We start from the raw sequence: 54801 nt of genomic DNA, 5'->3' as shown, positions 1-54801 counted from the left end.
CTTGCGGAAATTTTCTATGAGGGGCAGGTTCTGGACCCTGCGCAGCATCCCCAATTTGACCACCCCTTCCTCTTTGATACCACAAAATAAAACACCACGGCGTATGCGACACGCCATTCTGCCCAGCCGCGATACACCGTGGTGTACTATTTAATTTCTACTTCAGCAACCGGATCTTAGTAGTCCAGTCTTCTGTAGTATCTGCGGATCGCCAGAGGATGTTTGCCGTACTCCTCGAGGTACTTGGAGATTCTCTCGGTCACGTTGGCCATCACGATCGGGCTCATCATGCCTCTGAACTCCTTGCTGATGCCCTTGAGCTCGTAGTCGGCGGTGTCGAACACGGTGACGTTCGCGCAGATGGTGTTGACGAAGTTCTCAACACGGTCCATCAGCTTGCGGGCAGCATCCTCGCCCTTGAAGAGGATGACACTGTCGTCTCTGCCGATGACTTCGAGGGTGCCGTGGAAGAAGTCAGCGCCGGAAATGGACTTGGTTCTCATCCACTGCATCTCTTCCATGATGCACATGGCGTAGCAGTAAGCCTCGCCCCAGAGGTTACCGGAACCGACGAGGTACTGGATCGCGTCGTCACGATGCTTCTTGGCATAAGCGTCGGCCGGAGCGTCAGCCTTCTTCTTGACATCAACCAGCAGCTCAGGCATGGTCTTGAGCTCGGCCATGAACTTGTCATAGTCAGCGAAGTCGCCATGGTTCTTCATGAAACGGCCGGCCAGGGTGTACCAGAAGTACCAGGTGCCGCCCGCCTCTTCGAGGATCAGGTAATCAACGCTCTTCGCAAGCGGAGAACCCTCTTTCTCAACAAAGCCGATGACCTTGGCGCCGACTTCGTGAGCGTAATCAACAGCCTGCACAACCTCTTTGGTGTCGCCGGAAGCGGACTGGATCACAACGATGGAATCCTTGGTGAACTTCTTGTTGCCGACGGTCAGGAACTCAGCCGCATTCTCAACGTACAGGTCCAGGGTGGACATGGACTTGATGATGGACTCAACCTGCCACTCATATGTAATGGTGCCGCCGATGCCGACAAAGAAGATGTTGGAGTAACCCTTCTCGCAGACCTCGTCTACGATCTTCTCGACCTTCGGAATGAACTCAATGGCTTTCTTCTCGTTCGCAAGAAACTTCGCTTCGTCGAATTTGAACATACCTTTTCCTCCTAGTCATTTGTTGCTTATTTCTCGGCCCTCGGGCCGAACTGCCAAACTCAGGCGGGCAAAATCCTTTGCCCGGGGAACAACTGGTATAGTGCTATACCAGTTCTGTCATTATCATACCACACCCCTCCGGGTTATGCAAGGGGTTGCGGTTAAAAATTTTGCACATTCGCCTCTCCCCTACCTGCAAGCGGGCGGCGTGCCCGAAGGCACACCGCGGCTGCAGGAAAACAGAGATTAACCCTTGACGCTTCCGGCGGTCATACCGCGTACCAGCTGCTTCTGGAAGATCAGGTAAACGATGATCATCGGCAGCGAGGCGACCGTCAGACCGGAGATCAACACGCCCCAGTTGGTGGTCAGCGCGGCGCGCAGGTTCATCAGTCCGACCGGGATGGTCTTGAGCGCGGAGCTCTCGATGAAAACGAGACCGAACATGAACTCGTTCCAGTCGCCCATCGCGGTGAGCAGGGCGCCGGTCGCAATGATCGGCTTGCTCATCGGCAGGATCATCTTATAGAAGATCTGGAAGGAGTTGCACCCGTCGATGTAGGCCGATTCCTCCACCTCGAGCGGCAGGCTCTGGAAATAGGACCAAAGCAGGAAGGTGGTAAACGGAATGTGGAAGGCCGCATAGGGAATGATCAGCGCCCAGCGGGTGTTGTAGAGGCCCAGGATCTGGAGCAGCTTATACAGCGAGATGATGCTGACCTCAGGGGAGAGCATCATGCCGCCCAGCACGCAGGTGAAGAGCAGGGTGTGCAGCTTGAACTTGTACCGGGCCAGCACGAACGCGAGCAGCGCCGAGCACAGCACGGTCAGGAAGGTGGCGACCACCGTGACGATGACACTGTTCATAAAGTAGGTGCCGACGCCCACTTCCCACGCCTTGTAGTAGTTATCCCAGCTGGGGTTCTGAGGCATCTTGAAAGGACTGAGCATGAGCTGCTGGTTGTCCTTGAAGCCGCTGAGAATCATCCAGATCAGAGGATATAAAACCGTGAGGCCATAAAGAGTGATCGGGATCAGGATCAGAAAGCGAATAACTTTTCCCTTGACGTCCTTCATGTTATGCCGCCTCCTTTACTTTTTTTACCTTGGGTGCCTTCGGTTCCTTGGGCCCCTGGTTGATCTTCATCTGAACCAAGGTGAGAACCAGCAGAATCAGGAAGGTTAGCGTTGCAATGGCAGCCGCATAGCCCATTTCATCGTTACGGAAGCCCGCCTTGTACAGGTAGGCCGCCAGAACCTCGGTCGCATGGCCAGGGCCGCCGCCGGTCATAACATAGACCTCGCCGAAGACCTTGAACGCGCCGATGATGGTGGTGACCACCGTCACCAGCACGGTGTCGGTGACCTGCGGAACGATGATGTAGAAGAAGTTGGTAAAGGGATTGACGCCGTCGATTCTGGCGGACTCAAAGATGTCCTCCGGAATCTTCTGGATGGCAATGATGAACAACAGCATGATATAACCGATGTTCTGCCACTGGGAAACAAATATGACGGAACCCATCGCCGTACTGGCGCCGCCCAGCCAATCGCGGGCGAGGCTGCCCAGCCCGATGGCCTTTAAGAAGGGGTTGACGACACCCATGGTCGGGCTGTAGAGGAACTGCCACAGAAGGCCGATGACGGTGATGGAAATTACTGACGGAATAAAATAGAGGGTGCGGAAGAACGGCTGGAATTTGCGCATCTTGGTGCTCTCAAACACCGCCGCAAGGACCAGGCCCAGACCGCACTGACAAATAACGGACACGATTGCATACCAGGTATTGTTCTTGAGAGAAATCAGGATGTTCTCATCCGAGAACATTTTTACATAGTTTTCCAGACCGATGAAGACTTTCCCATCGGAAAACGCACTCCAACGATACAGGCTGTAGACAAAGTTCAGAATAATCGGAAAGAAGACAAACACGGTCATCAATATGAATGCCGGCAATATGTAAAGTAGCATCCCCCGCTTATCTTTATACACCCATACTCAATCCTTTCAAACCGCATAATCCTTATCGGTTAGTGAAATCAGGGGGATCGGAGAGGGGCCGCGCAGGACCCCTCTCCGCCCACTTGCTTGCGTAGGAACTAGTGCTTAAAGCTTACAGCTGGCCAGCTTCCGCAAGGCCCTTGACCTCGGCGGCCATCTCCTGAACCTTCTTCATGAGCTCTTCAGGAGTGATGGTGCCGTTGAGGATCTCCTGCAGGCCAGGCAGCCACACGTCGGAAATCTTGGCATTGATGTCGGTGTCGAGCCAGAGGGCCATACCGTCGGCCTCTTCCAGTCTCTTCATACCTTCCATGATGTAGGTCGGGGCAACGCTCTCATTGGTAGCACCAATCACCGGGCTCGGCCAGGCAAGGGTCTTGACCATGAACTCCTGGTTCTCCATGTTGGTGATGTACTTGAGGAACTTGATGGCCTCTTCCGGAATGGTGGAGGTGGAGGAAACCATGAAGCCGTCCGGAGCGCCGGTGATGTAGTTCGCCTCGCCCTTCAGGTCGGTGACGGTCGGCAGCGGGAAGAAGCCCCACTCGTCGTTCAGACCGGTCTGGTTGGCCTCATCGCACTGTTTGAACTCCTCGATCTCGGCGTAGAACATCGCCTCGGTGCCGGCAGCCCAGGTCTGACGGGCCTGGTCATGGGACTTGGAGTTCGGGAACTCGTTGAAATAGGGGCCAAGGTCAGCAAACAGCTGGAGAGCCGTCACATAACCGGGATCGGTGAACTCGCCGGTCTCCGCGGTGTAGTCCTTCATACGGACGTCCTGCGGAACGCACTGCTGGTTCAGGCCGGTGATGTAGTGGCAGGCCGCCCACGGATACTGGTCGCCGAAGGAGATCGGGGTGACGCCGTTGTCCTTGAGGGTCTTGCAGACGTTCATGAACTCGTCCCAGGTGGTCGGGGCGGTCAGCCCGTACTGATCAAAGATGGACTTGTGGTAGATCATGTACTTCGGGTCGATACGCAGCGGGATACCGTAGTTCTTGCCGTCCTTCGCGAAGGGCTCAAGACCAGCGGACATGAAGGAGTTTTTCCACTCGCTGTCGTTCTCTTCCAGAGCGGGGGTCAGATCATACGCGGCGTTGGCGGCGATGAACTTGTTGGCGAACTCGCCGGACCAGGAGAAGAAGATGTCCGGGCGGTCGTTGGAGCCCATCAGAACACGCAGCTTATCCTTGATCGGCTCGTCGCCGACAGCCTCGTCAACGATATCGATGTTCGGGTTCGCTTCCTCATAGTTGGCGATCACAACATCAAAGAACGGGCCCTTGGTCTCAGGATCCGGCCACTTGTGCAGGAGCTTGAGCTGAACCTTGTCCCCGGTCGGGGTCGCTTCGCCGGCGTCGCTGCTGGCGGGGGCGCTGTCGCCACCCTCGGGAGCCGCAGAGCTGGTGGTGTTGGAGCCGCTGCCGCAGCCTACGAAGCTAAGTGCCAGCGCGCTGGCGAGCAGCAGGCTGACGATTTTGCGAGACTTACTCATTTTTTTACCTCCATTTTGTATATTTTGACCTCCCCGGTCCCTATGGCCGGATTGGACAAAAACGATTGAAATTGGCGAGCGTCTTATTTGATATCTGTCTCATACCCGAAGGTGCCGCTCACCAGGCAGTTCTTCGCGGCGAACTCGGCCGCGTTCTCCATGCTCTCCCCGATCGCCTCGCCGTCATAGATCCCCACGAAATACCGGGCGATGAAGCTGTCCCCCGCCCCCATGGTGTCCACGATGTTCTCGACCGGATAGATCCCCTGCTGATAAAACTTCCTGCTCTCCACGTCGTAGAGCATCGAGCCGCGCGAGCCCATGGTCATCAGAACCTGCTTGGGGCCGTGGGTGCCGACGCCCTCCATGAGGACCTTGAGCTCCTCCTCCTTGGCGCTGCCGCCCGAAAAGATCGCATAGGTCACATACGGCAGGGTTCGCTTGAGGTTGTTCCAATGCGGCTTGTCCGAATAGTCGTAAGCGATGGGCACGCCGATCTTATGCAGCTCGGGGAGCTTTTCGTCCAACCCGCTGTAGCAGCTGGTGTGGATCAGGTTGAAGCCCGCCATGTACTTCTTAAGCTCCTCGGTGATCTCGATGTCATGGGAAACCCCGTCGATCCCGCCGATGAACACCCGGTCCGAATCGACCAGGGTGACGTCCGCGTAGGCGGTCTCCCCTTCCTTGATTTTGACGTGGGAGACGTCCAGCCCTTCCCTTTTGAGGGAATCCACGATGTGGCTGCCCGCGTAATCGGTGCCCACCGTCCCTATGTAAGCCGCTTCGGCCCGCCCGGTCTTGTGGGCCAGCACCGGAACGTTCACCGCATTGCCGCCCGGATACATCTTTTTCTTGTAAAGATACCGGTCGACCACGTTGTCGCCGATCCCAACAATTTTCAGCATTTTTGCCATACCTCCTCATCGGCATGCGCCAATGGATTGTGGTATATTTCCATACCAGTGCTCGTTTATTATAGCACAGGAGTTTTGGCTAATTAAGACATTTTTCATAAATGTCCCATATCTTTTTTGTTAATTTTCTCTCTACCAGTTTTTTGGAGAAGTGAAAATATCCAAAGAATCGTTTTGCTTTCGTGCAATATATATGCTATAATGCATATTGGACTGTTCCGAAACCCGCATAAATTGCGGGATTACATACTGGAAACCGTTGGTGAGAATATTGAAAAACAAATATACTCTGACGAGTGAGAATTCGATCGACAAGCTAATGGAGTACATCGACATCCATCATCTGCCCCCCCGCGAGCGGCTGCCCTCCGAGCGCAAGCTCAGCGAGCTGCTGGGCGTCAGCCGCCCCGCGCTGCATCAGGCGATCTTCGAGCTGATCAACCTCGGGGTGCTCGCGCAGACCCCCAGCGACGAAATCATCATCGCTGAGCCCAAAGTGCTGCGCAACATGTGGAAGATGCGCTCCTTTACCAAGACTATGCGGGCCCTCGGCCTCACTCCGAAGAACAAGGTGATCTACGCGGGGATGACCGAGGCGACCAAGGAGGAGGCTTCGGCGCTCAACCTGACGCTCGGCTCGCCGGTTTTCCGGCTGCACCGGCTGCGCTGCCTGGACGGCACGCCGATGGTCATCGAGGTAGCCGCCTTGCCGGCCAAGCTCTTCCCCAGGCTGCTGGAGCACGATTTCTCCAGAGCCTCGCTCTACAGCGTGCTCGAGGAGGAATACGGCACCATCCCGCTGACCCAGGAGCAGGAGTTTTTGATCGACTTCCCGAACCCCGCCGACATGCAGCTGCTGGGGATCGACGCCAAGGAGCCGCTGATCGTCCAGCTCGGGCGCACGGCGGACCAGAACGGCGTGATCATCGAATACTCGGTTTCCAAGACGCTCGGCTCACGGTTCGAGTTCGAGAGTATCTCCGTCATTGAATAGCGAGGGGGTGGAACGACATGCAGAACAATACGCCGATTTACAGCCAGCTGGAAAAGCTGATCAAGGATAAGATCCTTTCGGGCGAATACAAGTTTGGGGAGGCCATCCCCTCGGAGCGCAAGCTGGCCGAAACCTATGGCATCAACCGCATGACGGTGCGCAGTGCGATCAACAACCTGGAAAACCAGGGGTACATCGTCAAAGTGCACGGCAAGGGCAACTTCGTCTCCAGCCCCAAGTTCAAACAGAGCTTTGTCGAGGGGTGGGGCTTCACCTCCCTGCTGCGCGAGCGGGGGATCGAGCACAAGGACAAGCTGATCTTCTCCGGCGTGGAGGAGGCCAACTACCAGCTTTCCAAAATCTTCGGCGTCGAGCGGCGCACCCCGCTGTTTCGCATCGTGCGCCTGCGCCTGGGCGACGACGAGCCGCTCAGGCTGGAAGACACCTACGTGCCCTACGACCTCTTCCCCGGGATCGAATCGATCGACTATTCGGTGACCTCGCTCTACGACGTATTCCAGGCCAACGGGATCACCCTCAAGGAGTTCCGGCAGGTCCTTTCCTCCTATCTGATCCACGACTTCAAGGCGCGCCTGCTCGATTTGGAGGACGATTACCCGGTCTACCGGGTGACCTGCCAGACGATGGATCAGAGCGACCGGGTGGTGGAGTACACCGTCTCCTTAATCAACCCGCAAAAGACCATTATTACCACCAGCTTAAAATAAGGATACAGGAACCGGCCCGTCGAAACTTGTCCGACGGGCCGGTTTTTTCTTTTTCGACAGGATGTTTTTACATGATGGGGCGCCGGGGCGAAACGCGGCTTTCAGCGCAGCTTGAAGCGGTAGCCGGCGTTTTTCAGGGCGCTGCAAATCTCCGCGATATGGTTCTGGTCCCGCGTCTCCATGACGATATGTAAAAAGCAGGAGTTGATGTCCATATTTTCGTCCGCCCGGTCATGGTGCACGGCGACCACGTTGCCGCCCAGGGAGGCGATGATGTCCGACACGCCCTTGAGCTGGCCGGGCTTGTCCACCAGCTCGATGGTCAGCTCGGCGCTGCGCCCGGTTTTGAGCAGGCCCCGGCTGATCACCCTTGAAAGGATGGTCACGTCGATATTGCCCCCCGACACCAGGCAGACGGCGTTCTTGCCCTTGATGTCCACCTTATCAAACATCGCCGCGGCGACCGAGACCGCGCCCGCCCCCTCGGCGATCAGCTTCTGCTGCTCGATCAGAGCCAGGATGGCGGTGGAAATCTCATCGTCGGTGACGGTGACGATCTCGTCGACGTACTGCTCGCACAGCTCATAGGTCAGCTCCCCCGGCCGCTTGACCGCGATCCCGTCCGCGACGGTGGAGACCGAATCCAGCGCCAGCGGCCCATGCTCCTGGTGGGAGCGGTACATCGAGGGCGCGCCGGCGGCCTGCACGCCGTAGACCTTGCAGCGCGGATTGAGGGATTTGATGGCGAAGGCTATCCCGCTGATCAGCCCGCCGCCCCCGATCGGGACAATCACGCAGTCGATCTCCGGCAGCTGGTCGAGCAGCTCCAGGCCGATGGTCCCCTGCCCGGCGATCACATCCAGGTCGTCGAAGGGGTGGATAAAGGTGCTCCCGGTCTCCTTCTGCAGCTCCCGGGCGCGGTTGTAGGCGTCGTCGTAGACTCCGGGCACCAGCACCACCTCGGCGCCGTAGCGCTTGGAGGCCTCCACCTTGGAGATCGGCGCGCCGTCCGGCACGCAGATGAGCGATTTGATCCCGTTGCGGCTGGCGGCCAGCGCGACCCCCTGGGCATGGTTGCCCGCCGAGCAGGCGATCACGCCGTTTTTACGCTCCTCCTCGGTGAGCTGGGATATCTTATAATAGGCCCCGCGCACCTTGAACGAGCCGGTCAGCTGCAAATTCTCCGTTTGAGGTAGACATTGGAGAGCGGATTGATGTTCGGCGCCGGAATGAGGTCGGTGGTGCGCACCACGTTTTTGAGGACATAGGAAGCCTGGTAGATTCTGTCGAGCGTCAGCATGATCGTGGTCTCCTTCTTATAATGTTTCCTCACTTGCCGCGCCGCGCTCCATCGCGGTGCGCCCGGTGCGGATAATTTTGAGGATGCCGTGGGGGCGCAACAGCTCGATGAACGAGTTGAGGGTATGGGTATCCCCGGCGAGCTCGAGGATCAGGGTATTCTGCGAAACATCCAGGATGCTGGCTTTGAACATGTTCGCGATGTTGACGATCGCGTCGATCTCCCCGGCGTTGCCGCCCACTTTCAAGAGCAGGTACTCCCGGATGACCGAATCCTCTTTCTCCAGCACCCTGACGCCGATGACGTCGTAGAGCTTGCCCAGCTGCTTGTCCACCTGGCGGATGATCCGCTCGTCCCCGCGCACCACGATGATGATCTGCGAGACGCCGGGATCCTCGGTCTGGGCGGCGACGATGCTCATAATGTTGTAGCAGCGGCGGCTGAAGAGCCCCGAAATGCGCAGCAGCACCCCGGTATGGTTGCGCGCGAGCACCGAGACAACGTATTCCTTTTCATTGGTTTCCATATGCTGACCTCCTACATTTCCAGGATGATGTCCTCGACCGGCGCGCCGGCGGGGACCATGGGCAGGACGTTCTGGTCCATGTCGATCAGGCAGTTGACCAGCACCGGACCCTTCTCCCCGAGCGCCTGGCGCAGCACCGGTTCGATCTGTGCGCGCTCTGCGATGGTATAGGCAGGCACGCCGTAGGCCTTGGCGAGCAGCTCGTAATCCACCGGCTTTTCCAGGGTGGTGTGGGAGAAGCGGTTTTCATAAAAGAGCTTCTGCCACTGGCGCACCATCCCCAGCACGCCGTTGTTGAGGATCAGCTCGATAAGCGGAATGTTGTACCGCGCGGCGGTGGAAAGCTCGTTGGCGTTCATCAAAAAGCTGCCGTCCCCCGCGATGTTGACCACTTGCTTATGGGGATTTGCGAGCTGCGCGCCCATCGCGGCGCCCAGGCCAAAGCCCATGGTGCCGAGCCCTCCCGAGGTGATGAACTGCCGGGGCCGGCGAAAGCGGTAAAACTGCGCCGCCCACATTTGATGCTGTCCCACCTCGGTGGTCAGGATGGCCTCCGAACCGGTCAGCGCATCCAGCGTCTCAAGCAGCTCCTTGGGGGTGACGGCGTCCGGGTGCGGCGCGCTCTGGACGAGGGGATATTCCCGCTGCCACCGGGTGATCCGTGCCATCCAGTCCCCATGCTCCCGCTGCGGGAGCGCCGGGAGCAGCGCGGCGAGGATTTCCCTGGCGTTCCCCCGCAGGCGCAAAGCGGCGTCCACATTCTTGCCGAATTCGGCCGTGTCGATGTCGATATGCAAAACCTTGCAGTTTTTGGCGAACAGCCCCGCGTTGCAGGTCACCCGGTCGGAAAAGCGGGTGCCGATGGCCACGAGCAGGTCGCACTCGTGCAGCGCCAGCGCCGCCGTCTTGGTGCCGTGCATGCCGAGCATCCCGACGTAGCGCCCGTCGTATTGGTCATACCCTCCCTGGCACATCAGCGAGCAGGCCACCGGCGCGTCGAGCGCCGCCGCCAGGCGGTGAAGCTCCCCGGCCGCCTCGGACAGGATCACCCCACCCCCCGCGTAGATGAAGGGGCGCTCGCTATGCATGAGCAGCTCGAGCGCCGCTTTCATGCGCCGCTCGCTCGGCATGGGGGTATCCTCGGGCGGGAGGGGCTCCCGCCCCGTGTATTCGCACTCGGCGGCGGTGACGTCCTTGGGGATGTCGATCAGCACCGGGCCCTTGCGCCCGCTCTGGGCGATGGCAAAGGCCTCGCGCACGGTGTCCGCCAGATCCCCGACCTCGCGCACCAGGAAATTGTGCTTGGTGACGGGCATGGTGATCCCGGTGATGTCCACCTCCTGGAAGCTGTCCAGCCCCAGCAGGGGCCGCGCTACGTTCCCGGTGATGGCGACCATCGGCACCGAATCCATATAGGCGGTGGCAAGGCCGGTGACCAGGTTGGTAGCGCCGGGGCCGGAGGTGGCGATACATACCCCCGTCTTCCCGCTCGAACGCGCGTAACCGTCCGCGGCGTGGGCCGCGCCCTGTTCATGCGCGGTGCGGATGTGGCGAATCCGGTCGGCGTACTGGTAGAGCGCGTCGTAGATGTTGAGCACCGCACCGCCCGGGTACCCAAACACCGTGTCGACCTGCTGCTCAAGCAGGCATTCCAGCAAGATTTCTGCGCCGGTGAGCTTCATATGAATAAGCCTCCTTATTTGATGCAATATAAAAAGCCTTCGTCTCATTTAGAGACGAAGGCTGATCCTCCGTGGTACCACTCTAATTCACCGTCCTCCCGAAAGGGAGAACGATCTCTTAGTCGCGCATCCAACAATGCGCTCCCCAGATAACGGCGGGGTACCGGATCTGCTTACTCCAAAGCCTGTTTCAGCTGTCTGCTCCAGGGTGATTTCACAGCGGCTCCCGTCGCCGCCTCGCACCAACCGGCGGCTCTCTGAAAACGGGTGTATGCCCCTGCGGCGTCCCTATCGTCGCATTTTCATATTGTTGTATATTTTATTCCTCACCCGTCGGTTTGTCAAGAATTTTTTTGGCACCCACTACACTTAGTTTGCAGGGTCCAGATTGTAAAATCTGGCACCCGGCAAGCTAAGTTTTTTTTATGCCCGCAAGCAGAAAAGAGGTGAGAACATGGCGAGCTACGCTTTCGCAACGCTCCAGGCCCGGCAGGCGCTCCAGGAGCTTTGGGAGCAAGGCAAAACGGTCAAAGACATGGCGGAGGCCCTTGATGTGCCGCTGTCCACGCTCTACACGGAACTGCGCCGGGGCCGTTCTGGGGTCCGCCTCCCGGACCAGCGATTGCAGTATGATGCTTCCCTTGCCCAGCTCAGGATGCAGCAGGAACTTGAGCGGAGGGGAAAGCAGAGCCGCTGAGGCCATACCTGTCACCGCTTTTCACAAATCAAAGGAGGCACAACATGAAACCCATTATTTTGAGGACCCGGACCAGCACCGATGAGTGCATCGGCACCGTCCGGCTCACCCCGGAGGCGGAGAAAGTGGTCCGGCGGCTCCGTTTCAAGACCGGCCTGCCCATCCGTCAAATTGTGTCTGAAATCATCGTCCAGGCGGAAAACCTCATCGACATCTCCGGGGACGATGATGAGGACGAAACCGACCAGTAAGGAGGGCCAGCATGTACGAGTACAAGTATAGCATCGGCGTGCGGCACAAATCCACCGGCGAAAAGCTCAAACTTGAGGTTTGGGCTGAGGATGTGGACGCCGCCACCCACAAGCTGACCGGCACCCTCATTGGCCCGGAATGTGAGTACATCTGGACCGGCTCCGGCCCCATCTACGAAAACAACCAGCTCATCCGCCGTGAAAAGAAAGACTGAGGAGGACATCACCAATGAAAACCGCTGTTCAGAACATCGCCCCCGGCAAGGTCATTGATTACCACGGGGAGCCCTGCCTGGTGCTGGAGCACCGCAAGGACGGCACCCTGCTGCTCCACCTGGAGCAGATGACCCACGCCTTTGGCAGCACCAACAACTTTGCCGCCAGCTCCCTGCGGGCCCACCTCAATGGCCCCTACCTGCGGAGCCTCACGGACGGCAACCCCGATGAGGTCATCACCCGCACCGTGGACCTCACCGCCCTCAACGGCTCCACGGAGTATGGCACCTGTGACTGCAAGGTGGCCCCGCTGACCCTGGACGAGCTCCGCAAGTACCATGACATCCTGCCCCTGCCGGAGCGCTTTGAGTGGTCCGTGACGCCCTGGAGCACCCCCAAGGTCAATGAGGATGACACATGGGTCATGGGGCTGAACTCCGACGGCAGTGTCAGCAACGGCTACTGCAGCAGCTCCGGCGGGTCCCGCCCCGCTTTCCTCATTTCCTCCTCCCTCACCGTGGAGGCTGAGGACACCAACCCCCTGGAGCAGTACACCGTCCGAGAGCTGGCGGAGGAGCTTTTCCGCCGCATCGGCAACTAAGGGGTGAGCTCCGTGACCACCCATGAGATTGGCCAGAGAGCCCCAAGCCGCCATGCCCGGCGCAAGCGCCGCCGCAACTATGGCCCGGTCATCATCCTGGCGCTGGTGTGCGCCGCCATTTTCGCCGCCGGTTACTGCGTGGGGGTGAGCGCCGCTGACAAAGCGGTGCCCACCCTCCCGGAGCCGGTCCTGGAGAGCACCGCCACCCCGGAGCCCTCAGCAGAGCCCAGCGTGGCCCCCACGCCCAGCCCCACCCCGGAGGCGGTGCTCTGGCGGGATGACATCGTGACGGACGGCAACCTCCTGGACTATGACCTCCAGGTGACCATGCAGGCCTGCTGTGAGGAGTACGGCGTCCCATACGCCCTGGCGCTGGCCGTGGCCGATGTGGAAAGCCGCTTTGACCCGGATGCCGCCAGCAGCACCAATGACTATGGCCTCATGCAAATCAACCAGGTCAACCATGGGTGGCTCCTGGAGCAAGGGATTGACCCCATGACGCCCGCCGGAAACATTGAGGCCGGTGTCCTGTTCCTGTCCGACTACCTCACCGCCTACGGGGACCCGGAGCTGGCTGTCATGGCCTACAACTGCGGCCCCTCCGGCGCTCAAAACCTGTGGGCCGCCGGGACATACTCCACCGACCACTCCCGCAAGGTCATGGACCGCTTTGACTACTGGACAAGCGTTTTGGAGGACTGAGCCATGCCCTACTACTGGACCTGCCCCTATTGCGGGGCCAACCTGGACCCCGGAGAAAAATGTGACTGCAAAGACAACGAAAAGGAGGATGACATCCATGATGGAAATGAAAATCACCGTTGAGGCTCCCGATCTGGCCGCCTCTATCCTCAAGCTGGCGGAGGCCATTGCCTCCGGCCCGGACCCCAGCATCTTGACCCCGGATGAGCCCCTGCCGGTGGCCAGCTATCCCACCGCCCCGGCACCGGCCCCTGCGCCCGCTCCTGCGGCCCCTGTGAGCCCTGCGCCGGTCACCCCTACCCAGACCCCTACCCCTGCGGCCCCTGTGGCGGCCCCCAACCCCGCTCCTGCGCCGGCTGCTGGCCAGACATCTGCCGTCCCTGGTAACACCCCGGCCCCCACCGTGCCCGTGGCGGGAGCCCCCACCTACACCCTGGACCAAATCTCCCGTGCCGGGGCCTCCCTGGTGGATGCCGGGAAGATGCAGCAGCTTTTGGAGCTGCTGGGCCGCTACGGTGTGCAGGCCGTCACCCAGCTCCAGCCGGAGCAGTACGGCGCTTTCGCCACCGAGCTCCGGGCCCTGGGCGCTCAGATTTAAGAAGGTACTACCATGCCCCCTGTCAAACATGCCTTGCTTTCGGCGTCCTCCGCCTCCCGCTGGCTGGTATGCACGGCGGCCCCTCGCTTTGAGGAGGGCCTGCCGGAGAGCACCAGCGAGTATGCGGAGGAGGGCCGCCTGGCCCACGCCATTGGTGAGCTCAAGGTCACCAAGAAATGCACCCCCATGAGCACCCGGACCTACAACACCCGGCTCAACAAGCTCAAAAAGGACCCCCTCTACACCCCGGAGATGGACAAGACCACGGACCTCTACCTGGAACATATCACGGAGCAGGTCATGGCTTATGACACCGCCCCCACCGTGGCCGTGGAGGTCCAGGTGGACTTTTCGGACTATGTGCCGGAGGGCTTTGGTACCTGTGACTGCTGCATCATCGGCGGTGACCTCCTCAGCATCGTGGACTACAAGCACGGCAAGGGCGTCCCCGTGTCCGCCGTGGGCAATCCCCAAATGCGGCTTTACGCCCTGGGCGCTCTCCACCGCTATGCCCCCGTGTTCGGGGACACCATCAAGCGGGTCCGCATGACCATTGACCAACCCCAGCTTGACAGCTACACCACGGATGAAATCACCGTTGAGGAGCTGCGGGCCTGGGGCGAGAGCATCAAGCCCATTGCCCAGAAAGCCTTTTCCGGCCTGGGGGAGTTTGTCCCCGGCGACCATTGCCGCTTTTGCCGTGGCAAGGCCCAATGCCGGGCCCGTGCCAACATCAACACCGCCCTGGAGGACTTCAAGGACTGCGTGCCTGCCGGAGCCTGGAACGAAAAGGCGGAGGCCTTTGTTTCCGCTGGCGGCGTGGTGAACGGCGCACCGCCCCCGCTCCTCACGGATGCTGAGATTGGTGACCTGCTGGAGCGTGGGGCCCACCTGGTCCAATGGTACAAGGACCTGGAGGCCTACGCCACGGAGGCCCTGCTGGCGGGCAAGGAAATCCCCGGCTGGAAACTGGTGGCGGGCCGGAGCATCCGCACCTTTACCGACCAGGACGCCGCCATCCAGGCCGTCATTGCCGCCGGTTATGATGAGGCCCTGGTGTATGACCGCAAGCCCAAGACCCTCTCCGAGCTGGAGAAACTCATGGGCAAGGCCGAATTTGCGGAGAAGATTGGCGGCTATGTGACCAAGCCCCTGGGCAAGCCCACCCTTGCCCCTGCCTCCGACAAGCGGGAGGCATACAGCCCCGCCGCTGCGGACTTCGCCAGAGTGGGGGCCTAAATGAAACGGCTTTTAGCAAAGCTCACTATCTTCATTCTGGTGTATGTGCTCATGCTCATCATCGTCACGCTCTGCTGGGTGGGCGCTGAGTATGTGATTGAGGGCGTGGTCCACACCAGTAAAGTTGACGGCTATGTGGCCGGTATTCTTTCCTGTCAACTCACATTTGAACTTTTCCGTTTAGACAAAGAATTGGGGCGAGAAAAAGATGCTTAAATACAACGCCTGTGCCCACGCCCGGCCCGGCCTCCGCCCGTTTGTCCCGCTGGACTGCAAAGACCATGACCCGGTTTTCCCTGTGGCCCTGTGCTGCACCCGGTCCGTGCAGTACAAGGTGGCGGAGCCCAGGAGCTACATTTCCGCCCTGCCAGATCGGGACCGCTGTGAGAGCTGCCCCATGTTCACTGACCCGGACACCCTGGTCCACGTCCAGGCGGACACTTTCCGGGCGGACATCTACCTGGACCGGCTCTGTGACATGACCATCCCCAACACCCGCAAGCTATTCAAGCTGATGCACCGCTGGGACTTCGACAACCGGCAGGCCATTGACCGGCTGACCGCCCACCTGGAGCAAGCCATCCAGGAGAGTGAGGACGCCTGGAAACTGGCCTCCAGGGAGTTTACAGACGGCTGGCGCAAGGTGAGCAACCCCAAGAGCCGCCACCCCGCCGTGGTGGAAACCCTCAAAAACAACAACCGGCTGACCCGCAAGGTCAAGGCCGCCAAAGCCCGGCATGAGCGCTGGGTGAAAATCAAGGCGCTATGGGCGGACACCGCCCTTTGATACGCAACACACAAGGCAATCTATCAAAAAGGAGAACAAAGACTATGTATCAGAATGACCCCATGAAAGTGCTGACCGGCGAGGTCCGCCTGTCCTACTGCAATCTGACCGCCCCCAGAGCCGCCAAGCAGGGCGGCGAGCCCAAGTTTTCCGTCACCATCCTCATCCCCAAGACGGACAACGCCACCAAGGCCGACATTGACGCCGCCATCCAGGCCGCCGCCCAGGAGGCCTTGACCAAGGTGTGGAATGGTGCCCGCCCCCCGGTGCTCAAGGTGCCCATCCATGACGGTGATGGTGTCCGGCCCTCCGGCGTCCCCTTTGGCGATGAGTGCAAGGGCCATTGGGTGCTGACCGCCTCCACCAAGAACAAGCCCCAGGTGGTGGGCATCGACAACATCAACTGTGAGCTGGCCCCCTCTGATATTTACAGCGGGATGTATGGCCGGGTCACCATCCGCTTTTTCGGCTACTCCAACAGCGGCAATAAGGGCATCGGCTGCGGCCTGGGCAATGTCCTCAAGACCCGTGACGGGGAGCCCTTGAGCGGCCAGGCCTCCGCCGCCTCCGACTTTGCCGGGATTGGCGGCGCTCCCGCCGCTCCGGCCACTCCCAACTATGGGGCGGCAATGCCCGCTACTCCTGGCGCTTATGGTGTAGCTCCGGCGGTCCCCGGCTATGGTGCCGCCCCCACTCCCGCCAACACCCCGCCCTGGAACGGCAACAACGGCATCAACCCCATCACTGGCCAGCCCATGTAAGGAGGCCCCGTCATGCACCATCTCAGCATTGACCTTGAAACCTACTCCAGCGTGCCGCTGGCAAAGGCCGGTGCCCAGAAGTACATCCAGAGCCCGGACTTTGAAATCCTGCTCTTTGCGTTCAGCGTGGATGGTGCGCCTGTTCAAATCATTGACCTGGCACGGGGGGAGCGGCTCCCCCCGTGGCTGGTCCAGGCCATCACCAGCCCGGAATACATCAAGCACGCCTACAACGCCCCCTTTGAGTGGGGCTGTCTGTCCAAGTACATGGGCACCCTGCCGCCGGACCAATGGCGCTGCACCATGTTCCACGGCCTCTATTGTGGCTACACGGCAGGCCTGGACGCCACCGGCAAGGCCCTGGGGCTCCCCCAGGACAAGCAAAAGCTCAACACCGGCAAGGCCCTCATCCGTTATTTCTGCGTCCCCTGCAAGCCCTCCAAGGCCAACGGCCAGCGGAGCCGCAACCTGCCCCAGCATGACCCCGCCAAATGGGAGCTTTTCAAAGAATACTGCAAGCAGGATGTGGTCACCGAGATGGAGATTGAAAAGCGGTTGTCCGCTTTCCCCGTCCCGGATTGGGTGCAAAAGCAATGGGAAACGGACCTCATCATCAACGCCAGGGGCGTGGCCGTGGACCTGGAGCTGGTCACTGGGGCCCTCTCTCTGGGGGACACCGTGCGCCAGACCCTCATGGCGGAGGCCATGCAGCTCTCCGGCCTGTCTAACCCCAACAGCGTGGCCCAGCTCACCACCTGGCTCCAGGAGGAGATTGGTGAGGAGCTGGCCGATCTGAGAAAGGACACGGTGGCCCGCCTGCTGGGCCGGGACGATAACAGCCCCCAGGTGAGCCGGATGCTGGAAATCCGGCAAGAGCTGGGCAAGACCTCCACCAAGAAGTATGACGCCATTGAGGCCGCCGTCTGCGAGGACGGACGGGTCCGGGGCCTGCTCCAATTCTACGGGGCGAACAGGACCGGGCGGTGGGCCGGGAGGCTGGTGCAGGTGCAAAACCTGCCCCGGACCTACACGGAGCCGCTGGACCTGGCCCGTGAGCTGGTCAAGGGCCGCAAGCTGGATGCCCTCCGGCTCATCTATGGGAGCGTGCCAGACACCCTCAGCCAGCTCATCCGCACGGCCTTTGTGGCCCCGGAGGGGCATGTGCTGATTGACGCCGACTTTTCCGCCATTGAGGCCCGTGTCATCTCATGGCTGGCCAAGGAGCAATGGCGGCTGGAGGTGTTCCGCACCCACGGCAAAATCTATGAGGCATCCGCCTCTCAAATGTTCGGCGTCCCCCTGGAGCTCATCAAGAAAGGCCGCCCGGAGTACGCCCTCCGCCAAAAGGGCAAGGTGGCAGAGCTGGCCCTGGGCTACCAGGGCAGCACCGGGGCCCTCATCACCATGGGAGCCCTGGACATGGGGCTCACCGAGGAGGAGCTGCCGGACATCGTGAGCCGCTGGCGGGAGGCCAACAAGCGCATCCGTGACCTGTGGTATTCCATGGACAATGCCGCCGTCCAGGTCATCACCGAGGGCGGCAGCGTGGGCGTCAACGGCCTGCTGCTGACCCGTGAGTATGACTATGACAACGGCGTGGACTGCCTGACCATCCGGCTCCCCTCTAACCGCAAGCTCTACTATATCAGCCCCAGCATTGGCCAGAACGAGTGGGGGCGGCCCTCCATCTCCTACATGGGCATGGACCAGAAAACCAAGCGGTGGAAACGCATTGAAACCTACGGCGGCAAGCTGGTGGAGAACTGCGTGCAGGCCATTGCCCGTGACTGCCTGGCCGCATCCATTGACCGGCTGGAGGCTGCCGGGCTCCCGGTGGTGTTCCATGTGCATGATGAGGTGGTCATTGATGTGGCTCCCTGGGACACGGAGGACACCATGCTCTCCACCGTCTGCTCCATCATGGGGGAGCCGGTGCCCTGGGCCCCGGACCTGCCCCTCAAAGCCGCCGGGTGGGTGGGCTACTACTTCACCAAAGACTGAGGAAAGGATTGATTGCCAGTGCAGTATATGGGCGGAAAAAGCCGGATTGCCCGGCAGATTGCGGAGTTTATCAATGAGATACCAAGGAGGAAAGTCCAGAATTGCCAAGCCCCTGGCCCAGATAATCACGACTACGGCGGGGGGGGGACTGACTGCTTTGTTAGCCTCTTTTGCGGCAGTTGTGCCGTGGAAAGTAAGGTGCAGGGCTTTTCCCGCAAGATACTCAATGACCGCCATAAATACCTCATTGCCATGCTCCAGGGCGTCCAAAACGGCTACAACCTGCCGGAAAGCATCACCCCGGAGGAGTACCGCTACATACGGGACCACAAGGATGAGGACCCAGCTCTGGCCGGTTTTGTGGGCTTTGGGTGCAGCTTTGGCGGCAAATGGTTTGGAGGCTACGCCAGAAACGCCTCCGGCACCAACTATGCCCTGCAAAGCAAACGCTCACTGCTCAAGGACATGGCCACCCTGCAAGACGCCCACTTTGTATGTGAGGACTACCGCCGGGTGTGCATCCCGCCTGGGGCCGTGATTTATGCAGACCCGCCCTACAACAACACCACGGGGTACAGCGGGGAACGCTTTGACAGCTCTGAATTTTGGCGGGCCATGCGGCTCCTGGCAGACACCGGCCACACCGTATTTGTGAGTGAACAGGAGGCCCCGCCTGGGATTGAGTGCATCTGGGAAAAGCCGTTTACCCGCACCCTGGACCGTAACAAGGGCAATCAATTCACCGTCACCGAAAAGCTATTTTATTTACCAGCAAGGAGGCACGGACCATGCACATGGTAAACGATAAAGGCGAGGCCGTCTATTACAACCTGGTCCGCAAGAACAACAAGGACTACTGGCTGGTGCAGGGCATCGGCTCCACCGTTGTCTACGGACGGGACCGGGAGCGCCGCAAGAGCCGCCATTTTACCCAGGAGCAGCAGGCGGAGCGCTACCTTGCCCGGCATGGTTTCCGGGCCGATTGACCGCCGTTTTTTCCGGCGGAAAAAATATAAAGGAGAAACACAATGAAAATCATCTCTCCCAGCTTTGAAATTCTCACCCCGCTGGACGGCCAGGCTATCCTCAAACACATTGAGCTGTGCGGGCGGGTGTGCTACAAGTCGGAGGACAAAATCACCGACACCAGCGCCGCCACCTTTGTGGCCAGCATCATCAAGCGAGGCCATGAGGCCGTGCTGGAGCACTATGACATCACCGTCAAGTTTATCTGTGACCGGGGCGTGTCCCATGAGCTGGTCCGGCACCGTCTGGCATCCTACTGCCAGGAGAGCACCCGCTACTGCAACTACTCCAAGGACGGCTTTGGCGGGGAAATCACCATCATCAAGCCCATCTTTTTGGTGGAGGGGACGCCGGGCTGGGACATCTGGAGGGACGCCTGCCGCTGCGCTGAGGATGCCTATTTTGATATGCTCAACTTTGGCTGCACGCCCCAGGAGGCCCGGTCCGTACTGCCCAACAGCCTCAAGACGGAGGTGGTGATGACCGCCAACCTCCGGGAATGGCGGCATTTTTTCAAGCTCCGCACGGCTCCGGCGGCCCACCCCCAGATGAGAGAGCTGGCCGTCCCGCTGCTCCACCAGATGCAGGAGCTTGTCCCCGTGGTGTTTGATGACCTGGAGGTGCACCATGAAAAGAGCTGAAATACTGGAGGCCGCCCGTGTCTGTGTCTGCGGAGAGCGTGAGCGGGACTATGGCACCCCGGAGAACAACTTTGAAACCATCGGCCTGCTGTGGGGTGTCTACCTCCGGGCGGCCCACCCGGAGCTGACCAAGGTCATGGCCGTCAACCACATCACCCCCAAGGATGTGGCCGCCATGATGGGGCTGCTCAAGGTGGCCCGGATTGCTACCGGCTCCAGCCCGGACAGCTTTGTGGACCTGGCCGGTTATGCGGCCTGTGCCGGTGAGATTGCCACCAAGGAGGTGTAGACACCATGAAAATGGACCAGGTGGCCTCATCTCAAAACGATGAGTTTTACACCCCGGAATATGCCATCAAGCCCATTCTCAAATATCTCAAAATGCCCTGCGTGGTGTGGTGCCCCTTTGATACTGCGGAAAGCAACTTTGTCAAGATGCTCCAGCGCTATGCTGCCTGCGGCGTGTCGGTGGTCCACACCCACATTGAAACAGGCGGGGACTTTTTCAGTATAGACCCCCCCCCGATGTGACTACATCATAAGCAACCCACCCTATTCCGTAAAGGGCCCTGTGCTCCAGCGGCTTTTCCAGATTGACAAGCCTTTTGCCATGCTGGTGGGCGTGGTGGGCCTCTTTGAAAGCCAAGAACGCTTTGAGATGTTCCGGGACAACCCCTTTGAAATCATGTACTTAAACCGCCGTGTAGCCTATTTCAAAGACTACGCCGAACAGAAACCCTCACTCAACCCGCCCTTTAGCAGCGTGTATGTGTGCCACAACATGCTCCCGGAGCGCATTGTGTTTGAGGAAATCGAAAAGAGATAGGAGGCTTTGACCATGGCCAAGAACAAGAAACGCCGCCGCCCGCTGCCCAAGACCTGTGACCCCAACGTGTGTGACCATTGCATGTATCTGGGAGAGGGTGACTTTGTGTGTGACCTCCACGGCCTGGGGCCGGAGGAAACTGTCTTTGTGATGGAGGATTGGGAGCCGACTGAGCATTTCCTCCAGTGCCGCCGTGAGGCCCGCCATGAATAGGCAGGAACGGCGCAAGCTGAAAAAGCAGGGCGTCCAGGTGCCCAAGGACCCCAGCATCAACATCAAGCTCTCTGATCTGGGCCGGGGCATTATGACCCCGGCCATGGAGAGCGCCATGATGCACGAAATAAACCAACAATGCCTTGAGGCGGACGCCCGCTTTTCCCTTGACCTGGACACCATGGTGCTCTGGACCCTGTTCCAGCACTATGGCTGGAGGGAAAAGCGGCTCCATGACTTCTACCTGGCAATGGCCAGGGAACACCGCCGGATGAGGGAGTATTACCAGATGGATGACCTCTACCCGGAGCGCTACAAGCTCAAGGAAAAAGGCATTGACGTTGAAAAATGGCAAGAGGAGGTGCTGCGAGATGACCCCTAAACCCTGGGAAAACGGTGAGGGCTACCCTGACCCCACCGCATACAACGCCCTGCGGCCTATCATGCAGGAGGACGCCGCCCTGGAGGGAAAGGTCAATTTTCTCATCAAGGTGCTCAAGTTTATCATTGCGGAAAGTGGCTTTGAGCTGCTGGCCCGCATCGAAATCAAGGACAAAAAGACCGGGAGGTGTTTTAGATGAAAGCCATTGCCATCGACTTTGACGGCTGCCTGTGTGATAACGCATACCCGGCGATCGGCGCTCCCCATTGGGGCGTCATCGCCAGGGCCAAGATGGAACAGGAGGCCGGTGCTGGCCTCATCCTCTGGACCTGCCGGGAGGGCCAACTGCTCCAGGAGGCCGTGGCCGCCTGCGAAAGCTGGGGGCTTCACTTTGACGCCATCAATGAGAGCCTGCCATCCTGGATTGCAGCCTTTAACAACGCTCCCCGCAAGGTGGGGGCCAGTGAGTATTGGGATGACCGGGCGGTGCCCATGGGCGGAGAGCAGGAGGTCAACCAAGTCATTGAGGCCATCGGCCTGCCCGCCGTGCTGGAGCAATGCGCCGAGGAGCTGGCTGAACTGACCCAGGCGGCGCTCAAAATGGCCAGAAAGCTCCGGGGTGAAAATCCCACGCCGATGACACACGCCCAAGCGGCGGAGCATCTGCATGAGGAGCTGGGAGATGTCCGCCTGTGCCTCAAGGTCCTGGATGTCGCCGTGGGCGGAGATAACACCACCGCCGTGGAGGCGGAAAAGCTCCGGCGCTGGCTGGACCGATTGACCCCGGAACGAGAAAAACCAGAGTAAGAGGTGCCGCCCCATGCAATATGACCGCAAAATCACAATATCCGCCGGGAGCAACCGGCGGGCCATGACCTGGCAAGCCCAGACCATGCTCATCTCCGAGCTGTGGGCCCGGCTCCAGGCCCCCGCCAGAGGCACGGAAACCCTGGCTGCATATCTGAATATGAAAAAGGCCCAGCAGGATGACCTCAAGGATGTGGGCGGCTTTATGGCCGGCACACTGTCCGGGCCCCGGCGCAAAGCCAACAATGTGACCGGGCGTGATGTCATCACCCTGGACCTGGACAACATCCCCTCCGGGGGCACGGAGGATGTCCTGCGCCGGGTGGAGGCCCTGGGCTGCGGCTATTGCATCTATTCCACCCGTAAGCACAGCCCAGCGGCTCCCCGCCTGCGTGTTCTGCTCCCCACGGACAGGACCATGACGGCGGATGAGTATGAGCCCTGTGCCCGCAAAATGGCGGAGTACATAGGCCTGGAGCTCATGGACCCCACAACCTTTGAGGTGTCCCGCCTCATGTATTGGCCGTCCTGCTGCGCTGACAGCCAATACATCTATGTGTGGAAAGACAAGCCCCTGCTCTCTGCCAACGGCCTGCTGGCCAAATACGATGACTGGACCGACTGCACCGCCTGGCCCCAGGTGCCGGGCGCTCTGAGCCTGCCCAAGCTGGCCGTCAAGCAGGGGGACCCGGAGGGCAAGACCGGCGTGGTGGGCGCTTTCTGCCGCACCTATGACATCTACCGGGCCATGGATGAGCTCATCCCCGGCATCTATGAGCCGGTGGACAACATGCCGGGCCGCTACACCTACCTGGGCGGCTCCACCACCGGCGGCGCTGTCATCTACGACAACGGCAAATTCCTCTATTCCCACCACGCCACCGACCCGTGCAGCAACCGCCTGGTCAATGCCTTTGATATGGTCCGCCTCCACCGCTTTGGGGACAAGGACGATGAGGCCCAGCCGGGCACCCCCACCAACCGCCTGCCCTCCTACAAGGCCATGTGTGAGCTGGCCGTGGAGGACAAGGATGTGGCCGCCTTGATGAGCCAGGAGCGCTACCAGGAGGCCATCAAGGACTTTGAGGGCGTGACCGGCACCAACGATGAGGACCCCGCCAACTGGATGGGCAAGCTGGCCGTCAACACCCAAACGGGCCTGCCCAAGTCCACCATTGACAATGTGTGGATTATCCTGGAGCATGACCCCCTCCTCAAAGGCAAGTTTGCCCTCAACCAGTTTGCGGGCCGTGGTGAGGTCCTGGGGGCTCTCCCCTGGGACAGCCGCACGGAGCGCCGCTTTTGGGATGACAACGACAACCAGGGCCTCTACTGGTACATGGAACGCTACCACCACATCACCGGCAACGGCAAGATTGACGGGGCGCTTTCCCTGCACTCCACCGCCCACGCTTTCAACGAGATACAGGACTATCTCAAGGGCCTTGTCTGGGACGGGACGCCCCGCCTGGACACGCTCTTTGTGGACTACCTGGGAGCCGCTGACACCCCCTACACCAGGGCCGTGACCCGCAAGTCATTCACCGCCGCCGTGGCCCGTGCTATGGTCCCCGGCATCAAGTATGACACCATGCTCATCCTCTCCGGGCCGCAAGGCCTGGGCAAAAGCACCCTTTTGGATAAGATGAGCCGGGGCTGGTTTAATGACAGCATCCGCACCTTTGAGGGCAAGGAGGCCTCTGAGCTGCTCCAGGGCGTCTGGCTGGTGGAGGTGTCCGAGCTGGACGCTTTCCGCCGGACGGATGTGGCCCGCATCAAGCAGTTTCTCTCCCTGCGGGCGGACCGTTTCCGGGCCGCCTATGGCCGCCATGTCAAGGAGCTGCCCCGGTGCTGCGTGTTCTTCGGCACCACCAACACCTCCGACTATCTCCAGGACCGTACCGGCAACCGGCGCTTTTGGCCGGTGGATGTGGGCGTGGTCCCGCACACAAAAACAGTGTGGTCCGATCTGCCGGAGGAGATTGACCAGCTATGGGCGGAGGCCGTGGTCCGCTGGCGAACCGGAGAGCCTCTTTTCCTCAAAGGAGAGCTGGAGGAGGCCGCCAAGCAAAAGCAGGAGGAGCACCGGGAAACAAGCACCCGTGAGGGCATCATCATGGATTTTCTGGACCGCCAGGTGCCGGAGGACTGGCAGAGCTGGCCGCTGGACCGCCGCCGCATGTTCTGGGGCGGCGGTGTGCAGGGTGAGGTCAAGCTGGTGGACCGGGACCGGGTGTGTGCCCTGGAGGTGTGGTGTGAGGCCCTGGACGGCAAGCAAAAGGACATCCGCTACTCCGACACGGCGGAAATCAACAGCATCATTGAGGCCTCCGGCGGCTGGGAAAAGAGCAAAAGCGCCTTGCGTTTTGGCTACTGCGGAGCCCAGAGAGGCTTTCTAAAGAGGCGTAACATTTAGTGTAACATTGCCTGCAACATTGATTTTGAATGTTACATCTGCCTGCAACATGTTGCGGGCAATGTTACGGGCAATGTTACGGCCTAAACCCTTGAAAACACTGGACTTTTTAAGGCTCTGCAACATTGCAACATTCATTTCTATTGATTTTGAAAATAGAGAGAATTAGAGGATTAGAGAAAATAAAAATTCTCTAAACCGCCTGTGTGCGCATAAGTACGCGCGCGAGGTTACATTGTTGCAGGACCCGATTGGAGGCTGAAAAGATTGAGAGAAAGCAGCATTGAAAGCTACCTGGTCCGCAAGGTGAAAGAGCACGGCGGCCTGTGTTATAAATTCGTGTCCCCCGGCAATCCTGGTGTGCCGGACCGCATCATCATCACCCCCACTGGCAAGACGGTGTATGTGGAGCTGAAAACCGAGATTGGGAGGCTGGCCAAGGTCCAGAAATGGCAGAGAGGCGAGCTGGAGAAACGGGGGGCGGATGTCCGGGTGCTTTATGGGATGGACGCCGTGAAAGAGTTTCTGAGGGAGGTTTTTGGTGATGCAGTACATACCGCATGACTACCAGGCCTACTGCATCCAGCGGGTGGTGGAGGACCCCACGGTGGGACTGTTTCTCCGGCCAGGGCTGGGCAAAACGGTCATCACCCTGTCTGCGGTCAATATCCTCAAGTATTTCCGCTGGCAGGTGGCCAAGGTCCTGGTAGTGGCCCCCAAAAAGGTGGCGGAGGCCACCTGGAGCAAGGAGGCAGCTAAGTGGGACCACCTCCAGCACCTCCGGGTGGTCACCGTTCTGGGGAGCGCCAGCAGGCGCATCAAGGCCCTCAACACCCCGGCGGATGTCTATGTCATCAACCGTGAAAATTTTGAGTGGCTGGTGGACTATTACCAGCAGGCCTGGCCCTTTGACATGGTGGTCTTTGATGAAAGCACCAGTTTCAAGAACTCCCAGAGTAAGCGCTGGAAAGCCGCCAAGCGCATCCGGCGGTTTATCAAGAAAGTGGTGCTGCTGACCGGCACGCCGTCCTCCAAGGGGCTTATTGATTTGTGGGCCCAGGTGTATCTCCTGGACGGTGGGGCCCGTCTGGGGCCCACGCTTTCCGCCTACCGGGAGAGATACTTTGACCCGGACCAGCGGAGCCGGACCCAGATTTTTTCCTACAAGGCCAAGGACGGAGCGGAGAGCGCCGTGCTGGGTGCCATTTCCGACATCTGCATCTCCATGAAAGCGGAGGACTACCTGCAACTGCCGGACTTCATCCAGCATGAAATCCCCGTCATGCTGGACCCCAAGGCCAAAAAGGCCTATGACCAGTTTGAGCGGGACCTGCTGCTGGAGGTGGATGAGGACATCATCACGGCGGGCACCGCCGGGGTCCTGGTGGGCAAGTTGCTGCAATTCTGCAATGGGGCCGTGTATGGCAATGACGGCAAGGTGGTCCCGGTGCATGACTGCAAGCTGGAGGCCTACACGGAGCTGCTGGAGCAACTCAATGGGGAGCATTGCCTCACATTCTACGGCTACCAGCACGACAAGGACCGCATCCTGGAGCGCCTGGAGAAGTACAACCGGGGCCGGGCGGACAAGCTGCGGGTCCGGGTGTATAAGGGCGTGGAGGATGAGGATGCCTGGAACGCCGGAGAGGTGGATGTGCTGCTGGTGCATCCGGCCTCTTGCGCCTACGGGCTCAACCTCCAGGCCGGTGGCCGCCATGTGGTATGGTATGGCTTAAACTGGAGTTTCGAGCTGAACGACCAGGGCAACTGCCGCCTGTACCGGCAGGGCTCCCCCTACGAAAAGGTATTTGTGCATTATCTCATTGTGCAGGGCTGTGAGGATGAGGATGTCATGGCCACCATACGGGACCGGGCAGACACCCATGAGGCTGTCATGCGGGCCCTCAAGGCCAGAATACGCAAGGTAAAGGAGAGTGTGGCATGAATAACCCAATTGTGATTTTGAACGGTGACCAGGTGTATTGTGATGAGCTCATCCGGGAAAACGCCCGGCTGACCATCCAGCATGAGGTGGACCGGCAGAAAATGGAGGCCCTGGAGCGGCAGATTGAGGATCAGGCGGCGAACATCGCCAGCCTTGAGGCCCATTCCTACGCACGGGAGGACCTGGAGGAGCTGGCCGACCTGCGGCGCACGGTGGACAAGGCCATCAAGGACCTGCACTTTGTCATGGCCGGTGGTGACCCGTGCAAGGTGTGCGCCAAGGTGTGCATGATGGGTGAGGGCAACTGCCAGCCGGTGTGGACTGGAGAGAAAACGGAGGACTGAGCACATGACCCTAAAAGAACTGTCCCAGCTTTACTACCTCAACCGGGAGATTGAGATGGACAAGCGCCGCCTCCAAGAGCTGGAGGTCAAGGCTCTGCCGGGCTCCCAGGTCCTCACCGGGATGCCTCACACTCCCGGCGTCAAGGACAAGGTGGGTGAGTATGCGGCGGAGATTGCCGATCTGAGAGGCATTATTGAGGCCAAGCACCAGCAATGCCTCTATGAGCGGAGCCGCCTGGAGCGCTACATCTCCAGCATTGATGACAGCCTCCTCCGGCAGATTTTCACCTATCGGTTTATCAATGGACTCCCCTGGCGGCAGGTGGCCGCCTGCATCGGCGGGGGGAATACCGAGGACGGATGCAGAAAAGCTGTGCAACGGTATCTGGAACGGAACTAAAGCAAGTTGTCCGTTTTGTCCGCTACATAGTGTGCTACAATGTAACTGCGGGTGTATGCCTCATCATGGTATTACCTCCTTTGAGGGTGGCGGCAGGGTGACGGAGCTGAAAACCAGACCCCTGCCGCCATTCACCTATGATTTTTCGGGCTGCTTTCCCCCTATGCGGGGAGGGCGGCCTTTTACTATGTTCTGGGGTGGTGAGTGTGGCAAAGCTGACTGACAAGCAAAAGCGGTTTGTGGATGAGTACCTGGTGGACCTCAATGCCACCGCCGCCGCAAAGCGGGCCGGGTACAGCGAAAAGACAGCGTACAGCATGGGCCAACGGCTGTTGAAAAAAGTTGAAATCCAAGCCGCTATCCAAAAGCGCCAGGCAAAGCTCCGGGGCAAGCTGGAAATCACCCAGGAGCGGGTGCTGGAGGAGCTGGCCGCCATCGCCTTTGCCAACGGCACCGACTTTGCAACCATCACCCACAACGGCCTGGTCCGGCTGACCCCCACCGATGAGGTGCCGGAGGAAAAGAAAAAGGCCGTTGCCTCCATCAAGGAGGGCCAATATGGCACGGAAATCAAGCTCCACGACAAGGTGAGGGCCCTGGAGCTGCTGGGCAAGCACCTGGGCGTCTTTGACGCCAACAACGGCTCCGCAAATGAGCAGGAAAACAACATCTTTGAGGTGATTGAGGAAAGCACCAGAGAGGAGATAGGCACGGATGAGATACCAGAAATTGAGCCCCCGGCAAAACCTGGCCATGACCTGGTGGAATAGGCCGGGCTTTGGGGACTATGACGGCATCATCTGTGACGGCTCCATTCGATCTGGCAAGACCGTGGCCATGACGGTGGGCTTTATCATGTGGGCCATGTGCCGCTTTCAAGGTCAAAACTTTGCCTTGTGCGGCAAGACCATTGAGAGCTTGCGGCGCAATGTGACCACCAACCTGCCCACCTGGCTGGCTGGGGTGTTCTCTTTCCGGGAATACCGCACCGAAAACAAGATTGTGGTGAGCGCCGCCGGGCGCTCCAATAACTTCTATCTGTTCGGCGGGCGGGATGAGAGCAGCGCCTCCCTCATCCAGGGTATCACCCTGGCGGGCGTCCTGCTGGATGAGGTGGCCCTCATGCCCCGCTCTTTCGTGGAGCAGGCCTGTGCCCGGTGCAGCGTGGAGGGCTCCAAGCTCTGGTTTAACTGCAACCCGGAGGGCCCGTCCCATTGGTTTTATCTCACCTGGGTGCTGGAGGCAGGCAAGCGGAACATGCTGCACCTCCATTTCACCATGGATGACAACCTCAGCCTCTCCGCCGCCGTCAAGGCCAGGTATGAGAGCCTATACTCCGGCGTGTTTTATGACCGCTTTATCCGGGGCCTCTGGGTGGTGGCGGAGGGGCTGATTTACACCATGTTCAACAAGGATTACCATGTGGTGCCGGATGTGCCCCGGCCCTATGACCGCTACTACATCTCCGTGGACTATGGCACCGTAAACCCCACCAGCATGGGGCTCTGGGGCCGGGCCTCCGGGAAATGGTATCGTATGCGGGAGTATTACTTTGACAGCCGCAAAGAGGGCCGCCAGCGCACCGATGAGGAGCACTATTTTGAGCTGGAGCGCCTGGCCGGTGACCTGCCCATCCGGGCGGTCATCGTGGACCCCTCAGCGGCCAGCTTTATTGAGGCCATCCGGCGGCATGGCCGCTTTTATGTGGAAAAGGCCTCCAACGCCGTCCTGGACGGCATCCGGGATGTGGCCACCCGGCTCCAAAGCGGGGACATCTTCATCTGCTCCGGCTGCACGGACTGCATCCGGGAGTTTGGGCTCTACCGCTGGGACGAAAAGGCCCCCATGGACCGGCCCATCAAGGAGAATGACCACGCCATGGATGATGTGCGCTATTTTGTCCACAAGATTTTTGGGCCGCAACTTTTCAGCTTTTGAGGTGTGCCATGTTTGAGCAGCAGTATGTGTTGAATAAAATCGAACAATGGGCGGAGCGCCTGCCATACCGCACTTTGCGGATTGAGGTGGAGCTCCCTGGGCAGACCCTCACCCTGGAGAAAAGCAAGGCCCGGCCCATTGGATTTAATCCCCCCCCCCATCCGATCTGCAAGCAAAGGAGGTGATGCACGGTGGTGGTGCTTAATTTGCGGGATGATTGCGTGGCCAGGGCGGCCACAAATTTCCGCCGGGGCATGACGGACAAGCGCTTTTTGGAGCTTGAAATCACGGCCTGGCTGGGCTCCAAAGAGCGCAAGCGGCAGCTTGCGGGTGAGGCCTACTATGACGGGGCCCAGGATGTGCTCCGCCGCAAGCGCATTGCCCTGGACGATGACGGAAAGGTCAAGGTGCTGGACCACCTGCCCAACAACCGGCTGGTCAACAACATCTATGCCAAGATGGTGGACCAGAAAACCAACTATTCCTTTGGGCGGCCTTTTTCCTTTGACACGGAGAACAAGGCCTATGCTGCGGCCCTCTCCACCGTGTTTGGGTCCCGCTTTCAGCGGACCATGCACAACATTGGTGAGGGGGCCTGGATTGGCGGCAAGAGCTGGGTGTTTCCCTACTACGACCAAAACGGGGAGCTGGCTTTCCAGCGCTTTCCGGCGGATGAGGTCCTGCCCTTTTGGGCGGATGCTGACCACACCATCCTGGATGCCGCCGTCCATGTCTATGTGGTGCTGGAGTACGATGAAACCGAGCAGACCAAGGATGTGGTCAAGGTGGAGGTCATGCACGGCGGCGGCGTGGACTGCTTTGTCCGCCGGGATGACGGGACCCTTGAGCCGGACGATTTTGCCCGGTCCGGGCCCTACATCACCACAACGGACCCCCAGACAGGCAAGGAAACCAGCTATAATTGGGAGCGCATCCCCCTGGTGTGCTTTAAGAGCTCCCACCATGAAATCCCCCTCCTGTCCAGGGTGAAATGCCTGCAAGACGCCTACAACAACATCATCTCCAACTTTGCCAACCAGATGGAGGAGGACATCCACTCCACCATCCTGGTCATCAAGAACTATGACGGGGAGGACCTGGGGCGGCTCCGGGCCAACCTGGCCACCTACGGCATCATCAAGGTCCGCTCCTATGAGGGCTCTGAGGGCGGCGTGGACACCCTCCAGATTGAGGTCAACGCCGAAAACTACAAGGTCCTGCTCTCCCTGCTCAAGGATGCCATCATTGAGAACGCCAGGGGCTATGACGCCAAGGATGACCGCATGAGCGGCAACCCTAACCAGATGAATATACAGAGCATGTATTCTGATATTGACCTGGACGCCAACGGCATTGAAATGGAGTTTCAGGCCTCCATGGAGGAGCTGCTCTGGTTTGTCAACCAACACCTGGCCAACACGGGACGGGGGAGTTTTGAGGGCACGGAGGTCAAGGTCATCTTTGACCGGGATGTCCTCATCAATGAAACCGAGGTCATCAACAACTGCAAGAACTCCGTGGGCATCCTCTCTGATGAAACCATCGTGAAAATGCACCCCTGGGTGTCTGACCCGGAGCAGGAGCTCCAGCGCATCAAGGACGAAAAGGAGAAGGCCATGGCCGACCCCTACCAGGCCGCCTTTATGAAAAACCGGCAGAACGGCGGGGACGGCTCCGGCAGCCCCGTGACCGGCCAGGATGGCGGTGACGGCGATGCCCAGGAATAACCTCCAGCGCAATGCGGACTATTGGGCCCAGCGCATGAAAAACATGGAGGACGCCCTGCTGGACCAGTCATACTCCTATGTGGAAAACCTGGATGCCCAATTCCGGGCCGCTGAGGCTGAGATTGAGCGCCAGATGTCCGCATGGTACAGGCGCTTTGCTGCCAACAATGACATCACCCTGGCAGATGCCAAGCGGCTACTCAACAGTGATGAGCTGGCGGAGTTTCGCTGGACGGTTGAGGACTACATCAAGCACGGTGAGGAAAACGCCCTCACCGGGGCCTGGATGAAAGAGCTGGAGAACGCCAGCGCCAGGGTCCACATCTCCCGGCTGGATGCCCTCAAAATCCAGCTCCAGCAGCAGGCAGAGCTCCTCTATTCCAATCAGCTTGACTACATAGACCGGGCCGCCCGGCAATCCTACACCGGGAGCTTTTACCACACGGCCTATGAGGTCCAAAAGGGCCTGGGCGTGGGTTGGACCATGCAGGCCGTCAATGAGGGGACCATCACCAAGGTCCTCTCCCGGCCATGGACCACGGACGGCCAGACTTTCCGGGACCGCTGCTGGACCAACAAGCAGAGCCTTGTGAACAGCGTCAACACCCAGCTCACCCAGATGATTATACGGGGAGAGGCTCCAGACCGGGCCATCTCCGCCATCTCCAAGCAGTTTGAGGTGTCCCGCTCCAAGGCGGGCCGCCTGGTGATGACGGAAAGCGCCTATTTCTCCAGCGCCGCTCAAAAGGACTGTTTCAACGCCCTGGGCGTAGAGAAATACAGGATTGTGGCCTCTTTTGACCGGGACACCTGCGGCCTGTGTTCGGCGCTGGACGGCAAGGTGTTCAAGATGTCAGACTACCAGGTGGGGCTCACCGCTCCGCCGTTCCATCCCTGGTGCCGCTGCTGCACCGCCCCCTACTTTGAGGACATGGAGGGCCTGGGGGAGCGCTGGACCCGCAACCCGGACGGCACCACCACAAAGGTCCCGGCAAACACCACCTTTGCCCAATGGCGGCAGAGCTTTGTGCAGGGACCTACTCCTGGTTTACAGGTGGCCTCCGGGAGTGGTACAATGGCCGCAAAGGCAACCACGCATTTCCAGAGTGTTGTGCAGGGCTTGCCCGCATCCCCCAACGGCTACACGGACGCCCTTGAGCAACACTATGCGTCCGGCAATCAGACGGCCCAGGCTGTCTTTGAGCGCTATGTCCAGCCCGGCTCCGTTGCGGATGGGGCTTTCTCCGGCACGCCGCATTTTGACAGCCGCATCCAAAAGGTTAAAATGAATTTTGCCAACGACATGACGGACCCCAGAGGCCCAGCAACAACCTTTTTCCATGAACACGGCCATTATATTGATTTTATGTCGTGCGCCGGGAGCGGCTACACATCCATGCAGACGCCAGACTTTGGCGACGCCTTGAAAAAGGACTTTGAGGCCTATGTCAAGGCTACCATGAAAGCCCACGGCACAAAGAGAAAGACGGATGCCTATGCAATCATCTCTCAGGAGCTCCGTGGGGCGCTGCCCAATGCAATCTCCGATCTGTTCGGCGGAATGTCCCGCAACAAGTGCGCTGGCACATACGGCCATTGGAACACACGCTACTGGACCTACTCCGGGATGCTGGAGAAAGAGGCCTTTGCCCACATGTTTGCCGCTCAATTCGATGCTGACCGCTACGCTTTGATGCAGAAATACTTTCCCACCGCTTTGGCGGAGTTTGAGAAACTGCTGAAAGGGGTGACAACGCCATGATTAAGTATTCCGATGTGACAACCAACCAGGAGCTCCAGGAGGCCGTCACCGCCTATGAGCAGGCCTTTGGAGGCCGCTTTGTGGGGGATGAGCCGGGCCCCGGCCTGGTGTATCTGGACGCCAACGGGACCTCCTACGGCCCCCCGGACGGCTACACCAAAGAGGACCTGCTCACGGCTCTGGAGGGTAGCAAAGACATCCTCCCCTCTATCTGGACCAATTTGGATGGGCTGGATATTGACCCAGACATCCTTTACTGACCCGATGATAAAAGCATCGTGCTGAAAAGCACGGTGCTTTTTTCATACCCAAATACCGCCGGGCCCCGGCGGAAACCAACAGGGGCGCTGCCATACCGGGACTGGCCGGACACAAGGAAAGCAGATAACAGGAGGTAACGCAACATGAAACTTTTATGGCTCAAGGAAATCATTGGCGATGCCTACACGGAGGACATGGACGCCGCCGCCTGCCAGGCGATTGGCAAGGACTTTGTTGCCCGTGCGGACTTCAACGCCAAAAACACCCGTGTCAAGGAGCTGGAGGCCCAGGTGGGCCAGCTTGAGGAGGCCGCCAAGGGACACGCCAAGCAGCTTGAGGAGCTGAAAAAGTCCGCTGGCGACAACGAAGAGCTGACCCGCAAGATTGGCGAACTGGAGCAGCAGAACAAGGCGGACAAGGCCGCTTATGAGAAAGAGCTGGCCACTATCCGGCTGACTGCCGCCGTGGACGCCGAACTCACCGCCGCCGGAGCCAAGAACAACACCGCTGTCCGGGCTCTCCTGGCCGACTACCTCAAGGACGCCAAGATTGAGGACGGCAAGGTGGTGGCCAAGGTGAACAATGAGAGCATCACCCTGGCCGCCAAAATCGAGGCCATGAAAAAGGACGCCAACACGGACTTTCTCTTTGGGAGCACCGGGGCCAAGCTGACCGGCTGGAAACCCGGCGACCCCGACACCGGGCGGAAACCCGGCGAGGGGAAAAAGCCCTCTGAGATGTCCTATTCCGAGCTGGCGGCTTTCCTGGCCGAAAACCCGGACGCCAAGCTGGAATGAGGTGACAACATGCGAAACATCACAACCCCTGCCAAAGCCGTGTCTTTTGAGGACGCCTTGAGAAATCTGGCGGCCAAGCTGACCGGCAAGTCCGCCGCATCCCTGCCCCGCACCCAGGAGGCCGTGGTGCAGTACATTGCGGACAACATCTCCTCCGTGAAAGAGCTGACGGACGCCCTGGCCAAAGAGCTGGCCATCCGGCTGACCCAGGAGCTTGCGGAGGCCATTGTCCAGGAAGTCATGGACCGTCTGGCCCCTGCGGGCACAGGGGCGGCCCAGGACGGCCCGGAGGATGAGCCGGAGGGTGATGATACCACCGGCACCAAAGAGGCCCCCAGGGGCCGCAAGCGCAAGCCCAACACCAACTAATTTGCAGAAAGGAAGATTGAACTATGCCTAACACCAAGTTTGATGCCAAGTCTTTCAATCCCCAGGCTTTCAAGTATGCGGTGGACCGCATCCCCCGCACCCGCCTCAATGAAATGCGGAAGTCCAGAGCGCTGGCGGGCAACCCCGACATCCGGGATGTGTTCAGCACCCAGGGTGGCACCGGCTATGCCCGCATCGCCATGCGGGGCCTGCTGGACGGCGATGCCGTCAACTATGACGGCCAGACCGACATCACCGCCACCTCCACCAAGACCTTTGAGCAGGGCGTGGTGGTCATTGGCCGTGCCAAGGCCTGGACTGAAAAGGACTTTTCCTTTGACATCACCGGCGGCATTGACTGGATGGACAATGTAGCCCAGCAGGTTTCCGAGTATTGGCAGGACATTGACCAGGACACCATCCTGGCTGTCCTCAAGGGCGTCTTTGCCATGACCGGCGGCCAGAGCGCTGAATTTGTGGCCAAGCACACCTATGAGGTGGCGGGCAACATGGAGGCCACCACCATGAACAGCGCCACTGCCCAGGCCTGCGGTGACCGTAAGAAGAAATTTTCCCTGGTGTTCATGCACTCCGTTGTGGCCACCAACCTGGAAAACCTCAACCTGCTCACCGCCCTCAAGTACACCGACAAGGACGGTGTGACCCGTGACCTGACCCTCTACACCTGGAACGGCAAGACCGTTGTGGTGGATGACGGGATGCCTGCCACGGACGGCTATTTCCCCGCCAGCGCCTCCGATGAGGGAGCGCTCCAGGTCAAGGCCTCCGGTGCTACTGCTGGCCAGATCAACCAGGCGGAGGTCACCCCCTACTTTGGCGAGGGCACCCCTGCGGCGGACAGCTATGTGGTCCCCGGCACCCGCTACACCACCTATGTGCTGGGCGAGGGCGCTATCAGCTTTGAGGACATCGGTGCCAAGGTCCCCTATGAAATGGCCCGTGACCCCAAGACGGACGGCGGTGTGGACACCCTCTACACCCGCCAGCGTAAGGTGTTCTCTCCCTTTGGCATCTCCTACGAAAAGACCAGCCAGACCACTCTCTCCCCCACGGATGCAGAGCTGGCCAACGGTGCCAACTGGTGCCTGGTCCATTCTGGTGAGAGCGGTGAGGGGGACCGCTCCTACATCGCCCACAAGGCCATCCCCATTGCCCGCATCCTCTCCAGAGGCTAAGGACATGGAGGGCGTGTATGAGGCCGTGGCGGACCGGCTGGCCATGCTGGGCTACACTGTCACGGACGATGACGAAACCGGCCTTAAATACACCATCCGCAAGTGTGAGGCGGAGCTTTTGGCGAACATCAACCACCGAAAGCTCCCGCCTCCTCTTTTTTACACCCTTGTGGACATTGTGGCCGGTCATTTCCTGTTTGATAAGAAAGCCGCCGGAGGGCTTGACGGGCTGGAGGGCTTTGACTTCAACGCCCCCGCCAAGAGTATCACGGAGGGGGACATCTCCGTGACCTTTGCCGGGGCCAGCGATGGTGCAAGCAATGCGGAAAGCCGCTTTGACGCCATGCTGGCCCAGCTCATGCACCCGGCAGAGAGCACCCTGGCGGCTTTTCGGAGGCTGAGATGGTAGTCCCCGCCGCCTACAAAAAGGCCATCCAGAGCCTCTGGACCGGCCTGGCCACCATCACCGTGCGGCAGGGTGTGCTCAACCCTGCCAATGGCCGCACGGAGCCGGTGGAGAAAGTGACGGCCTCCGGCCTACCCTGCCGCATTTCCCACCAGACCGTCAAGAGCACCGAACCCACCGAGGAGGCGGCCCTGGTGGCCCAGACGGTGACGCTCTACATTGACCCGTCCGTGGACATCCCGGAGGGCTCTAAAATCACGGTGACCCAGAACGGCGTCACCCGTGACTATGAGCGGAGCGGCAAACCTGCCGTTTACACCTGCCACCAGGAGGTCCCCCTGGAGCTGTTCAAGGAGTGGGCCTAATGCGGTGGGGCGATGTCGATTACAAGCAGCTCCAAAAGCTACGGGATAACCTGCAAAAGCTCCAGGACATGGACCTGGACAAATTCTGTGAGGATGTGTCCAAAGAGCTGGCCGCCCGGCTGCTGGCCCTGGTCATCCCCCGCACCCCGGTGGGGCAATACTCCCGGAGCAGCGGGAAAAAGGGCGGCACCCTGCGCCGGGGCTGGACCGCCCGGACCGAGCAGGAGGCGGCGGGCGGCGGGAAAGTAGACCCCGCCGCCTACGCCAATGCTCTGCCAGTTTTCAAGAGGGGGCGGACCTTTTACATCGAGGTCATCAACCCTGTCCACTACGCCAGCTATGTGGAGTTTGGACACCGCACCCGTGGCGGAGGCGGCTGGGTGGCCGGGCAGTATTTCCTTACCCTGTCTGAAAAGGACCTTGAGCGGGTGGCCCCCGCCGTCATTGAGAAAAAGCTGGAGGCGCTGCTGCGGGAGGCTTTCAATGTCTGAAATCAGTTTTAAGAGCATCTATGACGGCGTGAGCCTTGCGCTGCACGCCGCTTTTCCTGCTGTGCAGGTACACGGCGGGAATGTCAAGCAGGGCCTCAACCCTGGGGACCTCAATGTGGTCATGCCCTCCGCCGGGCAGAGCAAGCAGGTGGGAGAGCGGTTTCTCCGCACCCCCACCCTGGATGTCATCTACTACCCCAAGGTGGGGGTGGCGGAGTGCTGCGAGGTGGCAGATCAGCTCACCATGCTCCTGCGGGACATCACCACCCCGGAGGGGGACCTCATCCATTGCACCAACTGCGAATGGACCATTGAGGAGGGCGTCCTGCATGTGCTGGTGAGCTATGACCACCACGCCTACATCCCCCAGGAGCCGGTCCTCATGGAAACCCTTGATATTGAAATGGAGGGATAAACATGGCGCAAGCCAAGACCACGAACAGCGAAAAGGCCACCGGGGCCGCTACTTACAAAAAGGAGCAGCTTGTGGCCTCCAAGCGATATGCCAACCGGCGGGACCTCATCCGGGCTCTGCTGGAGGACGGCAAGGCCTACACCTTGAATGAGGTGGACGGGCTGATTGAGAAGTACATGAAAGGAAAGGTGAACTAATATGGCGCTGGGCGGCGGCACCTGGCAGGTCCAAAACAAGGTCCTGCCCGGTTACTATGTCAATTTTTCCAGTGTGCCCAGGGCGTCTGCGGCCCTCTCTGACAGAGGCTTTGCGGCAGCGCCTTTTGAGCTGAGCTGGGGCCCGGAGGGTGAGGTTTTCGCCGTCACCTCCGGGGAGTTTCAGAAGAACAGCAAAACCATTTTCGGCTATGCCTACGACCACCCCAAGATGCTCCCCCTGCGGGAGATTTTCACCCACGCCACCACCGTCTACTGCTACCGCCTGGGCTCCGGGGCCGTCAAGGCCTCCAACACCCTGGCCACGGCTAAGTATGGCGGCGTGAGAGGCAACGACATCACCATTGTGGTGGCCGCCAATGTGGATGAGCCGGACCTGTGGGATGTGACCACCTATGTGGACGGCGTGGCCGCTGACACCCAGACCGTTGAGGATGCTGAGGCTCTGGTAAGCAACGATTGGGTGGACTTCAAGACGGAGGCCACCCTGTCCGCATCTGCCGGGATGCCTCTGACCAACGGGGCGGATGCCACCACCATCAACGGCGAGGCCCACCAAGCCTTTTTGGACAAGATTGAGCCCTATGCCTACAACGCTCTGTGTTGCCCGGCATCGGACGCCACCACCGTCCGGCTCTATCAGCAGTTTTGCAGCCGGGTCCGGGATGAGGTGGGCAGTAAATTCCAGCTTGTGGCCTGGCAGCCCAGCACGGCGGACTATGAGGGCATCATTGGCGTGTGGAACACCGTGACCCACCCCACCATTGCCAGCGTGCCCACCCATTCCCTGGTGTATTGGGTGGCCGGTGCTGAGGCGGGCTGTGCGGTCAACAAGTCCCTCACCAATTTCAAGTATGATGGTGAGCTGACCATCAACACCGACTACACCCAGGCGGAGCTGGAGGCGGCCCTCAAGGCGGGCAAGTTTATCTTCCACAATGTCAATGGTGATGTGCGGGTGCTGGAGGACATCAACACCCTGCTCACCCTGTCCGACACCAAGGGGGAGATTTTCCAGAGCAACCAGACCATCCGGGTGTGTGACCAGATTGCCAATGATGTGGCGGTGCTGTTCGGCCAAAAGTACCTGGGCACCGTGCCCAATGACGCCTCTGGCCGCTCCTCCCTGTGGGGGGACATCACCAAGCTCATCCAGCAGCTTGATGACATCCGGGCCGTGGAGAACTTTGACCCGGAAATTGTGACCTGTGAGCAGGGTGACAGCAAGAAAGCCGTCCTCTGCATCGTCAACGGGCTCAATGTGGTCAACGCCATGGCCCAGCTCTACATGAGCGTGATTATCCAGTAAGGGAGGGAAAGGAAAATGTCCAAGCCGACCATGAACACCCAGGACGCTGTAAGCGCCAATTTTGCGGAGTGCTTTGTCACCATTGACGGGACCCGCTACTCCATGCTCATGGCCAAGGAGTTTGAGGGCACGGCATCCGTCAACACCGCTGAGGTTTACAAGCTGGGCGGTGTTGTGGTGGGCCACAAGGCCCAGACCGTTGCCCTGTCTTTCTCCATGACCATCTACAAATGCACGGAGATTTTTGACAAGGTGGTGGAGGACTTCATCAAGACCGGCGTGATGCCCACCTTTGACATCCAGACCTCCAACGATGACCCCGCCACCACCGTGGGCCGGAGCACCAAGATTTACAACAACTGCATCCTGGACGGTGATGTGCTGCTGTCCATGTTCAATGCAGAGGGTGATTTTGTCGAGCAGTCTATTGAGGGCTACTGTGACAGCTTTACCCGTCCCGAACAGTACACCAACCCGGCCTACATGTAAGGCCGCATAACACACAAGGAGGAAAAAATCCATGAGTAACCTGTCCGCTTTCATGCGTGCCAATGTCGAGCAGATTGAAAACCACAAGTTTGCCGCCTCCCCCCGTATCAAGGGGGAGGACGGCAAGCCCATGGAGTGGGAAATCTGCTGCATTTCCGCCGATGAGTACGCCCGCATCCGCTCCGCCTGCATCCGCCAGGTCCCCGTGCCCGGCAAGAAAGGCCAGTACACCCAGCAGCTTGACACCTACACTTTCCAGGCAAAGGTGGCGGCCCGCTGCACCGTGTTCCCGGACCTCAACAACGCCGCACTCCAGAATGATTGGGGCGTGGCCAAGCCGGAGGAGCTGATTGGCAAGCTGCTCATTGGCGGCGAGTTTGACGATTATGTCACGGAGGTTTTCCAGGTCAACGGTTTCAAGACCGATGATGACATGGTGGCTGAGGCAAAAAACTAATCCTGGACGGTGACCCGGAGGCCAACTTTGCCCATTTCTGCCTGCAAAAGTTTGGCTGGGAGCCGTCCAAGTTTTTAGACCTGCCCGTCAAGGAAAAGGCTTTTGTCATCGCCTCCATCCAAGTGAGAGGCGAGGATGATAAGAAACGGGAGGCCGAGCTGAAAAGCAAGATGAGAAAAGGCAGAGCCAAACGGAAGTAACAGGGGCCCCCGCTGCATGGCGGGGGCCTAATTCTTAAAAGAGGGGGTGAACCCGTGGCAACAATCAGATCTCAGATGGTCCTCAATGACGGTATCAGCGGCGTGCTCAGAAAAATCAACACGGCGCTCAACACCACCCTCAATGCCTTTGAGCAGGTCCAGCGGGCCTCCGGGCGTGCTGTGGACACGGCGCAAATCCAGGCGGCCAGAGCGGCGCTGGTGCAGGCCAACCGTGAAGTGGATGAAATGGCGGAGGGCTACCGCCGGGCGGCAGAGCAGGAGGAAATCCTCAACAAGGGCCTCCGCAACGGCACCAATGCTGCGGGCGGCCTGCTGGGCAAGGTCAAAGGCATTGTGGCCACATTGGCCGCCGGAGCCGGTATAAAAGCGCTCCTGGGGCTGTCTGACAAGATGACCAGCACCACGGCCCGCCTCAATTTCCTTGTGGATGACGGGGGCTCTGTGGAGGCCCTGGAGCAAAAAATCATGGCCTCTGCCCAGAGGTCCCGGTCCGCCTATCTGGACACCGCCTCCGCCATCGCCAGTATGGGAGCCAATGCGGGCTCCGCTTTTGAAAGCAATGATGAGCTCATCGCTTTCATGGAACAAATCAACAAGCAGTTTGTCATTGGCGGCGCTACGGCGGAGGGCCAGTCTGCCGCCATGCTCCAGCTCACCCAGGCCATGGCCGCCGGTGCCCTCCGGGGCGAGGAGCTCAACTCCATCCTGGAGAACGCCCCCGGCATTGCCCGTGCCATTGAGAGCTACATGGGCATTGCGGAGGGCTCCATCAAGCAATATGCGGAGCAGGGCCTCATCACCGCTGAGGTGGTCAAAAACGCCATGTTTGCCGCCGCCGATGAAACCAACGCCAAGTTTGAAAGTATGCCCCTGACCTGGGCCCAGATTGCCACCAAGATGCAAAACACGGCCCTGGCGGCCTTTGACCCTGTGCTCACACGGCTCAACCAGGTGGCAAACAGCGCTCAGTTTAACACGGTCATCAACGGGGCCATCAACGGGCTGGCCATGCTGGCCACAGTGGCCACCGGCGTGCTGGACCTCCTCATCAACGGGGCCGCCTTTGTAGTGGACAACTGGAGCTGGATAAGCCCCATTGTCTACGGCCTGGTGGCCGCCTTTATCGCCTACAATGCCGTGGCCCTCATCACCAACGGCATCAACGCCGCCATGGCGCTGGCTGAGGGCGTGAAAGCGGCGGCATTGATGATGAGCACCGGGGCCACCTTTGCCCAGACAGCGGCTCAGTACGGGCTCAATGCGGCCCTGCTGGCCTGTCCTATCACCTGGATTGTGGTGCTGGTCATCGCCCTTGTGGCGGCCATCTACGCCGCCTGTTCGGCCATCGCCAAGTTTACCGGCATCGCCAACAGCGGCTTTGGCGTCATCTGCGGCGGCATCAATGTGGTGGTGCAATTCTTTGTCAACCTGGGCTTGACCATCGCCAACATTGCCCTGGGCATCTGGAACGCCCTGGGGGCCTGCGCTCAGAATATCGGCATTGCGTTCAGCAATGTCATCTCCGGCGTGCAGGCCTGGTTTTACAACCTGCTCTCCACGGCGCTCACCGTGGTGGCCGGTATCTGCGAGGCGCTGAACAAGCTGCCCTTTGTGGAGTTTGACTATTCCGGCATCACCAATGCGGCCAGCGACTACGCCGCCAAGGCGGCGGAGGCCTCCGGCAACATCCAGGACTTTGTGAGTGTAGGGGACGCTTTCAACGAGGGCATGAGCACCTTTGACACCTGGCAGAACGGCTGGGTGGGGGACGCTTTCAACGCTGGAGCCAACTGGGGTGACGGCGTGGCCAGCGGCATCTCTGACGCCGTGGGCGGCCTGTTTGACATGGACCTGGGCGCTGCTACGGACTACGGAGCGGGCGGCCTGGGCACCGGCGGATATGGTGACTTTGCCATGGATGACCTTTTGGGCAACACCGGGCAGACCGCCGCCAACACCGGAGCCGCCGCCGATGCCCTCAGCACCTCCACGGAGGAGCTGGAGTATTTGCGGGACATTGCGGAGCGGGACGCCATCAACCGTTTCACTACGGCGGAGGTCCGCATTGACATGACCGGCATGACCAACCGCATTGAGGGCGGTGCCGATCTGGACGGCGTTATCTCCACCCTCACAGACGGCTTTACAGAGGCCCTGCTGACGGCGGCGGAGGGCGTCCATGCTTAGACCCTGCCCCATGCCGGAAACACGGAGTTTTTTCCAATGGAAAAAAGGAGGGTGACAAGATGAGTTACACCTGCTATCTGGGCGGGGCCCTTTGGCCCACCCCAGAAAAGCTCCAGGTGAAAATCAAGGGGAAAAACAAAACCCTGGTCCTCTTGAATGAGGGCGAGGTCAATTTCCTGCGGGCCCCCGGCCTCACGGAGCTCACCGTCCCCTTTGACCTGCCCATGCTCACCGGCTCCCGGTCCCCGGACTACTACCTGGGACTGCTGGAGCGAATGAAAGCCAACAAGGAAACCACCCAATTCATGCTGGTGCGGATGTCCCCCTCTGGGGGGATGCTCTTTGACACCAACATTAAGGTGAGCGTGGAGGACTACAACATCACCGAGGACGGCAAAAAGGGCCTGGATGTGGCCGTGGATGTCAACCTCAAGCAATGGCGGGACTACGGCACAAAGACCGTGACCGTGGAGGAGCCCAAGGCAGAGAGCACCACGCCCACCGTGACGGTGGAAAAGGAGCGGGACGCCAGCACGGCCCCCACGGCCAAGACCTACACGGTCAAGGCCGGTGACAGCCTGTGGGCCATCGCCGCCAAGTATTACGGCAACGGGGCCGACTACAACAAGATTTTCAACGCAAACACGGACAAAATCAGCAATCCCAACCTCATCTATGTGGGGCAGGTGCTCACCATCCCATGACCTATGAGCTGCTGATACAACACCAGGGGACCATCATGCTGCCCCCCGTGGTGGAGAATGTGAGCATTGAGTGGGAGCGCCAAGGACAGCCGGGAAAGCTCATTGCCGAGGTGGTCAAGACACCCGGCTTGAGCTTTCAAGAGGGCGACCCGTGCCGTTTTTCCGTGGACGGCACCCCCGTCTTTTATGGCTTTGTCTTTGAGAAATCCCGCAAGGGCAGCACGGATGACATCATCCAAATCACCGTATATGACCAGCTCTACTACCTCAAGAACAAGGATACCTATGTCTACACCAACAAGACCGCCGCCGATGTGATACGCATGATTGCGGAGGACTTCCAGCTCAATGTGGGGGACCTGGAGGACACCGGCTACACCATCGGGAGCCGGGTGGAGGACAACCAGACCCTCTTTGACATCATCCAGACGGCTTTGGACGAAACCCTCAAGGCCACCTCCCAGATGTATGTGCTCTATGACGATGTGGGCAAGCTGACCCTCAAGAACATCGGCAGCATGAAATTGGGGCTTTTGATTGATGAGGACACAGCTGGGGACTTCGACTATAAAAGCTCCATCACCTCCCAGACCTATGACAAAATCAAGCTCTCCTACGAGAACAAGGACACCGGCAAGCGGGAGATTTTCGTAGCCCAGGACAGCTCCAACATCAACCAATGGGGCGTCCTGCAATACTACGAAAAACTGGACAGCACCACCAATGCCAAGGCCATGGCGGATGCCCTCCTCAGCCTCTATAACACCAAAACCCGGACCCTCAAGCTCCAGGATGTGCTGGGGGACATCCGGGTGAGGGCCGGGACCCTGCTGGTGGTCATGCTGGGGCTGGGTGACATCAATGTGTCAAACTACCTCATGGTGGAGCAGGTCAAGCACACTTTCAACAATGAGCAGCACCTCATGGAGCTCAAAATGCGAGGTGGTACATTTGTCACTTGACATCAATGAACTGGTGCGGCTGGTCAAGCGGGCCGCCGTGGAGGCCGTCCAGGCAGGCGCTCCCATGAGCGGGGGCTATGGCTATGTGACCTCCACCTCTCCGCTTGAAATCACCGTTGACCAAAAGAAGATATTGACCGAGGCCCAGCTCATCCTCACGGACGCCGTGAGGGACTACACCGTGGAGATGACCACCATGCCGGAATACCACGAAACCGAGGAAACCAGCGGCGGAGCCGGGGATGCCGCTTTTGCGCCCCACAAGCACCGCTACCAGGGCCGGAAAAAGTGGAAAGTCCACAACGCCCTCCAGATGGGGGAAAAGGTCATCCTCCTGCGGTGTGACGGCGGGCAGCAGTACATTGTCCTGGGCAGATGGGAGGCGAGGACCTAATGGCAACTTTACCGACCACGGGGGATGACCTGGACCTCATCACCTTTGCGGTGGAAACCCAGCCCAGCTACACCCACAAGCTGGACATTGACCGCAACCGGGTGAGGGGCATGACGGATGAGCGGGATGCCGTCCTCCAGGCCGTTTACCTCATTCTGAATGTGGAGCGCTATGTTTTCCCTATTTATTCCCGCAACTACGGCTCCGAGCTGTCCGATCTGATAGGCAAGCCCAAAGACTACGCCATGAGCGAGATAAAGCGGCGCATCACGGAGGCCCTGCTCCAGGATGACCGCATCACCTCTCTGGACGGCTGGGAATTTGAAACGGGCCAGAATTGGGTCACGGCCCGTTTCATCGTCCACACCATTTATGGCGATGTGAGCGCCCAAAAGGAGGTTGACATCTGAATGTTTGAAAGCAGGACCTATGAGGCGCTGCTGGCCAGCGCCCTGTCCAGGGTGGCCTCCCCGGTGGACAAGCGGGAGGGGTCCATGGTGATGAACGGCGTGGCCCCGTCCATGGCGGAGCTGGCCCAGCTTTACATTGCGGCGGACTTTGTGCTCCAGGCCACCTACATCATCACGGCCCCCCGTGAATACCTCATCAAACGGGCCCATGACCGAAACATGGACCCATACCCGGCCAGCCCCGCCGTCTATCGGGCGGAGTTTAACATTGAGGTCCCGGAGGGGACCCGTTTCTCCTGCGAGGACCTCAACTTTGTGGTCACCGCCCGCATGGACCCGGAGGAGGACACGGAAACCGGCCTCAGCTACCAGGTTACCTGTGAAACCCCCGGAGCGGCGGCCAACAACTACGGCGGCACCCTCATCCCGGTGGAGTATGTGCAGGGGCTCACCCATGCGGAGCTGGTGGAGCTGCTCATCCCTGGCGATGATGAGGAGGAAACGGAGGCTTTCCGCCAGCGGGTGCTGGACAGTTTCCAATCCCAGGCCTTTGGCGGCAACCAGGCCGACTACCGGGAGAAAGTGCTGGCCATGCCCGGCGTGGGGGACCTCAAAATCCACCCCGTCTGGAATGGCGACATTTCCCCGGCCAGCCTAATCCCGGATGAGGCCGTGGAAAGCTGGTACACCAGCACCATCTCCACGGTGAGCGGCTCTGTGGCCACCTGGCTCACAGCAGTCTACACGGCGGCCAAGGAGAAAAAGCTCACGGTGGGCGGCACGGTCAAGCTGGTCATCATGGCCTCTGACTACAAGGCCCCCACGCCCACCCTGCTGGAGGAAATCCAGACGGCCATTGACCCGGAGCAGAACGCCGGGGAGGGCCTGGGCCTGGCCCCCATCGGCCATGTGGTCCATGTGACCGGCGTGACGCCGGAGGAGGTGGACATTGCCCTCCACCTCACCTATGCCTCCGGGTGGGATTGGGATGCCGTCAAGAGCTATGTGGAGGCCGTCATTGACGCCTACTTTGTGGAGCTGTCCCAGGATTGGGCCAGCTCTGATTTTTTGACCGTCCGCATTTCCCAGATTGAAAGCCGCATCCTCTCCGAGTGCTCCAACATGATAACGGATATTGGCGGCACCAAAATCAACGGGCAGGAGAACAACCTGGCCCTGGGCCCGGACAGCATCCCCGCCAGAGGGGAGGTCACCGATGGATAGACACCTTTTGAACTACCTGCCCCCGGTGCTCCGGGAGGTGCTGGAGTTTCAAATCATCAACGGGGCCAATGAGCCGGAAATCTCCCTTGCGTGGGACGCCATCACCAGAGTGCTGGCCAACCAATTCCTTGAGGACGCCGATGAGGACGGCGTGGCCGTGTGGGAGCAAGAGCTGCGGCTCTTTCCCAAGGACACGGACACCCTGGAGGCCCGCAAGGCCCGCATCAAGGCCAAGTGGAATTTGGAATTGCCCTACACCCTGCGCTGGCTGAAAAACTGGCTGGCGGGCCTGTGCGGCCCGAACGGCCACTCTGTTTCTCTCCAGGACTACACCCTGGACATCCAGCTTGACTACACGGTCCTGCCGGAGGCGGACCGGCTGGCGGGGGAAATCCTTGACATGCTGCTGACGGTCCGCCCGGAGAACATCCACATTTTGATGACCGCCCTTTTGCAATCCACCGGCGGCGTCCGGCTGGGGGCCTACACGGAGCGCTCCCTGCACATGGACCTGTGGCCCCTGCTGACCAATGAGCTGGAGAGCACCGGCGGCGTCATCGGAGCCGGGCCTCTGGAATATCGTGCAACCCTTGAAATTTATCCATACGAACAGGAGGAAAGCGGAAATGCCTGACCAGGAAAGAAAGTACGGCACCAGGATAACCACGGCGGGGTCCACCCTCATCACCAACTGCATTTTGGCGGGGACCAAGCTGAAAATCACCCAGGCCGCCGCCGGTGACGGCGGGGGCAGCTACTACTTGCCCAGCACGGAGCAGACGGAGCTTGTGAGGGAGCTGTGGCGGGGGCCCATCGTGTCCGCCGAGCAAAACGCCTCTGTCCCCAACATGATGGATGTGAAAATCATCATTGATGACAGTGTGGGCAACTTCATTGTCCGTGAAATGGGCCTTTTTGATGAGGACGGCACCCTCATTGCCATCTGCAACACCCCGGACACGGAAAAGGTGGCCATCTCCACCGGCGTGGACGGGCGGCTCACCATGCTCATGCACATTGTTGTGGTGGACAGCTCCGTGCTGGAGTTTACCATCACCCCGTCCCTGGACACGGTGAGCCCGGAGGACCTGGAGGAGGCCATTGCCGAACACAACACAGACCCGGCCAGCCACCCGGACATCCGGCAGGACATCACGGACACCGTGGATGACCACAACACTGACGAAACCTCCCACCCGGACATCCGTGTGGACCTCAGCGGCCTGGACAGCCGCCTCTCCGTGCTGGAGCTGAAATATGGCACCAATGTCACCGGCAACAGCTTTGAGGTGACCTTTGGGACCCTCACCGGCGTGGTGGTCACCGGCGTCTGGAATGAAACCTATGCGAGGATTGAGTTTTAATGCCAAGCTATGACATCATCCCTCTTGCCTCCGATCTGCTGGACTACACCATCCAGCGGGTCAAGCAAAAAGAGGCAGAATACAAGCCGGTCAAGGCCTACATCATGGTGGGTGACCAGCTTGTGGAAAAGCTCCTCTATGACAAGGTAAAAGATGACGGAAAGCCTCACTTTCCCAAAAGCCAGACTTTCCACCTGTGCGCCGAGCTCCAGGACTGCGCCGTCCGCATCCTCAAGGGCTGTGAGGCTGCCAATGGCCGCTACTTTGAAACCGAGTATGAGGAGCGGCTCAAGGACCTGGACGGTGTGCTCATCGAGTGCCAGACCATGGAGCAGCTCATCAACCTCAGCTATGGCCGCAAGTACATCACCGGCGACCAATGCCACTATTGGGCGGAGCTGGTGCGCCCGGTCCGTCAAAAGGCTTTCAACTGGAGGAAATCAGACGGCAACCGTGCCGCCGCCCTCCGGGAGGCCAAGGCGGCCCAGGAGCTTGCCAAGATGGGGCAAATGGCCCTGCAAATTGCGGAGGCCCTGCGGCCTCAGTAAACGGATACAACGGCCACCAAGGCCGTGTATTTGGGTGTGACCTGTTTATTTACCTCTACCTCTCCGAACACGAACAACACCAACAACGCCGTCTATCTGAACTCCAACGGCAATGTCAACAACAACAACTGCAACAACTCCAACGGGTCCCGCCCCGCTCTGATGGTAAGGTCCGACCGAGTAGGCCCAAAGCCGAAAGCAGCGCCATCCATCACATCAAAGGAGGTCACATCCAGCCTTGACACCAAGGCGAATACATTGCGCCGATGCACCCCACCGCACACCGAGGCGGCGGGGTGTTGCTGGTCCTGTCCCTGCGGCACCTACACGGCGCACAAGGAGAGGGAGGCCCGCCGGGATGACAGGGGGCCGCCCGCATGTTTACAGGGGTGCAAAGACCCGTGCTGAAATTCTCTGAGATATGCACCTTTTCGGTGCTCTATAAAGCCTACCTGGCGGCCAGACGGGGCAAGCGCTCCAGAGCCGCCACCGCCAACTATGAGGTCCACTTGCTGGCCAACATCGTCAACCTTGTCTACATCCTGCAAACCAAGATTTACAGACCGGGGCTGTTCCGGGTGTTTTTTGTCTATGAGCCGAAGAAAAGGCTTGTGCAAGCCCCGGCTTTTGTTGACAAAGTGGTCCAGCACGCATTGGTGGACAACCTCATCTATGAGCGCATCACCAACGGTTTCATCCTGGATAACTACGCATCCCAGAAAGGCAAAGGGCTCCACTTTGGCCTGGACCGGCTGCGTGGATTTTTCACGGAATACTGGAACAAATACCGCACGGCGGAGGGCTGGGTCCTCAAGGCAGATGTGCGGCATTTCTTTGCGTCCATTGACCACGACAAGCTCAAGGAAAAGCTCAAAAAGCTGGACCTTGAGCCCATCGTTTTTGACCTGCTGTGTACCTACATAGACAGCACGGACGGCCTGCCGCTGGGCTACCAGACCAGCCAGCTTTTTGCCCTGCTGTTCCTGGATGAGTTTGACCACTTCGTCAAGGAAAGGCTCCACATCCGCTGGTATGGCAGGTACATGGATGACTTTTTCCTCATCCATCCGGACAAAGATTATTTGCAATTCTGCCTCAAGGAAATCCGGGCCTTTATGGCCAGCCTGGGGCTGGAGCTCAATGAGAAAACCCAGATTTTCCCCATCCGCAACGGAATTGATTTTCTGGGCTTTCACACCTATCTGACCGAGGAGGGCAAGGTCATCCGCAAGCTGCGGCACAGCAGCATCAAGCGTATGCGCTCCAAGCTCCGCCGGTGGGAGCAGGACTATCCGGCAGGCCTTGTGACCCGTGAGAAAATCCTGCAAAGCTGGCAGGCCTGGGACGCCCACGCCGCTCACGGCAACACCTGGTCCCTGCGCCAGCAGGTGCGGGACCGTGTGCAAAACATTCTAAAGGAGGAAATCTAATGGCCACAACTACCCTGGGCAACAAGTCCACCGGCAGCATTATCAAGCTGAAAGAAAACGGCACGCTGGTGGACTTCTATGTTGCCAAGCACGACTATGAAAGCAGCCTCAACGGGGCCGGGAGGACGCTGGTGGTCCGCAAGGACACCTATGATGACCGGGTGTGGGACAACGGCAATGTGAACGCCTACGCCAGCAGCGACCTGGATAGCTGGTTTAACAGCACCTACAAAAACATGCTGGACGCCGACATCCGCTCCCTCATCGGTACGACCAAAATCCGCTACACCCCCGGTAACGGCAACAACACGGTGGGCACCCTGGAGCGGGCCATCTTTGCCCTGTCCCTCACTGAGCTGGGGCAATCCCACACCTATGCCAACACGGAGGGCTCCGCCCTGCCCATTGCGTCCACCCTGCGGATTGCCTACCGCAACGGGAGCGCCACCACCCAATGGACCCGCTCTCCGAACACGAACAACACCGGCAACGCCGTCTATCTGTACTCCGGCGGCAATGTCAACGACAGCAACTGCTACTACTCCGTCGGGTCCCGCCCCGCTTTCACTCTCCCCTCCTCCCTCTATGTGAGCGATGACGGCTCTGTGTTTCAGAACACCGCCCCCTCTACGCCCGCCAGCATCTCCGTCCCCAGCAGCATTAACGGCGGCAGCACCATCACCGTGAGCTGGGGCACCTCCACGGATGCAGAGGGCAACCTTGAGGGCTACATTGTCGAGCGCCAGGTGGACGGCGGCTCCTGGTCCCAAATCTACCAGGGCACCGCCACCAGCACCACCAACACCGTGGCCTTTGGCACCAACACCGTGGCCTACCGGGTCAAGGCCTATGACGCTGCCGGACTTGAGAGCGGCTGGAAAACCAGCAGCACGGTGACGGTGACCAACAACCGGGCCCCCGGCGCTCCCGGCAGTCTGACCGTCCCCGCCGTTGTCCGTGGCGGCAGCAACCTGGCCATCTCCTGGACCGCCGCCTCTGACAGTGACGGCAACCTCAGCGGCTATGAGCTGGAGCGGCAGGTGGACGGCGGCTCCTGGACACAAATCTATAAGGGCTCCGCCCTGGCCTACACCGACACCATCACCGCCGGGTGGAACACTGTGGCCTACCGTGTGCGCTCCTATGACAGCTACAATGCCACCAGCACCTATGTGACCAGCGAAACCCGGACGGTGGACAACAACGCCATCCCGGTCATCACCAGCTCCACGACCTCCGGCACCGATCTGGGGACCAAGGAGGACGGCTTTGACCTGACCTACACCGTGACCGATGCCGACAATGACACGGTGACGGTGAAAGAGTACCTGGACGATGTACTCAAGCGGACCTACACCGCCACCCTGGGGCAGAGCAACACGGTCCAGTGTGTCACCGCCGCCAACTGGCAGAAAGTCCTCAACGGGGCCCACACCATCAAGGTGGTGGCCAATGACACCAAGGCGGACAGCACCCCCTACACCGTGACCTTTACCAAGGCCGTCTATGAGGCCTCCATCACCCTTTCGGAGCCCATGGAGGCCGATGACGCCATCACGGTCATGGTGCTCAATGTGCTGGGCTCCATCCCGGCGGATGCTGACCTGGAGGTCCTGGTGACCAACAACGCCAACGACACGGAGCCCGTCTGGGAGGACGCCACCCAGGATGTGAAGAACGGCAACAACCATGTTTTCACCAACCAGACCGCCACCAACGGCTTTGCCTTTAACTTCAAGGTCAATGTGGGCCGGGGGGCCAGCAACACTGGCGGCTACATCACCAGCATTGGAGGTGCTTTTCAGTAATGGCAGTTAAGAAAAAGACCACCAGCCTCAAAGCTCTGCATGAGGCCCAGCTCTATGAACAGCAGCGGGACGCCACCGCCATCGCCTTTGTGGTGCTGGCAGAGGCCGGGACCATTGACGCCGTGACCGCCTCTGAGCAATCCCTGCTCTTTGCGGAATGGGCGGCCAATATCAACTACACGGTGGGCCAGCTCCGGCAGTATGGCGGCAAGCTCTACCGCTGTGTGCAGGCCCACACCTCCCAGACCGGCTGGGAGCCCCCCAACGCCGCCTCCCTCTGGTCCATCACCAGCGACCCGGCGGAGGAGTGGCCGGAGTGGTCCCAGCCTTTGGGGGCCCATGACGCCTATGCCGCCGGGGCCAAGGTGAGCCACAACGGCAAGCATTGGACCTCTGACCTGGACGGCAATGTCTGGGAGCCCGGCACCTACGGCTGGACCGAGGCCAGCGAGTAAGGGAGGGCGGAGCCAATGGTTATTGAGCTTTCCGTGGGGGGCCTGCTCACCCTGCTGGGCATCCCCACGGCCATCACCTCCCTGGGGCTTTGGCTGCTCCAGCGGCGTATCAGCAAGCGGGAGGCCGTCCAGGACGCACGGGAGGCCGCCCGTGAGCAAAATGAGGTCCTGCTGATACAGAACACCAGGGCGGCCCTGGCGCTGGCTGAGGCCACCGCCGTGGCCGTCCAGCGCATCCCGGATGCACATTGCAACGGGGACATGCACGCCGCCCTTGAATACGCCCGCAAAGTCAAACATGCCCAAAAGGATTTTTTGACCGAGCAGGGCGTCAAGGCCATTTATTGAGGCCCGCCATGCGGCTGTTTTTCCTTGCCCTGCTGGGCATGGTAGAAATCCTCTGGCGGGACTGGAGAGGAGGGCATGAAAAATAGACACCTCAAAAAAGCTGCTCTGGGCCCATGTGACCATTTCCGTCCTGCTGTGCGTGGCCACCATCGTCACCAATTACCTGGGCTTTGATGTCACGGCCCTGGCTGGCCTGGCCGGGGCCTCCCTTTTAACCAACGGGGCCTGGGGCGGTTTCTATTTCTGGAAAGCAAAAAATGAAAACCGGGCCAAATATGCCCAGCGGTTTCTCAAGCAGTTTGCGGATAAGTACGGGGCGGATGTCGCTGTCCGTGTGGCGGAAATCGTACTGAAAGACTGAGTAAAGGAGCGTTTTCAATGAGTAAAATGACCGCCAAGGCCTTTGTGGACAAGGCCGTGGACATCGCCAAGAACTACAAGACCTTGTATGTGATGGGGTGCTTTGGGGCCCCCCTCACCGGCTCCAATGTGAGCCGCTACTGCAACAACCACTCCTACAACAAGAACGCCACCCGCACCGCCATGATTAAGGCGGCGGCCAACCAGAGCCCGCCTGTTTTCGGCTTTGACTGTGTGTGCCTCATCAAGGGCATCCTCTGGGGCTGGGACGGGGACGCCTCCCGGACCTACGGCGGGGCGGGCTACGCCATCAACGGGGTGCCGGACATCGGCGCTGATACCATGATTACCAAATGCACCGGGGTGAGCACTACTGGCTGGGATGATATGGTCATCGGTGAGGCCGTCTGGATGTCCGGGCATATCGGCATCTACATTGGGGACGGCCTGGCGGTGGAGTGCAGCCCCAAGTGGGAGAACAAGGTGCAAATCACCGCCGTGGGCAACATCGGCTCCAAGGCGGGCTACAACACCCGCCGGTGGACCAAGCACGGCAAGCTGCCCTATGTGGACTACACCGGAGCCTCTACCGGCGGCGGGTCCCAGGGCACCACCCAGCCCAGCAAGCCCTCTGAGGGCACCGTGGGGGCCTGTGTGGGCGACACCGTGACCTTTACCGGCAACAAGCATTATGTGAGCTCCAACGCCCTCAACGGCTCCGCCTGCAAGCCTGGCAAGGCCAAGGTCACCGCCATGGCCGGGAACGCCAAGCACCCCTACCACCTCATCAAGGTGCCCGGCGGCGGCTCCACCGTCTACGGCTGGGTGGACGCCGCTGACATCCAGGTGGAGGGCGGCATCACCGTGGGCTCCAAGGTCAAGGTCAACAAGGGGGCCAAGACCTACACCGGCGGCGGCCTGACCTCTTTCGTCTACACCAACACCTACACCGTCATCCAGGTGGACGGTGACCGGGTGGTCATCGGCCAGAATGGCGTGGTGACTACCGCCGTCAACAGCAAGGACCTCACCCTGGTGGGGTAACATAGAAAAGGGAGGATAAAATCATGGAAAGCATTTTTGACTGGTCCGTTATTCTCAGCATCGTGGGCGTCCTGGTGATTGTCACCAACATTGTGGTGCAGGTGCTCAAAAAGCTCACCTGGGACAAGCTGCCCACCAACATCCTGGCGGTGCTCATCGCCATGGCCCTCACCCTGGCGGCCTTTTTCGCCTACTGTGAAATCAAGGGCGTGGCCATCGTCTGGTACACGGTGGTGGGCGCTGTGGTCCTGGGCTTTTTCGTGGCCTATGCCGCAATGTTTGGCTTTGATAAACTGAAAGAGGCCATTGCCCAGCTTGACCAGAAAAAGACCGAATGACGCAAGAGAGCCGGAGAGGGTCACACCTCTCCGGCTCTTTTTTTTATACTCTTTTACAGGGTGTAGTCCTGGGTGGCCGCTCCGATCTGGGCAGCCAGCTCCCGGAGGGCGTTGCCGGTTTTGGGCTCTGTGTACCAGAGCGCCAACATCCGCTCTCCCTCCTGGGTGGTGTAGTGGAACACGGCAAACCATTTGACCGCCTTGCCATAGGCCGTGGTGGCCGCCGTGCCGTGATACCGGGCCATGAAATTGCGCTCCGGCATCATCTCCAGGCCTGTCACCTTTTCCAGCGGGAGGGTGGCCGCCGGGCCGTTTGTCTGCCGGAACACCAGTCCCGCCTCCGTCCGCTCCATGAAACAGGGGCCGTCCTGGGAAAAGCCCCGCAAGCCCTCATAGTGCATCATGCGGGCCCCCGCCGGGAGGTCCTTTTTCTTTCTGCCAAACATCTCAATGCCCTCCTGTTCAAGCGGCCCGCACCCAATACTTGAGGAGCTGGATGTATTCCTCAAGTGGGCGGTTTTCCGCCACCTCTGCGTTGTAAAGACTGGTCATGTACTGCATCCATGTTTTCCGGCCCTGCAACTTGATTTTACCTAAATAGCCGTGTCGAGAACGCACGGAAAGCGCCTTGTCTGCCATGCGGGTGATATTCACCGCCGGGCTCTTTCTGGCCGCCACCAGGGCGGCCTCAAGCGCATCAAGGAAACGCTTTTCATCCTCCGTGAACAATGGCACCGCCTCCTTTGCATCTCCATTGTACGGTTTCACCGCCATTGTGTCAAGTGTTGGAGCCTTAAGTGACAATGACAAGTCAAACGGGCACACTATAATTTACATTGTGGAGGTGATGCTGGTGATAGCAGAACGAATAAAAGAACTCCGGCAGGCACGGGGCTGGACCCAAGCAGACCTTGCCCGGCGGCTGAGTATAACCAGGAACGGCGTCAACTCCTGGGAGCAGGGACTTTCTACACCGTCCCCGGCATCCCTGGTGGACCTGGCCCGGCTGTTCTCTGTGTCTACGGACTACCTGCTGGGCGTGGAGCCCTTGAACACCGTGAATGTGACCGGCCTGGATGAGCGGGATGTGGCCATCCTTGCAGAGCTGGCGGACCGGCTGAGGCAACACAAGGCCGATGAA

Annotated in this window: 71 protein-coding genes, 1 pseudogene and 1 other annotated feature (2 of these 73 only partly in view); of the genes and pseudogenes, 61 read left to right on the top strand and 11 right to left on the bottom strand. The window is 59.7% G+C overall.

The window, feature by feature from the left end:
* From B5477_RS07850 to B5477_RS07825, 6 genes are all read right to left on the bottom strand, one after another.
* Positions 1-63 carry the start of an MFS transporter gene (locus B5477_RS07850; RefSeq protein WP_159448970.1) on the bottom strand. It extends 1275 nt beyond the left edge of the window, so the window shows 63 of its 1338 coding nt (coding positions 1-63); the start codon lies at positions 61-63; its stop codon lies off the left edge, out of view.
* 113 nt (positions 64-176) lie between these two features.
* On the bottom strand, positions 177-1172 hold the full coding sequence (locus B5477_RS07845; RefSeq protein ID WP_079699158.1) for an SIS domain-containing protein: 996 nt from the start codon (positions 1170-1172) through the stop codon (positions 177-179).
* A gap of 246 nt (positions 1173-1418) precedes the next feature.
* Positions 1419-2249 carry a carbohydrate ABC transporter permease gene (locus tag B5477_RS07840; RefSeq protein WP_079699157.1) on the bottom strand — a complete coding sequence of 277 codons (831 nt, stop codon included), beginning with the start codon at positions 2247-2249 and terminating at the stop codon, positions 1419-1421.
* Between the two features lies 1 nt (position 2250).
* Positions 2251-3165, bottom strand: coding sequence for a carbohydrate ABC transporter permease (locus B5477_RS07835; protein ID WP_242942153.1), 915 nt, complete (start codon positions 3163-3165; stop codon positions 2251-2253).
* Between the two features lie 121 nt (positions 3166-3286).
* Positions 3287-4669, bottom strand: a complete 1383-nt coding sequence (locus tag B5477_RS07830; RefSeq protein WP_079699156.1) for an ABC transporter substrate-binding protein — start codon at positions 4667-4669, stop codon at positions 3287-3289.
* Between the two features lie 83 nt (positions 4670-4752).
* The gene (locus B5477_RS07825) at positions 4753-5574 is read right to left on the bottom strand and encodes a PfkB family carbohydrate kinase (RefSeq protein WP_159448969.1); all 822 of its coding nucleotides are present in this window, start codon (positions 5572-5574) and stop codon (positions 4753-4755) included.
* A 280-nt stretch (positions 5575-5854) separates the two neighbouring features.
* Between B5477_RS07825 and B5477_RS07820 the strand changes: the two genes are divergently transcribed.
* Positions 5855-6577 carry a GntR family transcriptional regulator gene (locus B5477_RS07820; protein WP_079699154.1) on the top strand — a complete coding sequence of 241 codons (723 nt, stop codon included), beginning with the start codon at positions 5855-5857 and terminating at the stop codon, positions 6575-6577.
* A gap of 17 nt (positions 6578-6594) precedes the next feature.
* Positions 6595-7305: a GntR family transcriptional regulator gene (locus tag B5477_RS07815; RefSeq protein ID WP_079699153.1), complete on the top strand. Its 711-nt coding sequence runs from the start codon at positions 6595-6597 to the stop codon at positions 7303-7305.
* A gap of 101 nt (positions 7306-7406) precedes the next feature.
* Here the strand turns inward: B5477_RS07815 and ilvA are convergent.
* The 3 genes and pseudogenes from ilvA to ilvB form a co-directional block, all read right to left on the bottom strand.
* A pseudogene (ilvA, locus tag B5477_RS07810) lies at positions 7407-8605 on the bottom strand (threonine ammonia-lyase).
* A 16-nt stretch (positions 8606-8621) separates the two neighbouring features.
* A complete protein-coding gene (gene ilvN, locus B5477_RS07805; RefSeq protein ID WP_079699152.1) occupies positions 8622-9131 on the bottom strand; it encodes an acetolactate synthase small subunit in 510 nt (169 codons plus the stop codon).
* A gap of 11 nt (positions 9132-9142) precedes the next feature.
* The gene (gene ilvB, locus B5477_RS07800) at positions 9143-10813 is read right to left on the bottom strand and encodes a biosynthetic-type acetolactate synthase large subunit (RefSeq protein WP_079699151.1); all 1671 of its coding nucleotides are present in this window, start codon (positions 10811-10813) and stop codon (positions 9143-9145) included.
* A 47-nt stretch (positions 10814-10860) separates the two neighbouring features.
* Positions 10861-11117, bottom strand: a binding site (T-box leader).
* Positions 11118-11267: 150 nt separating this feature from the next.
* Between ilvB and B5477_RS07795 the strand changes: the two genes are divergently transcribed.
* The 58 genes from B5477_RS07795 (at position 11268) to B5477_RS07510 (ending at position 53660) form a co-directional block, all read left to right on the top strand.
* The gene (locus tag B5477_RS07795; RefSeq protein WP_079699150.1) at positions 11268-11510 is read left to right on the top strand and encodes a helix-turn-helix domain-containing protein; all 243 of its coding nucleotides are present in this window, start codon (positions 11268-11270) and stop codon (positions 11508-11510) included.
* 44 nt (positions 11511-11554) lie between these two features.
* The gene (locus tag B5477_RS07790) at positions 11555-11761 is read left to right on the top strand and encodes a hypothetical protein (protein WP_079699149.1); all 207 of its coding nucleotides are present in this window, start codon (positions 11555-11557) and stop codon (positions 11759-11761) included.
* A gap of 11 nt (positions 11762-11772) precedes the next feature.
* Positions 11773-11976, top strand: a complete 204-nt coding sequence (locus B5477_RS07785) for a hypothetical protein (protein WP_079699148.1) — start codon at positions 11773-11775, stop codon at positions 11974-11976.
* Between the two features lie 14 nt (positions 11977-11990).
* Entirely contained in the window at positions 11991-12578 is a 588-nt protein-coding gene (locus B5477_RS07780; protein WP_079699147.1) for a hypothetical protein, read from the top strand.
* 12 nt (positions 12579-12590) lie between these two features.
* A complete protein-coding gene (locus B5477_RS07775; RefSeq protein ID WP_143533568.1) occupies positions 12591-13280 on the top strand; it encodes a lytic transglycosylase domain-containing protein in 690 nt (229 codons plus the stop codon).
* Positions 13281-13377: 97 nt separating this feature from the next.
* A complete protein-coding gene (locus tag B5477_RS07770; protein WP_079699145.1) occupies positions 13378-13878 on the top strand; it encodes a hypothetical protein in 501 nt (166 codons plus the stop codon).
* Between the two features lie 12 nt (positions 13879-13890).
* Positions 13891-15117 carry a DUF2800 domain-containing protein gene (locus B5477_RS07765; RefSeq protein ID WP_079699144.1) on the top strand — a complete coding sequence of 409 codons (1227 nt, stop codon included), beginning with the start codon at positions 13891-13893 and terminating at the stop codon, positions 15115-15117.
* The gene (locus B5477_RS07760) at positions 15118-15333 is read left to right on the top strand and encodes a hypothetical protein (protein ID WP_079699143.1); all 216 of its coding nucleotides are present in this window, start codon (positions 15118-15120) and stop codon (positions 15331-15333) included.
* A complete protein-coding gene (locus tag B5477_RS07755; protein WP_079699142.1) occupies positions 15326-15904 on the top strand; it encodes a hypothetical protein in 579 nt (192 codons plus the stop codon). The genes B5477_RS07760 and B5477_RS07755 overlap by 8 nt, the downstream gene beginning before the upstream one ends.
* A 44-nt stretch (positions 15905-15948) precedes the next feature.
* Positions 15949-16665: a DUF2815 family protein gene (locus B5477_RS07750; RefSeq protein WP_143533567.1), complete on the top strand. Its 717-nt coding sequence runs from the start codon at positions 15949-15951 to the stop codon at positions 16663-16665.
* 12 nt (positions 16666-16677) lie between these two features.
* Entirely contained in the window at positions 16678-18666 is a 1989-nt protein-coding gene (locus B5477_RS07745) for a DNA polymerase (RefSeq protein WP_079699141.1), read from the top strand.
* 27 nt (positions 18667-18693) lie between these two features.
* Positions 18694-19467: a DNA adenine methylase gene (locus B5477_RS07740; RefSeq protein ID WP_143533566.1), complete on the top strand. Its 774-nt coding sequence runs from the start codon at positions 18694-18696 to the stop codon at positions 19465-19467.
* Positions 19461-19652 (top strand): hypothetical protein, encoded by a 192-nt coding sequence (locus B5477_RS07735; protein ID WP_159448968.1) that lies wholly within the window; start codon positions 19461-19463, stop codon positions 19650-19652. Before B5477_RS07740 ends, B5477_RS07735 begins: the two co-directional genes overlap by 7 nt.
* A gap of 42 nt (positions 19653-19694) precedes the next feature.
* The gene (gene thyX / locus B5477_RS07730) at positions 19695-20333 is read left to right on the top strand and encodes an FAD-dependent thymidylate synthase (protein ID WP_079699138.1); all 639 of its coding nucleotides are present in this window, start codon (positions 19695-19697) and stop codon (positions 20331-20333) included.
* The gene (locus B5477_RS07725) at positions 20320-20622 is read left to right on the top strand and encodes a DUF6378 domain-containing protein (RefSeq protein WP_079699137.1); all 303 of its coding nucleotides are present in this window, start codon (positions 20320-20322) and stop codon (positions 20620-20622) included. Before thyX ends, B5477_RS07725 begins: the two co-directional genes overlap by 14 nt.
* A 5-nt stretch (positions 20623-20627) precedes the next feature.
* Positions 20628-20864 carry a hypothetical protein gene (locus B5477_RS07720; protein ID WP_079699136.1) on the top strand — a complete coding sequence of 79 codons (237 nt, stop codon included), beginning with the start codon at positions 20628-20630 and terminating at the stop codon, positions 20862-20864.
* A gap of 40 nt (positions 20865-20904) precedes the next feature.
* A complete protein-coding gene (locus B5477_RS07715; protein WP_079699135.1) occupies positions 20905-21159 on the top strand; it encodes a hypothetical protein in 255 nt (84 codons plus the stop codon).
* A 12-nt stretch (positions 21160-21171) separates the two neighbouring features.
* Positions 21172-21372, top strand: coding sequence for a hypothetical protein (locus tag B5477_RS07710; protein ID WP_079699134.1), 201 nt, complete (start codon positions 21172-21174; stop codon positions 21370-21372).
* Positions 21365-21754, top strand: coding sequence for a hypothetical protein (locus B5477_RS07705; RefSeq protein ID WP_079699133.1), 390 nt, complete (start codon positions 21365-21367; stop codon positions 21752-21754). Before B5477_RS07710 ends, B5477_RS07705 begins: the two co-directional genes overlap by 8 nt.
* Positions 21744-21953: a hypothetical protein gene (locus B5477_RS07700; RefSeq protein WP_079699132.1), complete on the top strand. Its 210-nt coding sequence runs from the start codon at positions 21744-21746 to the stop codon at positions 21951-21953. Before B5477_RS07705 ends, B5477_RS07700 begins: the two co-directional genes overlap by 11 nt.
* Positions 21950-22561 carry a nucleoside triphosphate pyrophosphohydrolase family protein gene (locus B5477_RS15210; RefSeq protein WP_187138718.1) on the top strand — a complete coding sequence of 204 codons (612 nt, stop codon included), beginning with the start codon at positions 21950-21952 and terminating at the stop codon, positions 22559-22561. The genes B5477_RS07700 and B5477_RS15210 overlap by 4 nt, the downstream gene beginning before the upstream one ends.
* Before the next feature lie 13 nt (positions 22562-22574).
* Complete coding sequence (locus B5477_RS07690) at positions 22575-24977, top strand: virulence-associated E family protein (RefSeq protein ID WP_079699131.1); 2403 nt, start codon at positions 22575-22577, stop codon at positions 24975-24977.
* A gap of 234 nt (positions 24978-25211) precedes the next feature.
* On the top strand, positions 25212-25541 hold the full coding sequence (locus B5477_RS07685) for a PDDEXK family nuclease (RefSeq protein ID WP_479725092.1): 330 nt from the start codon (positions 25212-25214) through the stop codon (positions 25539-25541).
* Complete coding sequence (locus tag B5477_RS07680; protein ID WP_079699129.1) at positions 25522-26922, top strand: DEAD/DEAH box helicase; 1401 nt, start codon at positions 25522-25524, stop codon at positions 26920-26922. The genes B5477_RS07685 and B5477_RS07680 overlap by 20 nt, the downstream gene beginning before the upstream one ends.
* Entirely contained in the window at positions 26919-27266 is a 348-nt protein-coding gene (locus B5477_RS07675) for a hypothetical protein (RefSeq protein WP_079699128.1), read from the top strand. Before B5477_RS07680 ends, B5477_RS07675 begins: the two co-directional genes overlap by 4 nt.
* 4 nt (positions 27267-27270) lie before the next feature.
* Complete coding sequence (locus B5477_RS07670) at positions 27271-27666, top strand: hypothetical protein (protein WP_079699127.1); 396 nt, start codon at positions 27271-27273, stop codon at positions 27664-27666.
* Between the two features lie 206 nt (positions 27667-27872).
* On the top strand, positions 27873-28436 hold the full coding sequence (locus tag B5477_RS07665; protein WP_079699126.1) for a terminase small subunit: 564 nt from the start codon (positions 27873-27875) through the stop codon (positions 28434-28436).
* Positions 28381-29604 (top strand): PBSX family phage terminase large subunit, encoded by a 1224-nt coding sequence (locus B5477_RS07660; RefSeq protein ID WP_079699125.1) that lies wholly within the window; start codon positions 28381-28383, stop codon positions 29602-29604. Before B5477_RS07665 ends, B5477_RS07660 begins: the two co-directional genes overlap by 56 nt.
* Positions 29605-29795: 191 nt before the next feature.
* Complete coding sequence (locus B5477_RS07655; protein WP_242942152.1) at positions 29796-31331, top strand: phage portal protein; 1536 nt, start codon at positions 29796-29798, stop codon at positions 31329-31331.
* Positions 31318-33093, top strand: coding sequence for a minor capsid protein (locus B5477_RS07650; RefSeq protein WP_159448967.1), 1776 nt, complete (start codon positions 31318-31320; stop codon positions 33091-33093). Before B5477_RS07655 ends, B5477_RS07650 begins: the two co-directional genes overlap by 14 nt.
* Positions 33090-33353, top strand: coding sequence for a hypothetical protein (locus B5477_RS07645; protein WP_079699123.1), 264 nt, complete (start codon positions 33090-33092; stop codon positions 33351-33353). The genes B5477_RS07650 and B5477_RS07645 overlap by 4 nt, the downstream gene beginning before the upstream one ends.
* A gap of 144 nt (positions 33354-33497) precedes the next feature.
* Entirely contained in the window at positions 33498-34151 is a 654-nt protein-coding gene (locus tag B5477_RS07640) for a phage scaffolding protein (protein ID WP_079699122.1), read from the top strand.
* 9 nt (positions 34152-34160) lie between these two features.
* On the top strand, positions 34161-34520 hold the full coding sequence (locus B5477_RS07635; RefSeq protein ID WP_079699121.1) for a hypothetical protein: 360 nt from the start codon (positions 34161-34163) through the stop codon (positions 34518-34520).
* Between the two features lie 23 nt (positions 34521-34543).
* Complete coding sequence (locus B5477_RS07630; protein WP_079699120.1) at positions 34544-35716, top strand: phage coat protein; 1173 nt, start codon at positions 34544-34546, stop codon at positions 35714-35716.
* 4 nt (positions 35717-35720) lie between these two features.
* On the top strand, positions 35721-36125 hold the full coding sequence (locus B5477_RS07625; protein ID WP_079699119.1) for a hypothetical protein: 405 nt from the start codon (positions 35721-35723) through the stop codon (positions 36123-36125).
* A complete protein-coding gene (locus B5477_RS07620; protein WP_079699118.1) occupies positions 36119-36487 on the top strand; it encodes a hypothetical protein in 369 nt (122 codons plus the stop codon). The genes B5477_RS07625 and B5477_RS07620 overlap by 7 nt, the downstream gene beginning before the upstream one ends.
* Positions 36487-36978: an HK97 gp10 family phage protein gene (locus B5477_RS07615; RefSeq protein WP_079699117.1), complete on the top strand. Its 492-nt coding sequence runs from the start codon at positions 36487-36489 to the stop codon at positions 36976-36978. Before B5477_RS07620 ends, B5477_RS07615 begins: the two co-directional genes overlap by 1 nt.
* Entirely contained in the window at positions 36971-37393 is a 423-nt protein-coding gene (locus B5477_RS07610) for a phage tail terminator family protein (protein ID WP_079699116.1), read from the top strand. The genes B5477_RS07615 and B5477_RS07610 overlap by 8 nt, the downstream gene beginning before the upstream one ends.
* Positions 37394-37395: 2 nt before the next feature.
* The gene (locus B5477_RS07605) at positions 37396-37590 is read left to right on the top strand and encodes a hypothetical protein (protein WP_079699115.1); all 195 of its coding nucleotides are present in this window, start codon (positions 37396-37398) and stop codon (positions 37588-37590) included.
* 1 nt (position 37591) lies between these two features.
* Positions 37592-38917 (top strand): phage tail sheath family protein, encoded by a 1326-nt coding sequence (locus B5477_RS07600; RefSeq protein ID WP_079699114.1) that lies wholly within the window; start codon positions 37592-37594, stop codon positions 38915-38917.
* Positions 38918-38932: 15 nt separating this feature from the next.
* Entirely contained in the window at positions 38933-39406 is a 474-nt protein-coding gene (locus B5477_RS07595) for a phage tail tube protein (RefSeq protein WP_079699113.1), read from the top strand.
* 31 nt (positions 39407-39437) lie between these two features.
* On the top strand, positions 39438-39863 hold the full coding sequence (locus B5477_RS07590; protein ID WP_079699112.1) for a phage tail assembly chaperone: 426 nt from the start codon (positions 39438-39440) through the stop codon (positions 39861-39863).
* 254 nt (positions 39864-40117) lie between these two features.
* A complete protein-coding gene (locus B5477_RS07585) occupies positions 40118-42271 on the top strand; it encodes a tape measure protein (protein WP_143533564.1) in 2154 nt (717 codons plus the stop codon).
* Positions 42272-42330: 59 nt separating this feature from the next.
* A complete protein-coding gene (locus B5477_RS07580; RefSeq protein ID WP_079699110.1) occupies positions 42331-42975 on the top strand; it encodes a LysM peptidoglycan-binding domain-containing protein in 645 nt (214 codons plus the stop codon).
* A complete protein-coding gene (locus tag B5477_RS07575) occupies positions 42972-43937 on the top strand; it encodes an XkdQ/YqbQ family protein (RefSeq protein ID WP_079699109.1) in 966 nt (321 codons plus the stop codon). Before B5477_RS07580 ends, B5477_RS07575 begins: the two co-directional genes overlap by 4 nt.
* Positions 43927-44331, top strand: a complete 405-nt coding sequence (locus B5477_RS07570) for a DUF2577 domain-containing protein (RefSeq protein ID WP_242942151.1) — start codon at positions 43927-43929, stop codon at positions 44329-44331. The genes B5477_RS07575 and B5477_RS07570 overlap by 11 nt, the downstream gene beginning before the upstream one ends.
* Positions 44331-44741: a DUF2634 domain-containing protein gene (locus B5477_RS07565; RefSeq protein ID WP_143533563.1), complete on the top strand. Its 411-nt coding sequence runs from the start codon at positions 44331-44333 to the stop codon at positions 44739-44741. The genes B5477_RS07570 and B5477_RS07565 overlap by 1 nt, the downstream gene beginning before the upstream one ends.
* Positions 44742-45965, top strand: coding sequence for a baseplate J/gp47 family protein (locus B5477_RS07560; protein WP_079699106.1), 1224 nt, complete (start codon positions 44742-44744; stop codon positions 45963-45965).
* Complete coding sequence (locus B5477_RS07555; RefSeq protein ID WP_079699105.1) at positions 45958-46599, top strand: putative phage tail protein; 642 nt, start codon at positions 45958-45960, stop codon at positions 46597-46599. The genes B5477_RS07560 and B5477_RS07555 overlap by 8 nt, the downstream gene beginning before the upstream one ends.
* The gene (locus tag B5477_RS07550) at positions 46592-47329 is read left to right on the top strand and encodes a phage tail-collar fiber domain-containing protein (protein WP_159448966.1); all 738 of its coding nucleotides are present in this window, start codon (positions 46592-46594) and stop codon (positions 47327-47329) included. Before B5477_RS07555 ends, B5477_RS07550 begins: the two co-directional genes overlap by 8 nt.
* On the top strand, positions 47329-47877 hold the full coding sequence (locus tag B5477_RS07545; protein WP_079699103.1) for a four helix bundle protein: 549 nt from the start codon (positions 47329-47331) through the stop codon (positions 47875-47877). Before B5477_RS07550 ends, B5477_RS07545 begins: the two co-directional genes overlap by 1 nt.
* A 401-nt stretch (positions 47878-48278) precedes the next feature.
* Positions 48279-49307, top strand: a complete 1029-nt coding sequence (locus B5477_RS07540; protein ID WP_242942150.1) for a reverse transcriptase domain-containing protein — start codon at positions 48279-48281, stop codon at positions 49305-49307.
* Entirely contained in the window at positions 49307-51115 is a 1809-nt protein-coding gene (locus B5477_RS07535) for a DUF6273 domain-containing protein (protein WP_079699101.1), read from the top strand. Before B5477_RS07540 ends, B5477_RS07535 begins: the two co-directional genes overlap by 1 nt.
* Complete coding sequence (locus tag B5477_RS07530) at positions 51115-51570, top strand: carbohydrate-binding protein (RefSeq protein ID WP_079699100.1); 456 nt, start codon at positions 51115-51117, stop codon at positions 51568-51570. Before B5477_RS07535 ends, B5477_RS07530 begins: the two co-directional genes overlap by 1 nt.
* Positions 51571-51585: 15 nt before the next feature.
* Entirely contained in the window at positions 51586-51918 is a 333-nt protein-coding gene (locus B5477_RS07525) for a serine/threonine protein kinase (protein ID WP_079699099.1), read from the top strand.
* Between the two features lie 115 nt (positions 51919-52033).
* The gene (locus tag B5477_RS07520) at positions 52034-52279 is read left to right on the top strand and encodes a hypothetical protein (RefSeq protein ID WP_079699098.1); all 246 of its coding nucleotides are present in this window, start codon (positions 52034-52036) and stop codon (positions 52277-52279) included.
* A 17-nt stretch (positions 52280-52296) separates the two neighbouring features.
* A complete protein-coding gene (locus B5477_RS07515) occupies positions 52297-53322 on the top strand; it encodes a hypothetical protein (RefSeq protein WP_079699097.1) in 1026 nt (341 codons plus the stop codon).
* Between the two features lie 23 nt (positions 53323-53345).
* A complete protein-coding gene (locus B5477_RS07510; protein ID WP_079699096.1) occupies positions 53346-53660 on the top strand; it encodes a hypothetical protein in 315 nt (104 codons plus the stop codon).
* 53 nt (positions 53661-53713) lie between these two features.
* On the opposite strand, the gene B5477_RS07505 is transcribed toward B5477_RS07510, so the two are convergent.
* Together B5477_RS07505 and B5477_RS07500 are read right to left on the bottom strand one after the other, a co-directional pair.
* Positions 53714-54106 (bottom strand): hypothetical protein, encoded by a 393-nt coding sequence (locus B5477_RS07505; protein WP_079699095.1) that lies wholly within the window; start codon positions 54104-54106, stop codon positions 53714-53716.
* 16 nt (positions 54107-54122) lie between these two features.
* Positions 54123-54389 carry a hypothetical protein gene (locus B5477_RS07500; protein ID WP_079699094.1) on the bottom strand — a complete coding sequence of 89 codons (267 nt, stop codon included), beginning with the start codon at positions 54387-54389 and terminating at the stop codon, positions 54123-54125.
* 124 nt (positions 54390-54513) lie between these two features.
* Here B5477_RS07500 and B5477_RS07495 point away from each other — a divergent pair, with 124 nt between their 5' ends.
* Positions 54514-54801, top strand: partial view of a helix-turn-helix domain-containing protein gene (locus B5477_RS07495; protein WP_079700423.1) — the 5' portion only. It continues 3 nt past the right edge of the window; the window shows 288 of its 291 coding nt (coding positions 1-288); the start codon lies at positions 54514-54516; its stop codon lies beyond the right edge, outside the window.

Origin of the sequence: Provencibacterium massiliense, assembly GCF_900169495.1 — a bacterium.
GTDB lineage: Bacteria > Bacillota > Clostridia > Oscillospirales > Ruminococcaceae > Harryflintia > Harryflintia acetispora.
Note: the sequence above shows the minus strand (reverse complement) of the source record. Positions and strands in the feature narration are given on the sequence as shown.

Coding starts and splice junctions, on each gene's coding strand:
- B5477_RS07845 (WP_079699158.1), bottom strand. CDS start 1,172: ATGTTCAAATTCGACGAAGCGAAGTTTCTTGCGAACGAGAAGAAAGCC.
- B5477_RS07840 (WP_079699157.1), bottom strand. CDS start 2,249: ATGAAGGACGTCAAGGGAAAAGTTATTCGCTTTCTGATCCTGATCCCG.
- B5477_RS07830 (WP_079699156.1), bottom strand. CDS start 4,669: ATGAGTAAGTCTCGCAAAATCGTCAGCCTGCTGCTCGCCAGCGCGCTG.
- B5477_RS07825 (WP_159448969.1), bottom strand. CDS start 5,574: ATGCTGAAAATTGTTGGGATCGGCGACAACGTGGTCGACCGGTATCTT.
- B5477_RS07815 (WP_079699153.1), top strand. CDS start 6,595: ATGCAGAACAATACGCCGATTTACAGCCAGCTGGAAAAGCTGATCAAG.
- ilvN (WP_079699152.1), bottom strand. CDS start 9,131: ATGGAAACCAATGAAAAGGAATACGTTGTCTCGGTGCTCGCGCGCAAC.
- ilvB (WP_079699151.1), bottom strand. CDS start 10,813: ATGAAGCTCACCGGCGCAGAAATCTTGCTGGAATGCCTGCTTGAGCAG.
- B5477_RS07795 (WP_079699150.1), top strand. CDS start 11,268: ATGGCGAGCTACGCTTTCGCAACGCTCCAGGCCCGGCAGGCGCTCCAG.
- B5477_RS07790 (WP_079699149.1), top strand. CDS start 11,555: ATGAAACCCATTATTTTGAGGACCCGGACCAGCACCGATGAGTGCATC.
- B5477_RS07785 (WP_079699148.1), top strand. CDS start 11,773: ATGTACGAGTACAAGTATAGCATCGGCGTGCGGCACAAATCCACCGGC.
- B5477_RS07780 (WP_079699147.1), top strand. CDS start 11,991: ATGAAAACCGCTGTTCAGAACATCGCCCCCGGCAAGGTCATTGATTAC.
- B5477_RS07770 (WP_079699145.1), top strand. CDS start 13,378: ATGATGGAAATGAAAATCACCGTTGAGGCTCCCGATCTGGCCGCCTCT.
- B5477_RS07765 (WP_079699144.1), top strand. CDS start 13,891: ATGCCCCCTGTCAAACATGCCTTGCTTTCGGCGTCCTCCGCCTCCCGC.
- B5477_RS07760 (WP_079699143.1), top strand. CDS start 15,118: ATGAAACGGCTTTTAGCAAAGCTCACTATCTTCATTCTGGTGTATGTG.
- B5477_RS07755 (WP_079699142.1), top strand. CDS start 15,326: ATGCTTAAATACAACGCCTGTGCCCACGCCCGGCCCGGCCTCCGCCCG.
- B5477_RS07750 (WP_143533567.1), top strand. CDS start 15,949: ATGTATCAGAATGACCCCATGAAAGTGCTGACCGGCGAGGTCCGCCTG.
- B5477_RS07745 (WP_079699141.1), top strand. CDS start 16,678: ATGCACCATCTCAGCATTGACCTTGAAACCTACTCCAGCGTGCCGCTG.
- B5477_RS07740 (WP_143533566.1), top strand. CDS start 18,694: ATGGGCGGAAAAAGCCGGATTGCCCGGCAGATTGCGGAGTTTATCAAT.
- B5477_RS07735 (WP_159448968.1), top strand. CDS start 19,461: ATGGTAAACGATAAAGGCGAGGCCGTCTATTACAACCTGGTCCGCAAG.
- thyX (WP_079699138.1), top strand. CDS start 19,695: ATGAAAATCATCTCTCCCAGCTTTGAAATTCTCACCCCGCTGGACGGC.
- B5477_RS07725 (WP_079699137.1), top strand. CDS start 20,320: ATGAAAAGAGCTGAAATACTGGAGGCCGCCCGTGTCTGTGTCTGCGGA.
- B5477_RS07720 (WP_079699136.1), top strand. CDS start 20,628: ATGAAAATGGACCAGGTGGCCTCATCTCAAAACGATGAGTTTTACACC.
- B5477_RS07710 (WP_079699134.1), top strand. CDS start 21,172: ATGGCCAAGAACAAGAAACGCCGCCGCCCGCTGCCCAAGACCTGTGAC.
- B5477_RS07705 (WP_079699133.1), top strand. CDS start 21,365: ATGAATAGGCAGGAACGGCGCAAGCTGAAAAAGCAGGGCGTCCAGGTG.
- B5477_RS07700 (WP_079699132.1), top strand. CDS start 21,744: ATGACCCCTAAACCCTGGGAAAACGGTGAGGGCTACCCTGACCCCACC.
- B5477_RS15210 (WP_187138718.1), top strand. CDS start 21,950: ATGAAAGCCATTGCCATCGACTTTGACGGCTGCCTGTGTGATAACGCA.
- B5477_RS07690 (WP_079699131.1), top strand. CDS start 22,575: ATGCAATATGACCGCAAAATCACAATATCCGCCGGGAGCAACCGGCGG.
- B5477_RS07680 (WP_079699129.1), top strand. CDS start 25,522: ATGCAGTACATACCGCATGACTACCAGGCCTACTGCATCCAGCGGGTG.
- B5477_RS07675 (WP_079699128.1), top strand. CDS start 26,919: ATGAATAACCCAATTGTGATTTTGAACGGTGACCAGGTGTATTGTGAT.
- B5477_RS07670 (WP_079699127.1), top strand. CDS start 27,271: ATGACCCTAAAAGAACTGTCCCAGCTTTACTACCTCAACCGGGAGATT.
- B5477_RS07660 (WP_079699125.1), top strand. CDS start 28,381: ATGAGATACCAGAAATTGAGCCCCCGGCAAAACCTGGCCATGACCTGG.
- B5477_RS07650 (WP_159448967.1), top strand. CDS start 31,318: ATGCCCAGGAATAACCTCCAGCGCAATGCGGACTATTGGGCCCAGCGC.
- B5477_RS07645 (WP_079699123.1), top strand. CDS start 33,090: ATGATTAAGTATTCCGATGTGACAACCAACCAGGAGCTCCAGGAGGCC.
- B5477_RS07640 (WP_079699122.1), top strand. CDS start 33,498: ATGAAACTTTTATGGCTCAAGGAAATCATTGGCGATGCCTACACGGAG.
- B5477_RS07635 (WP_079699121.1), top strand. CDS start 34,161: ATGCGAAACATCACAACCCCTGCCAAAGCCGTGTCTTTTGAGGACGCC.
- B5477_RS07630 (WP_079699120.1), top strand. CDS start 34,544: ATGCCTAACACCAAGTTTGATGCCAAGTCTTTCAATCCCCAGGCTTTC.
- B5477_RS07625 (WP_079699119.1), top strand. CDS start 35,721: ATGGAGGGCGTGTATGAGGCCGTGGCGGACCGGCTGGCCATGCTGGGC.
- B5477_RS07620 (WP_079699118.1), top strand. CDS start 36,119: ATGGTAGTCCCCGCCGCCTACAAAAAGGCCATCCAGAGCCTCTGGACC.
- B5477_RS07615 (WP_079699117.1), top strand. CDS start 36,487: ATGCGGTGGGGCGATGTCGATTACAAGCAGCTCCAAAAGCTACGGGAT.
- B5477_RS07610 (WP_079699116.1), top strand. CDS start 36,971: ATGTCTGAAATCAGTTTTAAGAGCATCTATGACGGCGTGAGCCTTGCG.
- B5477_RS07605 (WP_079699115.1), top strand. CDS start 37,396: ATGGCGCAAGCCAAGACCACGAACAGCGAAAAGGCCACCGGGGCCGCT.
- B5477_RS07600 (WP_079699114.1), top strand. CDS start 37,592: ATGGCGCTGGGCGGCGGCACCTGGCAGGTCCAAAACAAGGTCCTGCCC.
- B5477_RS07595 (WP_079699113.1), top strand. CDS start 38,933: ATGTCCAAGCCGACCATGAACACCCAGGACGCTGTAAGCGCCAATTTT.
- B5477_RS07590 (WP_079699112.1), top strand. CDS start 39,438: ATGAGTAACCTGTCCGCTTTCATGCGTGCCAATGTCGAGCAGATTGAA.
- B5477_RS07580 (WP_079699110.1), top strand. CDS start 42,331: ATGAGTTACACCTGCTATCTGGGCGGGGCCCTTTGGCCCACCCCAGAA.
- B5477_RS07575 (WP_079699109.1), top strand. CDS start 42,972: ATGACCTATGAGCTGCTGATACAACACCAGGGGACCATCATGCTGCCC.
- B5477_RS07565 (WP_143533563.1), top strand. CDS start 44,331: ATGGCAACTTTACCGACCACGGGGGATGACCTGGACCTCATCACCTTT.
- B5477_RS07560 (WP_079699106.1), top strand. CDS start 44,742: ATGTTTGAAAGCAGGACCTATGAGGCGCTGCTGGCCAGCGCCCTGTCC.
- B5477_RS07555 (WP_079699105.1), top strand. CDS start 45,958: ATGGATAGACACCTTTTGAACTACCTGCCCCCGGTGCTCCGGGAGGTG.
- B5477_RS07550 (WP_159448966.1), top strand. CDS start 46,592: ATGCCTGACCAGGAAAGAAAGTACGGCACCAGGATAACCACGGCGGGG.
- B5477_RS07545 (WP_079699103.1), top strand. CDS start 47,329: ATGCCAAGCTATGACATCATCCCTCTTGCCTCCGATCTGCTGGACTAC.
- B5477_RS07535 (WP_079699101.1), top strand. CDS start 49,307: ATGGCCACAACTACCCTGGGCAACAAGTCCACCGGCAGCATTATCAAG.
- B5477_RS07530 (WP_079699100.1), top strand. CDS start 51,115: ATGGCAGTTAAGAAAAAGACCACCAGCCTCAAAGCTCTGCATGAGGCC.
- B5477_RS07525 (WP_079699099.1), top strand. CDS start 51,586: ATGGTTATTGAGCTTTCCGTGGGGGGCCTGCTCACCCTGCTGGGCATC.
- B5477_RS07515 (WP_079699097.1), top strand. CDS start 52,297: ATGAGTAAAATGACCGCCAAGGCCTTTGTGGACAAGGCCGTGGACATC.
- B5477_RS07510 (WP_079699096.1), top strand. CDS start 53,346: ATGGAAAGCATTTTTGACTGGTCCGTTATTCTCAGCATCGTGGGCGTC.
- B5477_RS07505 (WP_079699095.1), bottom strand. CDS start 54,106: ATGTTTGGCAGAAAGAAAAAGGACCTCCCGGCGGGGGCCCGCATGATG.